Below are 57,671 nucleotides of genomic sequence, written 5' to 3' on the forward strand. Positions count from 1 at the left end.
ACCGTGAGATTCTCGACACACTTACGAGAAACAAGAGCCGCAGTTTCCTTACCGGATTCGGCGTGTTCTGGGGTGTGTTCATGCTTGTGTCGCTTCTCGGAGGAGGACAAGGACTGAAAGAGTTGCTGCAGAAAAACTTTGAAGGCTTTGCCACCAACTCGGCGATAATATGGGCACAGCCCACAACCAAGCCTTATGCCGGATTCCGCAAGGGACGACAATGGAGCATGGTTTATAAAGACGTGGAACGCCTCAAGCAGCAGGTGCCCGAGCTCGAAGTTGTCTCGCCGGTGCTGTCCCACTGGGGAGGCAGCACCACCTTCAGCGACAAGAAGTCGTCGTGCTCAATGAAGGGCCTGCTGCCTAACTATCAGGATGTGGAAACGCCCAAGATGTACTATGGCCGTTATCTTAACGACATGGACATAAAGCAGAACCGAAAGGTGTGCGTTATCGGAAAGAAAGTGTATAAAGACTTGTTTCCTGGCGGCGGCGACCCTTGCGGAAAGATGATATGCGTTGACAAGATTTATTATGACGTGGTAGGCGTCGACTATAGTTCGGGCAACATGAACATCAACGGACGCGCCGAAGAGTCGGTAGTTGTGCCGCTGACACTGATGCAGAAGGCTTACAACCTCGGCGACAGCGTCCACATGATATGCGTAACGGCTAAGCCCGGCATAACCATGAGCAGCATATCCGACAAGATGAGGAGCGTGGTTGCTCACGCGCATCAGATTGACCCGTCTGACGAAAAAGGCATCATGGTGTTCAACACCGAAGTGATGTTCGGCATGCTCGACAATCTTTTCAGCGGCGTTAACTTCCTAATTCTGCTCGTCGGCATAGGCACGCTGCTGGCAGGAGCCATAGGCGTGAGCAACATCATGATGGTTACAGTGCGCGAACGCACCACAGAGATAGGCATACGGCGAGCCATAGGAGCCACGCCGCGCGACATTCTCGGACAGATAATAACCGAGAGCGTCATACTTACGGCCGTGGCGGGCATGAGCGGAATACTCTTCTCGGTGATTATCCTCGAGATGCTCGAACTGGGCAACACGTCCGACGGCATTGTAGCCGCTCACTTCCAGGTTAAGTTCTGGACCGCCATAGGCGCCATTGTGCTGATAAGCATCCTCGGTGTTCTGGCCGGACTGGCTCCGGCTGCAAGGGCAATGAGCATCAAGCCGGTTGACGCCATGAGAGATGAATAAGCATGGCAGCATGACACATCAGACATTAATCACTACCCGAAAGAAATAAACATATCCAAAAGAAATAAACAATTTAAAACCATACTGAACATGAAAAAGTATTTTAAGTTCATCGTTGCAGCACTTATCGTTCTGATATTCATCGGAACATTCGTGTTCCTTTACAAGAAGTCGCAGCCTCAGCCGCTGACTTACGACGAGTTTACACCAAAGGTTACTGACATCTACAAGACAACCGTGATAACGGGAAAGATTGAGCCTCGCGACGAAGTTGAGGTAAAACCGCAGATAAGCGGCATCATAACCGAAATATACAAGGAGGCCGGCGACATGGTAAAGGCCGGCGAGGTGATAGCCAAGGTTAAGGTAATACCCGACATGGGGCAGCTAAGCTCTGCCGAAAGCCGCGTTCGCCTTGCCGAAATCAACCTGAAGCAGGCTGAAGTTGACTTTAAGCGCGAGAAGGCTCTCTACGACAAGCAGCTCGTAAGTGCCGACGAATACGACAAGATACGTCAGACACTCAACCAAGCAAAGGAGGAAAAGTCGGCTGCCATCGACGCCCTTGAGGTTGTACGCGACGGTGTGTCGCGCAGCAATGCCAGCGCAAGCAGCACGCTCATACGTTCAACCATCAGCGGTCTTATTCTCGACATTCCTGTAAAGGTGGGTAACTCGGTAATCCTGAGCAACACATTCAACGACGGAACCACCATAGCATCTGTTGCCGACATGAACAATCTTATATTTAAAGGCAACATAGACGAAACTGAAGTCGGACAGCTCGTAACCGGAATGGAGATGAAGATTACCATCGGCGCGCTGCAAGACCTGAAGTTCAACGCTCAGCTTGAATACATATCACCAAAGGCAACTGAGAACAACGGCGCCAACCAGTTTGAGATAAAGGCAGCCGTACATGTTCCCGAGGGCAACAAGATACGTTCGGGCTACAGCGCCAATGCCGAGATTGTATTGTCGAGCGCGAAGAATGTGCTCACCGTGCCCGAAAGTGCCATTGAGTTCAGCGGCTCAGACACATTTGTCTATATCGTGAAAGGCAGCGGCGAGAACAAGACTTATGAGCGCAGAAAGGTTACCACAGGACTTAGCGACGGCGTGAACATACAGATAAAGAGCGGACTGTCTACCAAATACCGTGTGCGCGGACCGAAGAAGGTTGCCGACAACGGCTCAGATGAATAATACTAACGTTAAAGCCATTTGATATGAAAGCAATAATAACCTCAATAGCCCTCATGGCCGTTACGGCAGCAGGGGCACAGACAGAGCAGGCCGCGCAGGCCTGGTCGCTGCGCCAGTGCATAAGCTATGCCCTTGAACACAACATCACTGTAAAGCAACAGGATGTTACAAGGCAGCAGCGCGAGATCGACCTCAGCACGGCAAAAAACAGCCGCCTGCCCGACCTCAACGGCTCAGCATCGCAAAACTGGTCGTTCGGACGTGGTCTTACATCCGAGAACACCTACTCTAACACCAACACAAGCAGTACGTCGTTCTCGATTGGCACAAGCGTGCCGCTGTTCAGCGGACTGAAGATTCCGCGCACCATAGAGCTTAACAAGCTGAACCTTGAGGCCGCAACGGCCGATATGGAGAAGGCGCGCAACGACATAAGCGTGCAGGTGGCACAGGCATACGTGCAGATTCTCTACGACATGGAGATGTGCGATGTTGCACAAAGACAGATATCCATCGACTCACTGCAGGTGGTCAGACTCAAGGAGATGTACCGCAACGGCAAGGCAAGCGGCGTTGACGTGGCACAACAGGAGGCTACGCTGGCACAAAGTCGGCTGACCTACACACAGGCCGACAACGACTGCCGGCTGGCCGTGCTTGCCCTTACACAACTGCTGGAACTGCCCTCACCAGAGGGTTTCGCCATAATTCGTCCCGATGCCGGCGTGATAGATCCGTCGGCCGGGGCAGTTCCACCCTCGCCCGACGAGATTTATCAGGAGGCCATCACCTTCAAGCCCGAAATAAAGGCTGAACTCTACAGGCTGAAAAGCACTGAGATGAACATCAAGATAGCCCAGAGCGCCCTGCTGCCCACGCTGTCGCTTAACGCCGGCATAGGTTCAAACTATTACAAGACAAGCGGATTCAAAGCCGAAAGTTTCGGCAGACAGATGCGCAACAACTTCAGCCAATATATAGGTCTGAGCCTCAACGTGCCGATATTCAACCGCTTCGCCACGCGAAACAGCATACGCTCGGCAAAGCTTGAACGCGAAACTCAGCAGCTTCAGCTCGACAACGTAAGGAAAAACCTGTATAAGGAGATACAGCAGGCATACTATAACACCATTGCCGCACGCGCCAAATACGAAAGCAGCATGGAGGCCAGCCGCAGCAACAAGGCTGCCTTCGACCTCATGTCGGCAAAATATGAATACGGCAAGGCCAACATCACAGAGTTTAACGAGGCAAAGAACAACTGGCTGAAGGCCGAAAGCGACCTTGTGATAGCCAAATACGAATATGTCTACGACACAAGCCTCATCGACTTCTACCGCGGCAAGGAGCTCGACTTCTGAAATTAATCTCTAATATTCCGTTATGGCCAAGCAGTAATCAGACAAAGATGGTCTGCACTGCACGCCCAAAACATCAATACCTCTGCAAAAGTTAAGGCAATACTGCCGGCAGAACCTTTGCAGAGGTATTTTTTTATCCCATTAATGACGCCAAACAGTGAGAATACAAAAAAGTGCCATATCAAACTTTCATCCGAAAGTATTGATATGGCACTCAAATTATTTTAATCAGTCATTCAGGAATAAGCCGTCATCCTAAACGACAATAATGCAAGAGTCGTCTTATTATTTTACAACCTTAACAGCCTTGCTTGTTCCGTCAGCATACTTCATAACCATGATGCCTGCACCCTTCTGGATGTTGCTTATGCGGCGGCCAGAGAGGTCGAAATATTCTGTAGAAACAACGTCCTTGTTCACACCGTCATTAACAACGTTTTCAACGCCTGCTGTACCAGCCTTTGCAATCTTGCTGTTCTTGTGGCTAGTTGAGAAACCAATACCCTGCTGAGAAGCAAAAGCGTCAATCAGATCATAATTGCTGTCCTGAACATATGAATCGCTTGCAGCGTCATATGTAAAGTCGATATTGCCATCATAAAGCTGATTGCCAGACAATTTAGCCAATGCTATGTCGTCTGCAAGTGTCTGGAGCAGAGGGAATGTGAGTGCAGACTCGGTGTAAACAGCACAAGTCCATGCTGTAGAATAGTCAGCAAGGATGTTACCCTGGCCATCATCCATCTTTTCTGTGAAAAGACCGTTTACATAGCATACTTCCTGATTACCCAAGTTAAGGTTAATCATAGATACAGTGCCTTCATGATTATTTCCGTCATAATCTGTATATGAATAATTGTGAGTAGTAGGTGCCGGGAAATACTCTGCAGGAATATAATTCAAGCTAGCAGCGATTGTATAGAATCCATCATAAGTACTGTTAGCAAGTGCCAGATAGCTGTCCTGATAATCCTTAGCATAAATCTGTCCTGTTTCTTTATCATAAGTGAGCACTACCGGATTCTCCTTATCAAAAGTAAGATTGCCAGACTGATCAACATGTACTCTGCACAAGAAGAGTTCTGAACCCTGAATTGAGCCTATTTTCTGGCAGTTGTCAATGGTTATCTCTGTGCCGGCAGCATTGAGTGTTCCTGTTATCTTTGCATCAGGAAGCATGCTGCTGTACAACATGTTAGAGAAAGTAACCTTGCCGTCATTTCCAAACTCAACATCGGCAGCCACATGGAATCTTGTTGAAAATCCTACATTATAGGCATAATCACTATAATCAAGATAATAGTTTGGCGCATTCTTTTCAGCTGCATTGGCTTTTGCCTTTGCCATACCTGCAGAAATTCTTGTGGTCTGTGCCTTTGTTACAGTCCTCTCTGTCAAAGGATTAACGTCAACTTTTGTCATCTTTTTCAAAGGTGACTGTGCAAACATACTCACTGAAACGAACATTGCTGCTACGAGTAAAATTTTTTCATAATAATTAATGATTTAAATTAATAAATAAGAGCTTTTTTAAAAGTGCTGCCAAATATAATAATTATTTGCCAAAGAACAACAAGCTTATATAGTTTTAATTATTTTTTATACTTATTCGACCAGTTTTTTATACAAATTTATCAGTACGGCATTGAAAGACATACATCTTTCGCCATCAGGGTTCTGTATCAAAATAATTAGTGCCGACAACAGAAAACTTTTTTATTTTGACGCTCCCAGAGTGGCGATGCCCGTCACGAATACAGCTTCGGGACGTAAAAAGTGCCAAAAACGTAAAATCAAGACAACCAACTGATATACTGGCAGTTACGCATTTTCAGACAGAAAAAGCAATGAGTTAAAAAATATTACTCAGCCGTTTATCACACAAAAGTGGGCCGTTTACGATTGCCAACAAGCCTATTTTTCTAATAATACAAGCCGTTTTACCATCAGAAATTGCTATTTTTAAGGCTAAAAAGTGAGCATAAAGCCAACAGATGTTAATAAAGACATGACTTCAGCAAGGATTATTTAACATCAGTTATACGTTCATTTTCTATTTTAAAGAAAACTCTGTACACAAATAATGTAAAGAGTTTTCGGATAAAATATATTGCGGGATATTTTTTCTGTATATATACAGCCATGAAAAACAAATAACAAAAAAATAAAACTTATACACTGACTTATTTATAAAATACAAATATTATGTAGTAATTATAAACAAAAACGATAACCAAATTATCACGAATTTCGCGTTTTACATTATTCGTATCTTTTACGTAACTAAATCGTGATTAAATATAAACATTTCATCAAATAGAATTATATATTTTTATATCATGAATAAAAAAACAGCAAAAATCATCCAAAGGAGAAAATAATTCTGTAACTTTGCATTCCGTGATCATTACAATTATTGTTCGTATTTCTTTATAATATCATAATAAAGTTACAACAAATTTCAACAATCACAGACTTACAAGTAATTACATCTATTAACTTAAAGTCAACATACACTTATCAGACTTGCGTATGGATAATATTGGGGATTTATCTGAAGAAGACGTGAAACTACGTTATATTACTCCATCTATTTTAAATAAAGGATGGTCAGTGGAAGATATAACAATGGAGACTAAGGTTAAATTAACAGACGGCAAAATTAACCTTAGGGGAAATTTAGTGGCTCGTAGTAAAGCCAAATACGCAGACTATGTCCTTTACTATAATCCTGCTACTCCAATTGCAATAATTGAAGCAAAAGATGCAAATCATGCAATTGGATTTGGCATGCAACAAGCAAAAGAATATGCACAAATGATGGATGTACCATTTGCATTCAGTTCTAATGGATTTGGTTATCAAGAATATGACTTTTTAACCGGTAAGGAACGTGCCTTATCGATTGATGAATTCCCTACTAAAGATGAATTATATTCACGCTTTTTGAAAGAAATCAATGATGGTCACGGTCTGTCTGATAAAGAAAAGAAAGTCATAGAACAACCATTCTGTACTGGAAAAGATATATTTCCTCCAAGATATTATCAACGTAATGCCATTAATCGTACAGTCAATGCTGTTGCACAGGGGAAAAAACGCCTTTTACTCGTCATGGCAACAGGAACAGGTAAAACGTATACAGCTTTTCAAATTGTCTATCGATTATTAAAGGCAGGCTTGGTAAAAAAGGTGTTATATCTGGCGGACAGAAATATTTTGATTGACCAATCCATACAACAAGACTTCAAGCCGCTTAATAAAACAGTTCATAAAGTAAATTATCAACAAGATTTGAACAACGGCAGTACGGCATATGAAGTTTACTTTGCGTTATATCAACAACTTATAGGTCAAGGCGGAAAACAGAATTATAAAGAATTGTTTAAGCCTGAATTCTTTGATATGGTCATTGTTGATGAGTGCCACAGAGGCAGTGCGAAAGACGACAGTAACTGGCGAGAAATACTTGATTATTTTACGGATGCAATACAATTAGGTATGACCGCAACTCCGAAAGAAACCAAATATCAATCAAGTATCAGCTATTTTAATGACCCGATTTATACGTATAGTTTAAAAGAAGGTATTGAAGATGGATTCTTAGCACCATTCAGAGTCGTTAACATCACTACAAATATAGGTGATGAATGGAGACCTGTAAAAGGACAAACGGATATACATGGAAATCCTATAGAAGATCGAATCTATAATAACTCAGATTATGATTATAATATTGTTATTGAGGACCGCATAAGAGAAGTGGCACATGAGATAACAAAATACTTGAAAAGTACAGACAGAATGGCAAAAACCATTGTGTTTTGTGCAGATGAAGACCATGCAGACAGAATGAGGACAGCCCTTATAAATGAGAACTCTGATATGTGCAGAAAAAATCCCGATTATGTAGTTCGAATTACAGGCAGTGATCCATATGGTCAATCTAAATTGGATTATTTTATTTCTGTAGCATCAAAATATCCCGTAATCGCAACAACAAGCAAACTGCTATCTACAGGCGTTGATTGTAAAATGGTGAAACTTATTGTGCTTGATCAACGCATTAATTCTATGACAGAGTTTAAGCAGATTGTCGGTAGAGGTACCAGAATCCGTGAAAAAGAAGGTAAAACATACTTTACCATTATGGATTTCCGCAATATTACACGTCTGTTTGCAGATCCGGAATGGGATGGTCCTATAACAATAAACGAAGGATACAAGGAAACCATAAACTATCCCCAATATAAAGAAAAACCTTCTATGGTCAGCGAGCCAGAACATCATTTTAAGCCCATCGTGAATAAGGATGGATGTTCGGTTAAGGTTATCAATAAAATAGTTTCAGTATATGATACCAATGGCAAACTTTTACGCACAGAAAGTATAACAGATTACACTCGCAAGAACATCAATGATACTTATAAAAATCTTAATGATTTTATATTACATTGGAATACTGCGAAAAACAAAACTGAGATAACAGATTTATTGCGTGAAAATGGCATAGACCTTCATGCCTTAAAACAAGAGCAAAATATGGACGACGTTGATGACTTCGATTTCATATGCTACATAGCTTATGGAAAGAAACCATTAACAAGGCGTGAAAGAGCCGAAAACGTAAAGAAACGTGATATATTCAATAAATACGGGACACAAGCAAAAAAAGTACTTGAAGCATTACTGGAAAAATACACCGATGATGGTATAACACAATTGGAGAGCAGGAATGTTCTTCGCCTTGACCCATTCAGTAAAATGGGATCGCCATCTAATATAGCAAAATTTTTCGGCGGTAACAAACAATACTTATCTGCAGTGAAAGAACTTGAAAATTTAATTTATAGCAATATAGTATAATCAAATATGGCACTAAATAATTTTGTCAAGAGTATCCGTAACATTATGCGCAATGATGCAGGCATCAATGGTGATGCCCAACGCATTGAACAAATTGCATGGATGCTGTTTTTAAAAGTTTATGACGAGAAAGAGAACGATTGGGAATTCGATGATGAAAATTATACATCCTTTATTCCTGAAAATTGCCGATGGCGCAACTGGGCAAAGGACAACGGAGATGGAGAAGCGTTAACAGCAGACAAACTTTTAGATTTTGTAAACAACACCCTATTTCCGACATTAAAAGGTCTGACAGTCACACCTGAAACCCCTATGCGTAGTGCTATTGTCCGTACTACGTTTGAAGATGCGAACCAATATATGAAGGATGGAGTGCTGCTTCGGCAAGTAATAAATGTCATAGACAAACTTGACCTTGGCGATTATGAGGAGAGCCATGCTTTTGGAGAAATTTATGAATCCATTCTAAAAGAAATGCAGTCAGCAGGATCCGCAGGAGAATTCTACACGCCACGTGCCTTAACAGACTTTATGGCAAACATCATCGATCCGAAGATTGGTGAAAAGATGGCTGACTTTGCTTGCGGTACCGGTGGATTCATAACAAGCTGGCTAAAAGCTCTTGAAAAGAAAGTAAAGACCGTGGAAGATCAGGAAAAATATACAAAATCTATTTATGGCATTGAGAAGAAGCAGTTTCCATATATGTTGTGCGTTACTAATATGCTATTACACGGCATAGACTCTCCACATGTGATGCATGATAACTCATTGACAAAAGATGTTCTTAATTATACAGATGAAGATAAATTTGATGTTATCTTGATGAATCCTCCATACGGAGGCAATGAGAAAAATGACACAAAGCAACATTTCCCATCAGACTTACGTTCAAGTGAAACTGCCGACCTATTCATGGTACTTATCATGTACCGTCTTGCTAATGGAGGACGTGCAGCAGTAATTTTGCCTGATGGTTTCTTGTTTGGTACAGACAATGCAAAATTAGCCATCAAAGAAAAATTATTACGGGAGTTTAATCTTCATACTATTATTCGTCTGCCAGGAAGCATTTTCGCACCATATACAAGCATTGCAACCAATATTATATTCTTTAATAAAGAAAAGGCTGAAGGAGCTGAAGAAGGCTTTTGTACAAAAAACACGTGGTTTTATCGCCTTGATATGCCGGAAGGATACAAGCACTTCTCTAAGACAAAGCCAATGAGAGCAGAACACTGCCAGCCCATTATTGACTGGTGGAATAACCGTCAAGAAATTATAGATTCTGAAAATAACGATGAAAAATCACGCTGTTTTACAGCGCAACAGCTTCTTGACATAGATTGTAACTTTGACCAATGTAAATTTCCAAAGGAAGAAGAAGAAATTCTTCCTCCTGCAGAGCTGCTGTCCGATTATTACAAGAAACGAGCTACACTTGAACATGAAATAGACAAAACTTTATCAGAGATTCAAAAAATTTTAGGTATTACAATAGAAAAATGATAAAAAATTTATATCTTTACATACTAAGTTTTTTCTTATACTTGGTCTTTGTTCCTAACGTATCAGCACAAACTGTAGGTTACACCTATAAAGCACTTGCAGCCGAAGGTTGTTACATGAAGTATAGTGTGGCAAAACAAGACACCATATATTCTATAATAGCTACAGTACGTTCAGACAGGATGAATTTCCTTAACGAACCAACTATGAAAATCAGGACATTCACAGGTAAATATCTTGAACTAAAAGGAACTGTAATTGGTAACGGAAGTCAATCTACCAGTATTATAAGTGGAAATATAGTAATTCCTGTTACAGAAATTAGTTCTACAGCTCAATTTAGAATTACTCCACAACAATTTGAAATATTAAATGAAGGAGTGGCAAAAATTCGTTTGTCTATGACACCTATGAATCATGAACGTACCTTCAAAAAAGACAAGATAGGGAAAAAGTTATATCAGTTCTACCTAACTGAAAAACAAAAAGACGAAAACTTCTAAATCGGTTAGAATATGATGAACGGTAAACAATTAAAAAACAGCATACTACAATGGGCGATACAGGGGAAACTTGTACCGCAAGACCCCAATGATGAGCCAGCATCTGTACTACTTGAAAAAATCAGGGAAGAAAAAGCAAAACTTGTTAAGGAGGGTAAAATAAGGAAAAATAAAAAAGAATCGATTATTTACCGCGGTGACGATAATTCCTATTATGAGAAGATACTCGCCACAGGAGAGGTGAAATGTATCGACGAGGAGATACCGTTTGAGATACCTACTTCTTGGAGTTGGGCAAGACTTATGAATGTTTCGATATATATACAAAGAGGAAAGTCTCCTAAGTATTCACCGATAAAAAAGTATCCTGTTGTTGCTCAAAAATGTAACCAATGGGCAGGATTCTCTATTGATAAAGCGCAGTTTATAGAGCCAGGAACTTTGTCCAAATACGCTGCTGAGCGAATTTTGCAAGATGAGGATTTAATGTGGAACTCCACAGGATTGGGAACATTGGGTAGAATGGCTGTATATTACGCAAGGCTTAATCCTTATGAGCTGGCAGTTGCAGATAGTCATGTAACAGTCATCCGATTGTTCAAACCCTTTATGTCTCCTCTTTTCTTCTATTTTTACTTCGCAAGTCCAACGGTTCAAAGTGTGATAGAAGACAAATCAGATGGCAGTACTAAACAAAAGGAGCTTTCGACTACAACTGTATGCAATTATCTTGTTCCTATACCACCAAGAAACGAACAGACACGAATAATATCAAAGGTTACTTCTTTACTACCTGTTATAGAAAAGTATGGAACACAACAAGAGAAATTAGATAAATTGAATAGAACAATAAATGAACAAATAAAAAAATCAGTCTTACAAGAGGCAATCCAAGGAAAACTGGTTCCGCAAAATGCATCAGAAGGTACAGCCCAAGAACTGCTCGAACAAATAAAGACAGAGAAGCTGAAACTCGTCAAAGAGGGCAAACTAAAGAAGTCTGCCCTCAACGATTCTGTTATCTTCCGTGGTGACGATAACAAGTACTTTGAGAAGAATGGATATACTGAAATAGATATTACTGACGAGATTCCATTTGAAATTCCTGATAGTTGGAGTTGGGTAAGACTTAATGATATATGCTCTTATATACAAAGAGGTAAGTCTCCCAAGTATTCTCCGATAAAGAAATATCCTGTTGTTGCACAAAAGTGTAATCAATGGAGTGGTTTTTCAATAGATAAAGCTCAATTCATAGATCCAGACACTTTATCATCATATGGTGAAGAACGAATTCTACAGAACGGAGATTTGATGTGGAACTCTACTGGATTGGGAACATTAGGGCGAATGGCTATTTATTGGCAAACATTGAATCCTTATGAATTGGCAGTTGTCGATAGCCACGTTACTGTTATACGTGTAATGAAAAAATTTGTTTTACCTCAATACCTTTATTACTATTTTACAAGTCATACGGTACAATCTGTAATTGAAAAGAAATCGGATGGTAGTACAAAACAAAAAGAGCTTGCAACTGCTACAGTAAAAAATTATATGGTCCCTATTCCGCCTCTTATGGAGCAAAGACGAATTATCTCAAAGATTAAGCAATTAGCAAGTATTATGAGAGGATAAATGGGCAAGCAATTGAAATTGAGCTTCCTTATGAATATCCAAATAGCTGGTCTGTGTTGCGTTTAAAAGATATATGCCAACTAATTGATGGTGAAAAGAAAAATGGAAAGGGCATTTATCTGGATGCAAAGTTCTTACGTGGGAAATCATCTGCCTCCATTGTAGAGAAAGGAAAAGTTGTCTATGCTGGAGATAATATCATTCTTGTGGACGGTGAAAATTCTGGTGAAGTTTTCTCTGTTCCACAGGATGGATATATGGGAAGCACATTCAAACAGTTATGGTTTTCTTCAGCCATGTGGAAACCATATATCTTAGCTTTCATTCTGTTCTACAAAGAGGAGTTGAGAAATTCAAAAAGAGGTGCGGCAATTCCGCACCTCAATAAAGAGCGATTCTACAATCTGCATATTGGAATTCCACCATTTGCAGAACAGCAACGTATAGCAGAACGCATAAATGAATTATCGCAGTTGCTCAAATAGTTTTTCTATTTGAACAACAATGCGATGCTGCTCCATTAATGGTGGAATTGGCAACAACGCTGTTGATAAACGTTCTTTGCCAATGTTGTAAAATGCCTGCCCTGATTTATTCGTTATAGACCTCATAAACTCAATCATAAAAGGGGAGCTTAAAATATAGAGAATATACTTTGAAAGCCATTGGTTTATCAGATGCAAACGAATAATAAAGACAAATCCACCAACAGTTGTATTTAACATATCACTATCCACTCTTGCCATTTTTCCTATGTTTTCCAGACTAGTAACTGCAGGTGTTAATATATCATTCTCTTTCAATAGTATATCTGTCTTAACTTTGTCTTGTGGTAGAAATATATCATCATCTTTGATTTTTAATTCAAAAGGTGATATATTACCACCACGCAAAATACGGATGCCCTGCTTTGTTATAGAAGTTTCTTCTTTTTTGAATGTGGCACCTGTAAAGATTGAGCATATATCTTTCAACCTACACAAATTCCAGCCACTAGGCAAATCAAAGGTAATTTCTTCAGTAATTTCGTTGATCTTTTTCCCTATCTGCTCATAATACTTGTTATCGTCACCTTTGTAAATGACGGAATGATTGAGAGTGGATTTTTTAAGCTTACCCTCTTTAACAAGTTTTTGTTTCTCAAGCATTATTTGTTCTAGCAATTCTTGTGCTGTACCTTCTTCTATAATCTGTGGAACAAGTTTTCCTTGGATAGCCTCTTGTAATATAGATCTTTTAAGTTGTTCCTTAAGTCTTATATTCATTAAATGGAGAACATCTTGTTGTTTACTATAACGTTCTATAAAAGAAGAAACTATGTACAGCTTTTCTGTAATCCGTTTTTGTTCATTTATGGGTGGAATTGGTAGTAGCATTTTAGCAAGTGTTTTACCATTACAATTAGGTTGCGCAGTTGCAATTGTGCCATTTTTTAACTGATCCCAGTATAATTGGCTTTCCATAAATGCTTTCATATAACGAGGGCAAAGCAATGAACTATACCGAGTTCTTATTAAGTAACCTGCGTAAATGGCTTTCATTGGAACTTTTTCTACCAAAAATGATTTTCCTACTGTACCACCTGTTCTGGCAAATAGAATATCATTAACCTCTAACAGATAGGTCCCAATATTTTTCTCTTCTATCATACAGAAAGGAACTGTCTCCCAAAGTACTTTGTTCTTTTGAATATCACTAATACGCACCATCTTTATAACGCCTTTTTCTAATGCTGGTGTATTATAACCATACTGAATAGATTGAGAGATATTTCCCCAACGTTCCCATTCCCAACCTCGTGGAATCTCAAATGGAATCTCCTCATCAATACATTTCACCTCCCCTGTGGCAATAATCTTCTCATAATAGGAATTAAAACAACTAATCTACGACGTTAATAATGTATATTTCACAATAAACATAATAAAATAAATTATCATGGTAGAAAAATTCAAAGATTATCTAATCCATTCAAACATGGCAAGAAACACTGTTGCAGCATACATTTATGCTGTAAATGATTTCAATTCCCAATATAAGGAATTGACGAAGAAAAATCTGTTACTTTACAAAACGTATCTTATAGAGACGTTTAAGCCCAAAACCGTAAATTTACGAATTCAAGCGTTGAACAAGTATCTTGAGTATCTACATAAACCTCGTTTACGTCTTAAATCAGTAAAAGTGCAGCAACGTACATATTTAGAGAATGTCATCAGCAATGCCGACTACATTTTTCTGAAAAATAAATTGAAAAAGGAAAATAATTTAGAATGGTACTTTGTTGTACGTTTTCTTGCAGCTACAGGTGCAAGAGTTAGTGAATTAATTCAATTGAAGGTAGAACATGTACATATTGGCTTTTATGACATTTATACTAAAGGTGGTAAAATACGACGTCTATTTATCCCTAAGAAATTGAGAGATGAAGCGAGGGAATGGCTTAAAATAAACAGTAGAGATAGTGGTTATCTTTTCCTCAATCGGTTTGGAGAACGAATAACGACACGTGGTATTGCACAACAATTAAAGAATTTTGCAATTAAATATGGACTAAATCCCAAAATTGTCTATCCACATTCATTTAGACATAGATATGCAAAAAACTTCCTTGAAAAATTTAATGATATTTCTCTATTAGCAGACTTGATGGGACACGAAAGTATAGAAACTACACGTATCTATTTACGTCGTACGGCAAACGAACAACAATCTATTGTGGACAAGATCATTACGTGGTAATGTAAAGAAATAATAAAGTCGCCATCAGTAAATTGATGGCGACTAACTATTCTGTTTTTCTTTAATCATTACAACAAAGTAAAAGTTAATACAAATTATACGAAAGACAAGAACACATTCTCTCACACGTTACAGCCTCATCACGGATTCTTGCGTATCAGCGTCAGTCCGTCGCGCAACGGCAAGAGGACCTTTTCTACGCGGGTGTCGTTCATCACGTAGTCGTTGAAGTGTTCAATGCCGGCAGTCTGGCGGTCGCTGCTCTTGGGCACTTCGAGCACATGGCCGTCCCACAGCGTGTTGTCGGCAAGGATGAAGCCGCCGGGACGGAGCACGGACAGCGCCATTTCGTAAGACTCGATATATGTGCGCTTGTCGCCGTCGATGAAAGCCATGTCGAACTCTATGCCCAGTTTTGGTGCCTCCTTTATGGCGTCGCCAATGATAAAGCGTATCTTGTCGGCCACGGGCGAGTTTTCAATCCACGGGCGCGTGAAGTCTTCCTGCTCGTCGTTTATCTCGTATGTATACACCATTCCGCCCTCTTCCAGTCCTTCCGCCATGCATATAGCGCTGTATCCGCTGAACGTTCCCACCTCAAGGATATTCTTCGGCCGTATCATCCTCACCAGCATCTTCAGCAGCCTGCCCTGCAGGTGTCCGCTCGCCATGCGTCCGCGCAGCAAGTGAACGTTAGTGGCACGCCACAGTCTGTAAAGATAGTCGCCCTCAGGGTCGATATGGGACAGAACGTAGTTTTCTAATTCAGAATTCATAATTCACAATTCACTTTTCTAATTCAGAATTCACAATTCATAATTGGGATGCTTTCTTAATTTTTAATTCTTAATTTTTAATTTCCTCCCCTTTCCTCCCAATTATGAATTGTGAACTATGAATTAAATATTATTCCTTCTATCGCAAGTCTGTAGGAGTCGAGACCGAAACCGCAGATGACGCCAAGGCAGGCGCACGAAATCATTGATTTATGGCGAAACTCCTCGCGCTTGTGTACGTTAGAGATGTGAACCTCAACAACGGGAGCTTTCAGCGAACGTATGCAGTCCTGCAGGGCTATGCTCGTGTGGGTGTAGGCTCCTGCGTTGAGCACTATGCCGTCGTAGGTGAATCCCACTTCCTGCATCTTGTTGATAAGTTCGCCTTCTATGTTGCTCTGATAATAGTCGATGTTTACATCAGGCATCTTTTTTCTCAGTTCGTCAAGATAAGCCTCAAAAGAGTTGCTGCCGTAAATCTCGGGCTCTCTACGCCCCAGCAGGTTCAGGTTGGGGCCGTTGATAATCATTATGTTCATAATATATCGCGGATTTATACTTTAAGCGGCAACATGCGTGTTGCCATAAGCAATATCGTTTATTGTGATGCAAAATTAATAAAAATAAGGTAAACGCAAGAATCATAAATAAAAAAACGGCGCGGCAAGCATCTTGCAAGATGCCTGCCGCGCCTTATCTATTATAATATATGTCTGCAATTATTTGCCGAAACGCTGTCTCAGTTTCTCGATCATGTCGCGTGTCATGGCGTCAAGGTCATATTCGGGTTTCCATCCCCACTCCTCACGCGCACATGTGTCGTCAAGAGAATTAGGCCATGACTCGGCAATAGCCTGGCGCAGCGGGTCCACCTTATACACCATCTTGAAGTCAGGTATATATTCTTTTATCTTGTTGTAGATAATCTCCGGCTCAAAGCTCATAGACGCAATGTTGAACGAATTGCGGTGCTTCAGTTTTGACGGGTCGGCCTCCATAATCTCTATTGCGGCACGCAGTCCGTCGGGCATATACATCATATCCATATATGTGCCGGCAGCTATCGGGCACTCAAACTCCTCACCCTTTACGGCCGAGTAATAAATGTCAACTGCATAGTCGGTCGTGCCGCCTCCGGGAGGTGTAACGTAAGATATAAGTCCGGGGAAGCGCACAGAGCGGGTGTCAACGCCGAAGCGCACATTATAATAATTGCTGAGCAGCTCGCCCGAAACCTTCGTAACGCCGTACATGGTCTTTGGGTCGCGCACGGTGTCCTGCGGAGTCTTGTCCTTGGGCGTGTTGTCGCCAAACGAGCCAATCGAACTTGGAGTGAACACGGCGCATTGTTTCTCGCGCGCCACCTCGAGCACGTTGAAAAGTCCGCCCATGCCTATCGTCCAGGCAAGCTGGGGCTTCACCTCAGCAACGGCAGAAAGGATGGCAGCAAGATTGTATATTGTATCAATCTTGTATTTAGACACCACCTCGCCTATCTGTTCAGGCTTAGTAACATCAACGACCGCCGACGGTCCCGACTCCAGAAGTTCGCCCTTAGGCTCTGCTCCGGGAATATAACCGGCAACGATATTTCCATTGTAAAGTCCACGTAACTTCATTGTCAACTCCGACCCAATCTGGCCGGTAGAGCCAATAACTAAAACATTTTTCATACTATAAATATTAGATTTACAATTAATCTTGATACATGCACAATATCTTCAATGGACACGCCACAACAACGGCAACCACGCACCGGCAGCCAAAACAACGGCTGCCTAAAGGCAACGCCACACCGGAAATGGCCATGCACAACATCAAATTAAGGTTAACCTGCCGAACCGCCGCCACACCAAGACAACAGACATGGACGGCATGCCGAGGCAGCAATAAGCAGCAGCCGTACACAAAACGGCGCATACATATAATGCAAAGATATGAAGAAAAGATTATATTATAACAAAATTTATCGGATTATTTACTCTATTTTCAAAAAAAAACAAGAACTTTGTAAAATGAAAACATTGATGTTAAACTTAATCTAAGAATTATGTACGGAAAAATGAAAGAGTTCCTCACGAAGGAACTGGACGGCATAAAGGCCGCCGGCTTATACAAGAACGAGCGTATAATAACAACTCCGCAGAGAGCCGGAATAAAAGTTGGCGACGGACAGGAAGTGCTCAACTTTTGCGCCAACAACTATCTTGGACTTTCTGACAACACACGCCTTGCCGAGGCTGCGGAGAAAGCCATGAAGGAAAGAGGCTACGGAATGTCGTCAGTAAGATTCATTTGCGGAACACAAGACATGCACAAAGAGCTTGAAGCCGCAATTTCCGATTATTTCAAGACCGAAGACACCATCCTGTATGCTGCATGCTTCGATGCCAACGGAGGTCTGTTCGAGCCATTGTTCACCGAAGAGGACGCCATCATATCTGACGCGCTCAACCATGCATCAATAATAGACGGCGTCCGTCTCTGCAAGGCTAAGAGATACCGCTACGCCAACGCCGACATGGCCGACCTTGAAAGATGCCTGCAGGAAGCACAGGCACAGCGCCACCGCATAATAGCAACGGACGGCGTGTTCTCTATGGACGGAAACGTTGCCCCGATGGACAAGATATGCGAACTTGCCGAGAAATACGACGCACTGGTAATGGTAGACGAGTCGCACTCTGCCGGCGTTGTAGGCCCGACAGGTCACGGCGTGGCTGAAAAGTTCAACGCTTACGGACGCATAGACATATTCACCGGAACATTAGGCAAGTCGTTTGGCGGCGCAATGGGAGGATTCACCACAGGCCGAAAGGAAATTATCGACATGCTGCGCCAGCGCTCAAGACCATATCTGTTCTCTAACTCTCTGGCACCAGCCATCGTAGGAGCCAGCATCGAAATGTTCAAGATGCTGAAGGAAAGCAACGCCCTGCACGCCAAGCTGATGGAGAACGTTGAATATTTCCGCGACAAGATGACCGCTGCCGGATTCGACATCAAGCCTACGCAGAGCGCTATATGCGCAGTTATGCTGTATGACGCAAAACTGTCGCAGGACTTTGCAGCCCGCATGCAGGACGAAGGCATCTATGTAACAGGATTCTACTATCCCGTAGTGCCTAAAGGCCAGGCTCGCATACGCGTACAGCTGTCGGCAGGCCACGAGAGAGAGCATCTCGACAAGGCTGTCAATGCCTTCATAAAGGTAGGCAAGGAACTCGGAGTAATCAAATAACACTCAATAAAATACGGCCAAGGCGGCACCACACGCTAAACTTGGCTGAGAAATAAAAATCCGGGGCATGTCGGTCCCCGGATTTTTTTAAGCTAAAACCGGGCGTTAGAGTTCAGCCTGTATTTCAGCCTTATATTGAGCTGATTTCCGTCTGATTTTCACAAGCATGGCAGACTATGGCCAGAAAGACGGACGAAAAGGCGACAACAGAAAACAAAAGACGGCTGAAAGCACAGATAAGCAAGACAGATAAAACTATATGCTGTCTAAGAACCGATTGTAGAATAAATCCTGCCGTGCAGACATGGCCATGACGCTAAAGCCGGGAAAATACAGAATAAAGCAAAGATGATTCAGAAAGAACAAGACAACATTATACACAAATATATCCGCTACATGAAACTTCAGCGTAATTATTCAGGCAATACGCTCGAAGCATACATCCTTGACATCAACAAGCTATTAAAATTCCTGAAGGACAACGGCATCAGTCCGGAAGCGGCAAAACTAAGCGACATACAATGCTTTGCCGCCTCACTGCACGACATAGGGATATCACCTCGCTCACAATGCAGGATTCTAAGCGGCGTGAGAGCATTCTACAAATATCTGTATCTTGACGGATACATCAAGGACGACCCTACAGAACTGCTTGAATCGCCAAAACTCGGCGACCATCTGCCCGAGGTGCTCACCACGGAAGAGGTGGACAGACTGGAGCAGGCCATAGACCTGAGCAAATGGGAAGGACAACGCAACAAGGCCATAATAGAGGTGCTGTTCAGCTGCGGACTGCGCGTCAGCGAACTTGTAAACCTGAAGATGTCTGCGCTTTATCTCGACGAACAGTTCGTAAGAATAACGGGCAAAGGCAACAAGGAGCGGCTCGTGCCTATATCTGAAAATGCCATAAAGCAGCTGAAATACTGGTTTATAGACCGCAGCCACATGAACATAAAGCCGGGAGAGGAAGACTATGTGTTCCTGAATCGCCGCGGAGCTCACCTGACGCGCACCATGATACTGATAATGATAAAGCGACTGGGTGCCGAGGCCGGCATACAGAAGACCATAAGTCCGCACACGCTGCGCCACAGCTTTGCCACCGCCCTGCTTGAAGGCGGAGCCGACCTGCGCGCCATACAGAGCATGCTCGGACACGAGAGCATAGGCACAACCGAAATTTACACCCACATAGACACGCACACGCTGCGCGAGGAAATCCTGAACCATCATCCGAGAAACATAGCTGCAAAGGATAATAAGGTGGAAGAATGAGCCGGCAAAGGCGTGGGACAAGCATTCCGGCACCTACGCTCGCAATAAATGTTTTTCATAATGAAATAAAACAATAATCTCTATTTTAGCTGTAATAAAACGTATATTTTGTGCTATTTGTTAAAATCCGATGTATTGCATTAAACACATATGCGGAATTCAGAATATTTGCTTAACTTTGCGTAAACCACAACTCATCATTAACAATGGCAAAAATTACCGTTCAAAATACAGATATTAGCATTGTAAAGTACAATGAAGAAGACTATATCAGCCTTACAGACATGGCACGAAGCCAACTGCAAGAGCATATTATCTTCCGTTGGCTTAGTCTTAAAAGTACTATTGAGTATCTTGGCGAATGGGAAATGTTATACAATCCCGATTTTAATTGTACCGAATTCGGTACAATTAAAAATGCGGCAGGAAGCAACAATTTCGTTCTTTCAGTAAAAACATGGATAGAAAGAACCAGCGCAATCGGCATTCGTTCGAAGGCAGGCCGCTATGGCGGCACATATGCACATCGGGATATAGCATATCATTTTGGCATGTGGATTTCTCCTAAATTCCAATTACTTCTTGTTAAGGAGTATCAGCGGTTAAAGACAGAAGAACAAAGGCTGCTCGGTTGGTCAGCGAAACGTGAATTGTCAAAAATCAATTATCGCATACATACTGATGCCATAAAGAAGAATCTTATTCCTATGGAAGTAACACCAATGCAAGCAAACATGATTTATGCTAATGAAGCCGACGTGCTGAACGTGGCGATGTTTGGTATGACAGCAAAACAATGGAGAGAAGCAAATCCTGAACTGAAAGGAAACATCCGTGATTATGCTACTATCAACGAACTTATCTGTTTGTCGAATATGGAAAATCTAAATGCCATTTTTATCGAACAAAATATAGCACAAAGTGAACGTCTGATTAAGCTAAACCAAATAGCAATCCATCAAATGAGCATATTGGAAAGTAGTGATACCGACCGTAAACTTTTGAAATAAATTATTTCATCTTAATATTCACAGATTATGAAAAAATTACTTTTTGCCTTTTTACTTGCTATCGTAATTCACAGTACATCTTATGCAAGTGATTTTTCAAAATATCGTGGTGTCTGGGCTTCAAATGATGCAGAAGCGGTTATAACAGACAGCATTTGTATGTTCTTTGAGAAAACTCCAACAGGTCTGAGAGCATTTCTCAATATCCCTACACAAGACATATATAGCTGTACCACTTACAAAGATTCGGCATTTGTCGTTGAAACCACTACGCCTCTTACACTCATTGACGAGGTTAAGACGGTTAACGGAACAGCCGCTAAGACTCTTCGTATTGGAGATAAAGTTATGTCTAAGGTAGAGGAAATAACAATCTGCAAGCCTTATGAAAAATCCATTGCCAAAAGCAAGTTAGACATCGGTAAGTGTCTACAGGAATGGAGACTTGGCGCCAGGTTTGGAAAAGATGGCGACGTTTTTATGTGTGAGGTCAATACAAACCGCCATATGTTTGTCTATTTGGTCAATGGCCGTATGATATATATTCGGGCTGCAGCAACAGCCAACAACAATAATGGCACACTGTTTTTTCAGAACATTCGTATGATGCGCAACGATAATACCGGAGAAATGACATCATATATTGAACCTGACAACTATAATATCGCCGCAAACGATTTGAATATTGACAATAGTAAGTTTAATCCCGACGCTTGCGTATTTAGTCCTGATGGCGGAATTTACTGGTCATTCATCTCGTTTACACCAGACCAAATCCAACTAAACGGCTGTGGCGAAACTTATTATATAAAGCGTACTGATCAATTTGACGAGTACTTTAAGTATATTCCCTACGAAAAAGCAGGCTTATAACAATTATTATTTCTGGGATAATGGGCTTTACCGTACCTTTGTGGCTTGGTAAAGCCCATATTTTTATTCAGGCCTGCCCGATGAACAGCTTTCATCAAAGCATATTACCATAAGCTTACCCCGAATCATCATACAGCATATAAGTTCTATCTGTCTTGTTTATTTATGCCTTCATCCGCTCAATGAAAAGCAGCAATCTGCCCTAATAATAAAGGTCTGTTTGGGTTAAAAGACCGTTAAAAGCCGGTATTTTATTGTTTTAATGTGTTAAATTATCGTTTTTCGATAAATTTTTATTGAAAATATTTGGAGCATTCAAATATAGTTCATACATTTGCATATCGAAAAACGATAAATGATTATTGATTTTAGATAACACCGCTTCCCGCAGGATATTAAAAAGACAATATCACGACGTAGTTTTTCAGAACAAAGAACGTCTAACGACAAAACAGATAAAGAATTAAATAAACAAGAATAATAACGAAATAAAAAATATAGCATTATGGAACTGATTACAATTACCGCCGCAACAATTATGAGTTTGTTCACAAGCATCGCAGGAACATCCAACTCTGACAACCGCTTCGCATACAACGCAGAGATGCAGGACGGTAAAGTAAGCGCAATAGTTACTTACGACAACAGCGGCAAATATCTTACAGCCAAGACACGCAAGCAATATACATACGACGACCAGGACCGCGTGATAAGAAAAGAGGTGATGAAGTGGAACAGCGACAAGCAGAAATGGGAAAACTACCTCTGCATGGACTACACCTACAACGCCGGCAACACTGTGCTCGACATGAAGATATGGAAGAACTGCGACAGCGCCTACGTGCAGAGCCAGCGCATGACATACAGCAGCATCAGCGGAAACGCCACAGGAGTTGACTGCTACACATGGAACAAGAGCAGCAACATGTATGAGCTTAACGACAACTACGTACTGCTAAGCGACTACACCGCCAACCTGCTGGCCGACATGAAATGACAGCAACAACGACTCTCTCTAACTAAATAAATAAAGGCCTGCCCGCCGGCCGTGAAAACAGGGCGGCGGGCATTTTTATGAAAAATACGCAACAAGATGAAAACAAAGCTCAACATATTCTGCCTGCTTATCTTCGCCGTTATCATCGTAGACATATTGATGGCCACCGACCTTATGTTCAGCGGCATGGTCAGCGGATATAAGTCGGCCAAGCACATCCAAGAGACAAACACTGAAAGCGTGGACGGCTATCGCGTTGTGTCGCTCATACCGAACGAAATCACATGGCGCAACGCAATAACCATAACCGACAGCGCAACGAATAAGTCGTATAGGGCATGGCCTACACAGATAAACCTGCCGATAGAGGATTCTTCAGGCACAGCAGGCAGCATTCTGTCAGTAATCATAGGCATAGCAATAATGGTGGCAGGCATCATCACGCTGGTTTCGTTCATACGCTTCGTGCTGAACATCAACCGCAACAACATCTTCACACGGAAGAACACGAAATACCTTAAACGCATAGGCTGGTGCATGGTGATAATAGGTCTGCTGGCAACGATAAAATATTGTAACGACGTATATGCCGCCACACAGACGTTCAGCCTGACGGGCTACACCATCGGATATTCAGACGCCGTGTACACGGGCACGATACTCTTCGGACTATTCTCTCTTGTAATGGCAGAGTCGTTCTCCATCGGACTGAAGATGAAAGAGGAACAGGAACTCACGATATAATAACCTACGTAAACAACTCTAAAGCAACAAGTATGGGTAAAATAATAGTAAACCTCGACGTGGAGATGGCCAAGCGGAAGATTTCGCTCGGCGAGCTGGCCGAAAGAGTGGAGCTTACGCAGGCTAATCTGTCGATCCTGAAGACCGGCAAGGCCAAGGCCATACGCTTCACCACGCTCGAAGCAATATGCCGCGAGCTGGGGTGCCAGCCAGGAGACATTCTGGAATACCGGGAGGAAACATAAACCGGCTTACAGCATGGTATTTACACGAAAGTAACAATTTTGCATACAAAACGTATAAAATTTATTAAATATAACAACCAGTAACAACATTCGAGAGATAAAAAAACTATCTTTGTTGAACTATTTTAAACTCTTTTTTATGAAAATAAAACATCTAATCATCACGGCCGCACTGTTCTTGGCAAGCACAGTGGGCATCATGGCTCAGGGCATGCAGATGCCTCCCATCCCGGTTGACCCGGCAGTGAGGACTGGCAAGCTGGCCAACGGACTGACCTATTACATCCGCAACAACGGTTATCCGGAGAATCGTGTTAACTTCTACATTGCCCAGCGCGTGGGTTCTATCCAGGAGAACGACGACCAGCGCGGTCTGGCTCACTTCCTTGAGCACATGGCCTTCAACGGCTCAGACAACTTTAAGGGCAACAACCTCATTGAATATCTGCGCTCTATCGGCGTAGAGTTCGGTTCTGACCTCAACGCATACACAGGCGTAGACCAGACCGTATACAGAATATGCAACGTTCCTTCTACACGCATTGAGGCTCTCGACTCTTGTCTTCTCATCCTGAAAGACTGGTCTAACGGCCTTACACTCGACCCCAAGGAGATCGACAAGGAGCGTGGTGTGATCAACGAGGAGTGGCGCCTGCGCACTGACGCACAGACAAGAATGTTCGACCGCAACCTCGAGAAAATCTATCCGGGCAGCAAATACGGACAGCGCATGCCTATCGGTAAGATGGAGATCATCAACAACTTCAAGCCTGAAGTTCTCCGTCAGTACTACCACAAGTGGTATCGTCCCGACAACCAGGCAATCATCGTAGTCGGCGACATCGACGTTGACCGCACTGAGGCTAAGATCAAGGAGCTGTTCAGCGGCATCAAGCTTGATCCTAACGCTCCGAAGGTTGTCAACGAGCCCGTGCCCGACAACAACGAGGCTATTATCATCGTAGACAAGGACAAAGAGCAGCAGACTGACATCATACAGCTGATGTACAAGCACCCCGAAGTGCCAGACAGCCTGAAAGGCAGCCTTGCATATCTCGTTCAGAACTATGCAGTAAGCCTCTCAACACAGATGCTCAACGCACGTCTGCAGGAAATACAGCAGAATCCTGACTGTCCGTTCGTTCAGGCTTACGCTTACGACAGCGACTTCATCCTGGCTTCTACAACCAAGGCATTCACCCTGGTTATACTGCCGAAACCGGGCATGAGCGAGCAGGCCATCAGCACAGCCACACGCGAGGTTATGCGTGCCGTTAAGTTCGGCTTCACAGCCACTGAGTTTGAGCGCGCCAAGGCCGACTATATGAGCTCACTCGAGAAGGTTTACACCAACCGCAACAAGCGCGACAACGCTATTTACGGTGACATCTACCGCGACAACTTCCTCGGCAACGAGCCTATGCCTTCAATCGAAGACGAGTATCAGATAATGCAGCAGATTTCTCCGGTTATCCCTGTTGAAGCTGTCAACGAGATCACCAAGGAGCTGATAAGCGAAACTGACACCAACACAGTTGTAGTGGCATTCTACACAGAGAAGGAAGGTGCTAAATATCCTACAGCTGAATCTATCAAGAAGGCCATCGACGGCGTTCACGCTGAGCAGCTCACAGCATGGGTTGACAACGTTAAGAACGAGCCGCTGATAAGCGTTCTGCCCAAGAAAGGCAGCATCAAGAGCGAGAAAGAGAACGCTAAGTTCGGCTACAAAGAGCTCACACTGTCTAACGGTGCAAGAGTATTGCTGAAGAAGACTGACTATAAGGACGACGAGGTTATCCTCAGCGCTACATCTAAGGGTGGTGCTTCTCTGCTCGGCAAGGAAGACTACGCTAACATCAAGATGTTCGACACGGCCATCGGCTACAGCGGACTGGGCAACTTCAGCAGCACTGAACTGCAGAAGGTACTGGCAGGCAAACAGGTTAACGTTGACCTCACAATGCAGAACCTGCACGAGACTGTAAGCGGAAGATCAACTCCTAAGGACCTTGAGACTCTCTTCCAGATGACATATCTCTACTTCACAAACATCAACAAGGACGAGAAGAGCTACAACTCAATGGTGGGACTGATAAAGACCTCTCTGAAGAACAAGGAGCTTTCACCTGAGATGGCACTGTCAGACTCTGTAAAGAACACTCTCTACATGCACAACCCGCGCTTCGCCTCTATCGAGATGAAGGATGTTGAGAACGCTAACTACGACCGCATTCTGCAGATTGCAAAAGAGCGCACAGCCAACGCTGCCGACTTCACATTCACAATCATCGGTAACTTTGACGAGGCAGCCATCCGTCCGCTCATCGAGCAGTATATAGCTTCTCTGCCTGCAAAGGGCGCTAAGGAAAACTGGAAGCCTGTTACTACTTACAACAAGGGCAACACCGTTAACCAGTTCTACCGCAAGATGGAGACTCCGAAGGCTAACGCTTACATGTACTGGTATAACAACAAGACTCCTTACACTCTCGAGAACAGCATCTACGCTGACGCAGCAGGACAGATCCTGAGCATGATCTACCTGGAGAAGATCCGTGAGGAAGCCAGCGCTGCCTACTCTGCAGGAGCTGCCGGATACTCATCACTCGGAGGCGACGTTCCGTTCACATGCATCATCGGTGTTTGCCCGATGAAACCTGAGAAGAGCGACATGGCTATCGGCATCATGAACGACGAGGTTACTAAGATGACCAAGACAGTTGACGCTGAAATGCTCAGCAAGGTTAAGGAACTCATGCTGAAGCGTGCAGACGAAAACGTTAAGAAGAACAACTACTGGCTGGGCGTTATCCAGAGCTTCGACGAGTACGGAGTTGACACAAACACCGACTACAAGAAGATTGTAAGCGAAATGACTCCTGAGAAGATGGCTAAGTTCATGAAGAACGTCATCATCGGTGGCGGCAACAGCATCAAGGTTATCATGCTGCCTGACACAATGAAGAAATAACACATACGGTTATTAACCATACAAAAGGCTCCCTTACTTGCCGCACAAGGCAAAGGTAAGGGAGCCTTTCTTTTTGCCCTTTTATCAGGATAAGACTCGGCTGACAGCATTGCAAAAGGCATGCTTCTACACGCTGAAAGGCGGTCTTTCGCAAGGTAAAAGCATACCTTTTGGAGATAAAGGAATGAAACAACCAAAACCGGTAATAGGCCAGCCAGAAGTAAACCTATATAAGGAATGACAACGCAATATGATCATAAAAAAGTTTTCGGAGAAACTCGTCACTCATCACAAAGGCACATAAGCCGCTGCATATCAACATTTTACAGCGTGACGAGTTGTATTTTCAACTCATCACATACAGGTCATCGCCCCATCCAAACATCCAATAACCGGTTTCTCAAAAACAATGTGACGAGTTGAACAACGAACTCGTCACACTATAACACACTGTTATTCAATAATTTACATAAGAATGTGACGAGTGACGAGTTTATTATAAAAACACATTAGTGTCCCTTAAAACTGTGTCCTTTCCTAAAATTGGTTGACTTCTAACAAGCCATTCCCTGATTAAAGTTGACTCTGGTTAAACTTATAACTGTTATTGGTTGACTCTACTTTTAATTACTGATTAAAGTTGACTTTTACCGGGACAGAATCCCTGTTCATGGTGTCCTTGGAGGGCGTAGCCCGGAAAGGACACCATGAACAGAAGGCAAAGATAGTCCATCTTCTCCAATATCGGAGCATTCCTGTCTGTTTTTTATGGCCTTTGTCCTAAAACTGCTCCAACGCTTAGATATCTCACCCTGACATGAAGCAGCCTGTGCCGGTGTCATCATGTTGATGCTCATGTGCGGCCTTTCGTTGTTGTAGAAGTCCACGGCCGTTGCCACGGCTTCCCTGACCTGGCCGATGTCGGTGAACCTCATACCCTTAAGGAGTTCGTTCTTTATGGTACCATTAATACGCTCTGCCTGTGCATTGTCCTTCGGATCCCCGGTCTCCGTCATACTGATACTTATACCATTTTTATTAAGCAGCCTGACATATTCGGAACTTGCGTATTGTACGCCGCGGTCTGAATGATGTATAAGGCTGATGCCGTCCATGCCCTTCAGCCTTCCCAAAGCCATGCACAGTGCTTCAATGGGATAAGACGTCTCAAGCGTCGGACCGACACAGTATCCTACAATCTCTTCTGTATATGCATCAAGTACAATTGAAAGGTAGCAGAAACGGTAGTGTATGTCGTCTGTCCAAATAATTATGTACGTTATGTCACTGACCCATAGCTGGTTAGGTCTGAGGGGCAACATTTCCTTTATAAGATTGGGATATGTCGGAAGACCGTGCCTTGAGTCAGTGGTACGTGGACGGCGCAACCTTTTACGGAGAATCATGCCGTTACATGACATTATTTCTATAAAACGGTCACGGCCGACAGGACTGTTGCCGCTGAAATCACGCCGGTACATGTGCCAGAGCTTCAATGCGCCTATTCCGGGGTCTATACGGCGCACCTTGCGGACATACTCAATCACAAAGGCATCACGGGCGGCCCTCATCATTGACTTTGACTCATCATACTTGTAATAGGCCTGCTTGCTTACGCCAAACAGCGCACAAAGATGTCTCACCCTGTATCGGACAGGGTTCTTCGTGTGCAGGAATGTTACTGTTTGGCGCCAGATTTTTTTCTTATGCTGATGCCTAACTCGGATTCGGCCACATTTATCATCTCGTCATAAGCCTCGGCCTTTATCTCGGCCTTGGTCAGTTCGGACTTAAGACGGAGTATCTCGGCCTGAAGGGCCTCTATGTCTGACGGGAGGCTGACTGAGTCACGAACATGCTTCTCTCTTAGTGTCTTTTTCTTTGTCATAAAATCGACATAATACAATTCAGGTGCAAATTTAGCACACCAGCGGCGAACTGTAGCCTCTGATACGGGAATTATTTTTGATATTCCCAAAAAACTTACACCTGAAGAGCGAAGATCTATCACTTTTTGAAGATATTGACCCTTTTGTGATTTATTTTTCCTCATAATTATTTTATTTATGAGTCAACTTTTTTCAGGGTAAGACACTGGACACTAATGTGTTGCTTTAATTAAAGCACGATTATTCTCCACGTATAAACATGTTCTGATAGTTGATTGTAAGCCGTTTGAATGACGACACAAAATCTGCCCCTAACGAACCTGCAAACAACCGACTGTTTATTCCTGTGTTCGTAATCACTTCTGTATTATGCAATGTCACCTTAGAACCTGCCGCCTCGAAACAGAAATTTGGCAATGTTACTGCTTTTATCTGCGATATTCCACCAAAGCCGCCACGTGAAGTTACATGTTCTGCCAATCCGTCAATGGCATCTGGAAATGTTTTAGCAAATTTATTCCCCAAGTCAGACTTTACATTTCCTGTATCAAAAATCAGGTCAAAAGGCTTTCCGTTATAGCTGATTCTTACTTGAGGCGTATTTGATGCCAAATACATATTTGGCTCCCCCTCAGACACTTTTTGCGGAAAAACAAACTTTCCGGCCTCATTGTCTATGATTATTTCCTTGGCGTCCCTGATAAAGTGGTAACCTATCACTCCATCAAAAGCAAATACCGAATCGACCTCATGATCGGGAGGCGCAACCATAAAAACAGGATTATGATATACCATTTCTCCTATTTTCATTGAATCTGCCACAGCAAGTTTTACAAGACCAATCTCCATACCTGATACCGGAATAGAATCAGCTACAATTTTCAGACCAACTTCTTCTGCATACTTTTCTGAAACGAAATTGCCAAAAGAGCAACCTGTATCGAAAATATAGTTTCTCGTTATGCCGTTTACCTCTACAGGTATATAGATATGTTTGCCTCTTCCAACAGTTTCAACACTTAACGGCACAGCAACATCTCTATCAGGACGTTCAAGATAAGGTTTTGGAACATTGGCAAGTGCTTTGCTTACTTTTTCGATAAATACAAAACTGTAAAGAGATTCAAACGGAACTGATTCCTTTAGTGCATTCACCAGACTTTCTCCAACTTTTCCGGCTTGCTCATACATGCCCAAATTCAAGAGGTTCATGCCTTGCAAAGCAGCCATACCTATTGATGTTTGCGCACCAAGCTCGTTTTGGTGATGCGCCAACAAACTGTCAAGGGCAACGGCAGCATTTTCCAATTTATTAAATCCTATGCCTAACTGAGCGTCTGCCACCAGATTAAGCATCTTCACACTCACGGAGCCTTTTAGATTCGGATATTCTTTTCTTAACTGAAACAGATCACCGCCATTCAGGATCTCACCCATTTTCACATCAGCCTGTGTCTGTGAATAAACTGAGCTATACCCCAACAAAAAGGCAACAAGAAAAAATGAAAGTCTATTTATAATTTGCATACTGCTTGTAGATTTTGTATTAAACATGAAACAAATATACAAAATCCCATGAATTTTCCAGCAGTATTTATGATTTATTATTTATTTGTCTTGCCGTCGGCCTTTCACTAGAATAACTCTATTCATGCGAAAAAGCAGACGGCAAGACGCTCTGTATAAAACGATAATCCAACAGGATTATGATGAACGGTTCAGCTTAAAGCTCGTGAAGTTCTTTCAGCTTGTCTGCCATTTTCTCTATCATAACCGTTGACAGGATGATTTTGCCCTGGCGGTCAATAAGATACATGGCAGGAATCCACTTGATTTTATACATCTGCGAAATTTGGGTTTCCTTCCATTTCTTCAGTTCGCTGACGTTGAGCCAGTCCATGCCGTTGGCCTCAACATAGTTTTTCCAATTTTCTTTTTTGTCGTCGAACGACACGCTTACAAACTTGATGCGCTCGCCGTATTTGGCATAGAGTTCCTTCAGCATGGGCACATCCTTCCGGCAGTCGGGACACCACGAAGCCCAGAAGTCGAGCACGACATAGTTTCCGCGCAACTGGCTGAGCGTGTATTCTGTGCCGTTGATGTCCTTCAGAGTGAAGTCGGGAGCCTCAGTTCCGGGCTTCAGCAGTTCGGTGGCATAGCGCGAGTCGGCATCCTGAGCCGCAGCGCCAAGGACAGTCATGATGGCGAAAGCCGCCATAAAGATAAGTTTTTTCATAACGCTAAAATTTATTTTGGTTAATAAAATTCACTACAAACATCATGCCTGAACGACAGCATATGTGCAGGCACGACACGAAGAGTCAGAGCCGCTCCATGCGCAGCACACGGTCGCAATAGTCTACCACGGCCATGCGGTGGGTTACAAAGATGATGGTGCGCTGTCTGTCTGCCAGCAGATTGGCAAGCAGGCGGCGCTCTGTGTCAGGGTCGAGCGAGCTTGTAGCCTCGTCGAAGAGCATCACGCTGCCGTCGCGCAGCAGCGCCCGGGCTATGGCTATGCGCTGCGCCTGACCTTCGCTCAATCCCCCGCCCGACTCAGAGCATACGGTGTCGAGCCCGTCGGGCAGCTCACTGACAAAGTCGGCACAGGCACGATGAAGGGCGTTGAGCATATCATCGTCAGTGGCCGAAAGGTTTCCAAGCCTCAGATTGTCGCGAATGGTGCCGCTCAGCAGCGTGTTGCCCTGCGGCACATATACAAAGTTGCAGCGCGTGAGCGACGACAACTGGTAGCTTTCGCCTCGTCCGTTATATATCACGGCGCGTCCCGAGTCAGGGCGTATCAGGGCAAGAATCATGCGCACAAGAGTGGTCTTGCCGGTGCCGGTCTCGCCGAGCACGGCAGTACAGCTGCCCGGAGTGAAGTCGAACGAAAAGTTATTCATTATCTCGCGTTCGCCGTCGGCATAGGCATAAGCTACATTCTCGAAGCGCACGCCCACTCCACCGTCGGCAGCTACATGCAGCGGAGCGCCCTGCTCTTCAAGCGGATTTTCCTCAAGTTCCATGAGCCGTTCTGCCGCCGTGAGCACCGACACAAACTGAGGAACAAGCTTTGTCAGATTGCGTGCCGGCCCCTGTATGCGCGCCACAAGCTGCAGAAAGGCCGTCATGCCGCCGAAAGACAGCGTATGGCCGTACATCCTTATGGCTCCCCACAGAAAGGCGATAAGATAGCCTGCCGCAAAGCCGAAGTTGAGGACAAAGCTCGAAAACAGCGAGAAGGCCGTGCGCCTTACCACATTATGCCGCAATTCGCTCTGCGTTGCCTCTAGCCGCTCCACCATGGCGTCATCCTTTTCAAGAGTCTTTATGAGCATGCGGTTCTGTATGGTTTCCTGCAGCACGCTCTGCACGCGGCTGTCGCAGTTGCGAACGTTGCGCGTAAGACTGCGCATGCGCCCCACGTAGAGCCTGCTGACAAGCATAAACAGAGGCAGCATTATCACGATGACAACGGCCAGCATGGCGTCCATCGAGAACAGATAGAAAAACGAGCCGAGAAAAAGAGCCACCACCGAAAGCGTGTTGGGCATGGTTTCGGTAAGAAACTCCACTACAGTCCTTACGTCAAGCTCAAGCCTGTTGAGCACGTCGCCGCTGTGCATGCTGTCGCGTCCGCGCCACTCTGAGCGCAGTATGCGGTCGAGCATGTGCTGCTGCATGCGGTTCTGCGCCTTTATGCCGAGAATGTTTCTCACCCATACCGAAGCTATGCTGACGCCAAAGTCGCAAAGCACAAACACACCCATAAGCGCCACTGCCGCATAGAGCGAGCCGCTGCGGACATGAGATGCCACGTCGATGGCATTCTGAACAGCCCACACCGACATCAAGCTGGCAGCCACGCCGAGCAGTCCGAGCGCGGCGTTGAGCACGGCCTGAAGCCGGTTGCCGCGCCAAGCATGCCACAACCAGCGCAAAATAGCCTTGATGGGATATTTGCTTTGGGGTATTCTCAACAGGTTCTTTATCTTCATAAGCTTCTGCTAAAGGTGCTTCCGGGTATGTCGCAGACACCACGCCGGAATGCAGGACTGATGTCAGCATACTGGTGCGGAGATGTTGTCAGCCGCGCGTGTCGGCTCCCCACATCATCTTCTGGCGCAAGGTGGAGAAGTATTTCTGACTGCTGCGCTTCACAATTTTTATGTTGTATGGTGACTTGCGTATGGTGAGCCGTGTCTTCTCGCTGCACTTTGCCGACTGTCCGTCGACGGCAATGAGGAAGTTATGGTTACGGCTCTCCACGGTGAGAGTTATTTCAGAGTCGTCTGAAATCACCATCGGTCTGATGTTAAGGCTGTGCGGAGCCACCGGCGTAAGGCACAGGATGCCCGTCTGCGGCACGATGATAGGTCCGCCGTTCGACAGCGAATAGGCCGTTGAGCCTGTAGGAGTGCTGACAATGAGTCCGTCAGCCTGATATGTAACGAGATACTCGCCGTTGATACTTGTGCGTATTGATATCATCGAGGCATTGTCGCGCTTCAGCACGGCTATGTCGTTGAGCGCATGGCTCACACCCGACAGAGGCTTGCCGTCGGCCTCAACGCATATTACCGAATGGTTCTCCAGCGTGTAGTCGCCGCGATAGAGCGAGTCGAGCGCGCTCTCGGCTTCGGTAGGCACGATGTCGGCCAGGAATCCGAGCCGGCCCATATTGACTCCAAGTATTGGTATATTCTTGCTGCCCACGAGCCCCGCCGCACGCAACAGCGTGCCGTCTCCGCCCATAGATATGACGAAATCAGCCATGAAGTTGCCTCCCTCAAACACTTCAACGGAGCCTGGCGACAGTCGTCCGGTGCTTACAAGAAAGTCGTAAAAAAGTTTTTCAACGCACACTTCAGCGCCGCGGCGCGTGAGATACGACATTATATCCCGGATGTTAGCCGACTTCTTTGCCTGATAGATATTTCCAAATAGTGCGAATTTAAACTTGCGCGACCCCATAATTTTAAGCTTTTAAATTTCTTTTTTAGTACAGGATGCAGAAAAATGACAAACATTTAGTAACTTTGCCAATGAATAAACTTATCTGCAAAGATGTCACAAGCCCCGTATGACAACAGCCAGAAAGCCGCCTGCACAAGGCTTGTCATATGCAAAATTACATCATTTTGCGGAATAACAGATACTGCTAACTAAATAAATTTGTAAAAAATGACGAAATTAAGCGTAAACATCAACAAGGTGGCTACAATACGCAACGCACGCGGAGGCAACAATCCCGACGTGCTGAAAGTGGCCGTTGATTGTGAAAAGTTTGGCGCGCAAGGCATCACCGTGCATCCACGTCCTGACGAAAGACACATCAGATACCAGGACGTAAGAGACATCAAACCACTGATAACCACAGAGTTTAACATAGAGGGCAACCCAATTGACAAATATATTAAGCTGGTGCTCGAGGTGAAGCCCACCCAGGTAACACTTGTGCCCGATGCTGACAACCAGATAACGAGCAACCACGGATGGGACACAGTGGCCAACAAGGGCTTTCTGACCGACGTGATAGGACAGTTTAAGGAGGCAGGCATCAGAACGTCGATATTCGTCGACGCCGAGCCTAAGATGGTTGAAGCGGCACGTATGTGCGGCACCGACAGAATAGAGCTTTACACCGAGCCATACGCAGCAGGCTATGAGGCCAACCGCGAAGAGGCGATAAAGCCGTTCGTAGAGGCGGCAGAAGTGGCAAGAGAAGTGGGGCTTGGCCTCAACGCAGGACACGACCTCAGTCTGCAGAACCTGACCTATTTCCATCAGAACATTCCATGGCTCGACGAAGTCAGCATAGGTCACGCACTGATATGCGATGCGCTGTATTTCGGCCTTGAAGACACGATAAAGAGATATCTGGCTTGCCTGAAATAAGGCTATGCCATCATTATACAAATAAACGTTTAAACCTTAAAATTCAGAAAACCACATGGCTAAAGTTTATGAATTCCTGGCTACAGGCTTCGAAGAGATTGAAGCCCTCATACCATTAGATATTATGCGCCGCGCAGGCGTTGAGTTTAAAACCGTGAGCGTTACAGGCGCAAAGGAAGTTGAATCGGCACACGGAGTGAAAATCACTGCCGACCTGCTGTTTGAAGAGGCTGACCTCAGCGACGCCGACCTGCTCATGCTGCCGGGCGGACTGCCAGGAGCAACCAACCTCAACGAGCATGTTGGAGTAAAGAAGTCTCTCATAGAGCAGAACCGCAAGGGCAAGATGATCGGTGCAATATGTGCCGCACCTATGGTGCTTGGCGGAATTGGTCTGCTGAGGGGCAAGCGTGCCACATGTTATCCCGGATTCGAGAAATATCTTGATGAAGCAGAATACACACACGAACTGTGCACAGTAGACGGCAACATCACTACCGGAGAAGGTCCGGCAGCCACCCTGCCCTATGCCTACACACTGCTCGAGGCTCTTACCGACCATAAGACAGCCGACAGCGTGGCCGAAGGCATGATGTTCAAGCATCTCATGATGAAATAACAATAACCGGCTCATCAGCCCGGATACGGCAGCAAGACTTGTATTCGGGCTGATGAATATATAAGCACGGATTAGCCCCCGTGGCGGCGTGTATGCATGATGCGGAACACATACATCTGGCCTGCATCTGAAGATATAGCCTGCATGGGCACAGCTGCACGCCCATACACACATAGAAAACTTACTGACAATAAGACAAAACAAGAAGAATCACAAGAAGAATATTATGGACTATGTTGTAATCGTTGCCGGAGGCAAAGGATTGAGGATGGGCTCTGACATACCAAAGCAATTCTTGCCTGTCAACGGATTTCCTGTCCTTATGCACACAATAAAAAGATTCAAAGAATACAGCACCACGCTGAAAATAATACTTGTGCTGCCTAAGGAACAACAGGAATATTGGCACGAACTGTGCAAAAAATATCACTTCGCTGCTGAATATCAGATAGCGGACGGAGGCGAGACACGCTTCCACTCAGTCAGAAACGGACTGGCATGTATACCCGACGACGAAACCGGAGTGGTTGGCATACACGACGGTGTGCGCCCGTTCCCGTCGATTGAGGTGATATCCAACTGCTATGAAACAGCAAGAACACGCAAGGCCGTGGTGCCGGTTACGCCTGTAGTAGAAACCCTGATACATCTCAACGCCGAAAACAAGAGCACCACCGTGCCAAGACAGGAGTACCGCCTTGTACAGACGCCGCAGACCTTTGACATACAGCTGCTGAAGGAGGCATACAAGCAGTCCTACCGTGAAGACTTTACCGACGACGCCTCTGTGGCAGAAAGCATCGGGCAAAGTCCGACGCTCATAGAGGGCAACCGCGAGAACATAAAGATAACCACTCCGTTCGACCTGCTTATAGCAAGGGTGCTGGCGTAGATAATTTGCTGACATAATATTTTCATCTAATCTGAAACATCTCTCAAAACGCGACAATGCTCGACATATTAGACCAGGACATACAGTATCTTCCGGGCGTAGGCCCAAGGCGCAAGACTCTGCTCAGTAAGGAACTGGGCATCAGCACCTATAAGGAACTGCTTGAATATTACCCCTACAAATATGTCGACCGCAGCCGCATATACCGCATAAATGAGCTTTCGGGCGACATGCCCTTCGTTCAGATACGTGCAAGAATACTGAGTTTTGAGACTTTCGAGATGGGGTTCCACCGCACAAGGGTCGTGGCACATGTGTCAGACGGAACCGGAGTGGCAGACATCGTGTGGTTTTCGGGAGCAAAATACATCATCAGCCACTATAAACTTTCTACCGACTACATAATATTCGGCAGACCTACCGTGTTCAACGGGCGCTACCAGTTTGCACATCCCGACATTGATCCGGCATCAGAAATGCAGCTATCACAGATGGGACTGCAGCCGTATTATGTAACTACGGAAAACATGAAGAAGACGGGCATGACGTCGAGAGCCATAGAAAAGCTCATAAAAAGCATGCTCGACAACATGAAAGAACCGCTCAGGGAAACCCTGCCCGACTTCATAACCAAGCCGCTGAACATGATATCAAGGGACGAGGCGTTCAGAAAAATACACAACCCCAAAACGCCCGACGACATGAGCAAGGCCCGCTACCGTCTGAAGTTCGAAGAGCTTTTCTATGTTCAGCTCAACATTCTGCGATACGCCAGCGACCACAGGCGCAAATATCGCGGCTATATATTCAGCCGTGTCGGCAAGACGTTCAACGACTTTTACTTCAATAACCTTCCCTTTCCGCTCACAGGCGCACAGAAACGTGTCATTAAGGAAATAAGAAAAGACATGGGCTCGGGACAGCAGATGAACCGTCTGCTGCAGGGCGACGTGGGCAGCGGCAAGACGCTCGTGGCACTGATGTCCATGCTCATCGCCATCGACAACGGCTTTCAGGCCTGCATAATGGCCCCGACAGAAATTCTGGCGGAACAGCACCTTGCCACAATACAGGGAATGCTCGGCGGAATGGACGTAAACGTAGAACTGCTGACAGGCATGGTGAAAGGCAAGAGGCGCAAGGCCGTGCTGGAAGGACTGGCCAACGGAAGCGTAAACATACTGGTGGGCACCCATGCCGTCATCGAAGACACCGTGCAGTTTGCACGCCTCGGCTTTGTAGTCGTAGACGAACAGCACAGATTCGGAGTGGCACAGAGGGCACGGCTATGGAACAAGAGCGACAACCCGCCGCACGTGCTGGTCATGACAGCCACGCCTATTCCCCGGACACTGGCAATGACCATATACGGCGACCTGGACGTGAGCGTCATAGACGAACTGCCGCCGGGACGCAAGCCCGTAGTGACAATACATAAATATGACGACCAGACAACAAGTCTGTATAACGGAATAAGGAAACAGATCAACGAAGGGCGTCAGGTATATATCGTGTTCCCGCTGATAAAAGAAAGCGAGAAGATAGACCTCAAGAATCTTGAAGACGGATTTGAAGGACTCAAAGAAGCGTTTCCCGAATTCAGGCTGAGCAAGGTTCACGGCAAGATGAAGCCGGCTGAAAAAGAAGAGGAGATGAAGCACTTTGTGTCCGGCGAGACCCAGATACTCGTGGCCACCACCGTAATTGAGGTAGGCGTAAACGTGCCGAATGCATCAGTGATGGTAATACTCAACGCCGAACGCTTCGGCCTGTCACAGCTGCATCAGCTGCGCGGCCGTGTAGGACGAGGAGCCGACCAGTCATACTGCATACTTGTAAGCAAGCGCAAGCTAAGCGAAGAGACACGCAAGCGAATAGACATAATGTGCGACACCAACGACGGATTCAGGATTGCAGAAGCCGACCTGAAGCTGCGTGGCCCCGGAGACCTTGAAGGCACACAGCAAAGCGGAATGGCCTTCGACCTCAAGATAGCCGACATTGCGCGCGACGGTCAGCTGGTGCAGCTGGCACGCAACGAGGCACAGAAAATAATTGACAAAGACCCTATGTGTCAGAAGCAGGAATATGCCATGCTATGGAAAAGGCTTGACTCACTGCGCAAAACAAACATAAACTGGTCTGCCATTTCATAGGTATTTTAACTAAAATGCTAACAATATGAATATCAACCAGTTAGTATTAGTTAAATTAGGGACGCCTTGCATGCCAGTTTGTTAAAGTGTCCATAAAGTTGTTAAACCGGAAAACAACTATCACACTTTTTTATTATCTTTGCAAAGGTTTTTATGATAGGCCGGAAAATTTTTATCTGTTGATTTTTTTCTGACTATCGCCCGCGGCAGCCTCCGCACTTTTATCTTAACCAAGAACAATAAATTATGTATTTAATAAAAAGAACAATAAAGACATTAGCATTTACGGCATTATTTACCCTTACGGCAGTAACGGCATCAGCCCAGGATCTGCTGGCCCGCCAGGCACCTATCGACAGAAAGATGAAGGCGGTTGACACTTTAGCCCTTAAAAACATAATACAGAGAGAACAGACCGGCTCCCCTTCAGCACAGCTTTACAAGGAATGGAGCAACAAATATGCTCACCGCGCCACAACCCTTCCCGATTCTTTTCTTATTAACCTCAAGCACTTCTGCATGCCTACGACAAGCAAAGTCATAACGTCTAACTTCGGACGTCGCTGGGGCCGCATGCACAAAGGTATCGACGTGAAGGTTTATATCGGCGACACAATACGTGCCGCATTCAGCGGAAAAGTAAGAATAGTAAGATACGAAGCCAACGGATATGGCAACTATGTGGTTATACGCCACTATAACGGACTTGAGACTATATACGGACACATGTCTAAGCACCTGGTTGAAGAAAACCAGACTGTAAAAGCCGGAGAGCCCATCGGACTTGGCGGAAACACCGGACGAAGCACAGGTTCTCACCTCCACTTTGAGACACGTCTCTGCGGCGTAGCCCTCAACCCGGCACTCATGTTCGACTTCAAGAACCAGGACGTAACAGGCGATACATATATGTTCCGCCGCGACACTTACGACAACGACTCAAGACTTGCAAACAAGGAAAGAGGAAAAGACGACAACGAATATGCATCAGCAGAAAACAGTTCATCGTCTGACAAGAGAAGCAGAAACAACGACAGCGGCGACATACGCTATCATAAGGTTAAACGCGGAGAGACTCTGTCGAGCATCGCAAAGAAGCGCAACACAACTATCGAAGAGCTCTGCAAGCTTAACCACATAACAAAGAAGATGCGCATACGTCCGGGACAGATCTTAAGATACTCATAATTGTTAATGTCTATAAATGTCAAGCGGCTGTCAGCATTATGCTGGCAACCGCTTTTTTATTCCAATCGGTCATCAGGCAGGCTGAAAGCATGAATACACAAAATTGATAAAGCTATGTGCGGTCTAATGACCGACTGGGGTTTATGTTTTCTACCAGACATACCTGTTTCTGTCGTCTGTCTGAATCTGCATTTTCCTGATACAGCCGCCATGCCTGCGAAAAAGCAGACGGCAGCACTTCCGATATAAGAAGGCTATACTTTCTATATAAAACAACAATACGCCCAAATCAGCATGACCGATTTGGGCGTAATTTATAACTGATATTTCTGATTCTTATTTTTTTATCACCGCACGTATGACAAACCAGGCATGCATGACGATAGTGGTAAAAAGTCCGTAATGACGGCTCATAACATCAAAACGTTCAAGAAGCGAGGCCCTGTGGTTCTTTGTCGACTGCCCCTCACGCTGATAGTCGGCAATGGTGGCATGAACGTTCACCAGTGGCAGCGACTCTTTCTCTGCTTCTTTCATAATTCTTATACACCAGTCAACATCTGCCGAAAAACGATAATGCAAGTCGTAAGGAACCTTCTGCGCCAAATCAGTGCGCGCATAAAAAGCCTGATGGCACACAAGCATACCATGACGGAAAGAGCGCCACGTGAGTTTTTCTGGCGGTGTAAGCCTGCGCCGGCTCATATAGTTGCCGTCATTATCCACCCAGTCGGTATCACCATACAGCACTCCCGGCAGCGGTTTTCCTTCGCTGCTGCACTCTTCAAGACGTGCGTTGGCAGCAATAACATCCAACGTATCGGCCGACGGGAAGAAGTCTCCGGCATTGAGGAAACACACATAATCGCCCGTAGCCAGCCGGCGCCCTTTGTTCATGGCGTCATACAGTCCCTTGTCAGGTTCGGAAATGATCCTCACCTCATGGCCGTTGCAGGCTGCATTTGAAGCCTTTTTATATTCTTCTGCCATATTCTGCGTGCCGTCAGACGAAGCTCCGTCTATAATAAGATGCTCCACCGCCGCATAAGTCTGCCTCGCAACGCTGTCAGCCGTGCGCATAAATACATCGGCCGCATTATACGTAATTGTTACAATCGTAAACTTTATCATAATCTGTAATGCCTGTAAGCCCTGGCCTGGTTATAAACCTCAATATACTTCATCGCCACGCTCTGCTGCGAATAGCTTATTGAAACCTTTTTCACCGCATTGTCGCTCAGCTCGTCATAGTCGGCTTCAGAGAGCACCCAGCGCATGCCTTCTGCCAGATCTTCGGCACTCTTGTATTCAGCCACATACCCATTCTTGCGGTGATCTATCATCTCCGGGATGCCGCCCGACTTAAATCCTACGCACGGCACGCCGCAGGCCATAGCCTCCATTATAGTGTTAGGCAGGTTATCTTCAAGCGAAGGCAGCACAAACAAGTCGGCCGCGTTATACACATCTATAATCTTCCGTTGGTCGCTGACATAGCCGAGCGGACACACCGGAAAAGCCAGCTTGTCGGCATAGTCTTCCGAGTGGCCTCCAAGGATAACTATGCTCGTGTTTTCCTTCATCTCAGGGCAACGCTCTGCCATAATCTCGCAGGCACGCACCATATAGTCCATACCCTTGCGCTTGTCTGTTATGCGCTGTGATACGACCAGAATAAGACGTCTGTCAATAGGCAGCGACAGACGCATGCGTGCCTCGCGCTTGTCAGCCGGCTTATATTCGCGCGTATCTATTGGGTTAGGTATGCTGACCACCTGCTTTCCCGTCAGCAGCCTGCTGCCGCGCACGGCTGAACACAGCCATTTACTGCACGTAACGAAGAATATGTTGCGCGACGACCACACCTTGGCCTTGCGCCTCCATATCTTTGCCGAAAGGTCGTTGGCCGAGCCTCCGCCGGGCAGATACTGACAGTTATGACATCCCGTGGTCTTATAATAGTTACATTTGCGGGTGTAGTGACATATACCCGTAGCCGGCCAGAAGTCGTGCATTGTCCACACAACAGGCTTTCCGCTGTCGATAATCTTGCGTATATCCTTTATAGAGAGCATGCCCTGGTTTATCCAGCTCAGATGTATCACGTCGGCTTCCTTAAACTCGCGCATGCGAGTTATGTCAGTGCCGGCATTTGCTATGTCAACCTCAAAGAGATGCTTCCGTGAAAAGTGCATGTGACAGAAAATGCACCATCGCTCCCACAGGAAGTTCCACCGCTGCCATATACCTTTAGGCAGCTCCACCACCGTGATGTCCGAAGTCTCCTTGTCGCGCACCAGCATCTTAGCCTTAACGCCATTATTGTTAAGAGCCTCCATTAGCCGGTTGGCAGCCACGGCGGCGCCTCCGGTCTTCTCGCTTGTATTTACGATTAGCACCCGCATTGTTCAAAATGTTTATGTTTTTTATTGCAAACACAAAATTAAAATAAAATACTTATTCTACCAAATTTAACGGCTGTTTATATGCTGTTATCGCACACAATTTATTGATTTGCGTCAAGAAAAGCGTCTTTGATTGCAAAAAGACACGTGCAAGTATTGACAGATAACGTTTTTCGCCGTATCTTTGCAGCATCAAAAGGTTAATAAATTGTTTAGGTTAGTAAATAGTATTAGTTTAAGGTAAAGTTTTCATGATTATTTAGGATGACAAAGGAGGCCGTGAGGTTCCCTTTCGAATCGAAAAAGGTTTTTTAGTTAAACATATTTTTAATACGCTGCAGCTTGCTGAAAGTTGCAGCGTGTTTTTTATACTCACAAAAATTCCAAACAGGCATAGCTTCAGTCAGTCATTAGACCGGTTTTGTCTATTCCGTACATTCATGCTTTCAGTCCGTATCCTTGTTTTATATAGGCGTTTTTTTGTGCTACGTGATGTGCAGCAACGAAGCTATTGTGCCGGCTGATTTGCACATGTTGTTAAGCGTAGCGAAAATTTCGGCAGCATCGAATATCAGAACCAACAATCAGCGAAACTAATTTCAATCTGCTTGCTTCCTATGTATAATTTATAGGTAGAAGTTGCGGATCAAAGATCCTGATATTCGATGCTGCCGGATCGCAGATCCGACAGAACATTAGTCTTGTTGTTTCTCTGCAATTCTCGGTATGTAGCAACAAAGCTATTGTGCCGGCTGATTTGTAATCTGCCGGAACTGAATATAAGGATTTTTCAATCCGCTTGCTTCCTATGTATAATTTAATAGGTAGGAGTTGCGGATCAAAGATCCTGATATTCGATGCTGCCGGATCGCAGATCCGACAGAACATTAGTCTTGCTGTTTCTCTACAATTCTTATATTCAATGCTGCCGAACTACTGACCGAATTCCAATAACAGATTTGCTATGATCAGTCGTCCTTGCGTTCTATCAGCACCACGGCATAAGCGCTTATGCCCTCTTCACGACCCGTAAATCCAAGTTTCTCGGTTGTAGTAGCCTTTATGGATATGTTGTCCTCATCGGTGCCTATAACTTCTGCAAGGCATGCCTTTATGGCCGGCACATGCGGATTGATCTTAGGGCGCTCGGCACACACTGTGGCGTCTATGTTGCCTACCACATATCCTTTGCCGGCAATAAGTTCAACGGTCTTGCGCAGCAGCACCTTGCTGTCTATGTTGAGCGTGTCGGCCGATGTATCAGGAAAATGATAGCCTATATCACGCATATTGGCAGCACCGAGCAGCGCGTCGCATATAGCGTGTATAAGCACGTCGGCATCGCTGTGTCCAAGCAGTCCCATGCTGTGCTCTATCTTTATTCCTCCGAGCCACAGGTCACGGCCCTCAACGAGCCTGTGAACGTCAAATCCAAATCCGGTTCTAATCTTCATAATCGTTTATTTTAGTTCTGTTTTGCTATTCAATATGATAATGTAAAAACAAGAAGTCGCATGGGCGCGGTATTTCGGGCTCATGCGACTTCTTGTTTTTCCGGCTCCCTTCGGTTTATCTGCGGAACAGGTCCTTTATGCCGTCCATGTCGAATCCGAGAGTGAAACGCAGTGTCTGGTCGAGCGGGTTGCTCTTTGCCGTTGCGATTACATAACCGCAGTCGAGCGAGAAGGCGCTCATGCGGAAACCGGCACCTACGGTGAAGTATTTACGGTTACCCTTGTTCTCCGACTCATGGTGATAACCGGCTCTCAGCGTAAACTTGTCGTTATAAACATACTCTGCACCTACACTCCAGTTTATCTCCTGCAGCTCTTCCTTGAATCCGCCGGGAGCATCACCGAAGCTCTTGAATATACCCGATATGCTCGACACGTCGTAATATTCTTTCTGAACGCGCTGGTCATAAGCCTCAGATGACTCGCCATCTTCCAGTTTAGGATATGTAGGCACAAGGAGCTTGTTGGCATCTGCAGCTATGGTGAATCTGTTAAACTCGTCGATGGGCACCATCAGGGCAAAACCAAGACGCATGTTCGTCGGTATAAACTCGCTGTCTTCGCTGCCTCCAAACGAAATCTTACTACCGATGTTGCTTATGTTGAGTCCGATGCCGAGCTGACACTCGCGCGCACCAATGTTTATATAGTCGTTATAGTAGCAGGCAATGTCGGCTGCAAACGCACTACCAGGCGACGTATCGTCCGTGTAGTCGTATGTAAGGTCTGAATATATCCATCTTACGGCAGCAGCCAAAGAGAACTTCTCGCTCAGCATAAGCGAGTAAGCCACGTCGAACGACATTTCATAAGGGTTAATCGTCATGCCGCTGCTCTCGCCGGTCTCGCCGTTATAGTCGGTCATAACCTCACCCAGCGAGAAATATCTCAACGATGCCGACACGGCACTGTAGTCGCCAATGCGGTAATATCCTGACAGATAAGCAAGGTCCATGTCGCTTACGAGCTGACGCAGCCACGGCGTATAGTTGAGCGACACTCCTGCACGGCTTATACAGAAAGGATACTTGGCAGGGTTCCAATATTGCGAGTTGACATCAGGGTCGGTAGCCACACCGACATCACCCATACCGGCGGCACGTGCGTCGGGGGCTATCATCTGTGAAGTTACTGAGGTGTTAACCGGATTAAACATGTCCAGCTTGTCCTGAGCAAAGGCTCCGGCCGAGGCCACAGCAAGCATCAATGTCAACAATATTCTTTGACTATTCTTCATTCTTTGTCTTTATTTCTTTTTCTGTAATGATTATGCAACTAAAAAACTTTTGTCATGCGCAGAAGCGACATGCGCCTTGATATAATAACCGCTTTTCTCTCATTTTATTGTGTAGTGCGGTCATTAATGCCACATTTAGCGCCGCCATGCTTTATTGTTCAGGCTGCCGCCATGCAGTGTCAGGCATGGCGCGTCACCGGTGCGGCTGCCGTGTCAGCGCGATATGATAATCAGCTTCTTTGCCTTCGACACCATGTCGCTGCCGCTGCCGCCAATCTTCACGCGGTAGATATAGACGCCCGTCTGCAGCTTACCGCCGTTGCTGCCTGTCAGGTCCCAGTCTACGGTATAGTTGTTGTTTGCCGACACGCCGCTCTCCTTGTGTTTCCACAGAGGACGGCCGCTCATGTCGAACACCTCAATCTCCACGTCAAGGTTGCTTCCGGCGCGGTCGTGGTTGATGATAAACGTTGTCGACGTTCTGGCAGGGTTGGCCGTGCAGTTGATGTCTATCAGACCGGGGCGCAGACCGCTCACCACGTTGAACGTAAGTTCGGTGGTGGTCAGGTTGTTCATTATGTCCCATGCCTTAAACCTGAGCGTGTGCATGCCCGGCTCAAGCTCAGGTATGCTGTAGTATGTCGAGCCGCTGGTGTAGCTGCCGAAGTCGTAGCTGAAGTTGTCGTTCAGCACGTATGTCTTGTCGGCATCGCCGTCTATGGTCAGCATAAGGTCGTGGCCTATGCCGCTGCCAGTGGTGTTTATTCCGTCCTTGTCGGTTATCTCGGCCACGAAATAAGGCGTTGGATTTACGTTGCCGCCGTTGACAAAGGTCGGAGAGTTAAGATAGCAGTAGACAGACGGGCCTATGCCGTCGTTGTCGAGCGAGCCTGTTCCGCCCACGATGAAGTCTTCGCTGTAGCCGTTCACGGCATCGCCCGTGTCGCCGTTTATTGCAAACACGTTTATCAGTCCGCTCTCGTCGCTGTAGTCGATGTCCTTGCCCACGGCAAACGACATGCTGAACTTGCCTGCCCTCACGCTGTCGGTGCCGTTGAACAGGGTGTTTGAGCGGTCGTAATATTCAAACGGAGTGCTTGCTCCCTCGCTCGACGTGTTGTTAAGCTTGCACACAACGAGCTTCTCGGCGTCTCTCACGGTCAGCGTGGCCACGCCTCTGAAGGCCTCGTCTATGCTGCCCGACGCTCCCTCTATGTGTCCTTTCACTGTGGCCACGGAGCCTGCCTTGAGCTGCGGCAGAGTCTCGGCAGAAGCCAGGGGCACGCCGTTGATGCTGTCTACCACCACTCTCATCTGCGGCAGGTTGAGCTTCAGGGCGGGGTCGCCCAGCAGCGAATATTGCAGCTTGTTCTCCGTCTTGTCGGCGCCCGACTCTATAAGGTCGTTCTTGGCCAGGCGCTGCGCCTCGCCTATAGTGACATAGGTGCCGTTCTGCGGGGTGAGCAGGGCCTTAAGGTAGGCACGGTTGATAGCCCTGTTGCGGTCTACCCACACCGTTCTCGTTGTTCCGTAGAATGCCACCGCACCGCCGTTGCTGTTGAGCACCGCCGTCTCGCCGATGTTCTGCTGCTGCGAGTCGAAGGGCATGATGTCGCACGACGCCGTTATCCACAGCGGCAGGTTGGCGTTGCTGAAGCCGGAAAAGTCGGTCAGCGTGAGCACACGCTCGTGCGATATCTGGTCGGCACGTCCGTGTCCGCTGTAGTTCATTATCAGCGCGCCGGCGCTTTGCTGCTGCTTTATTATCTTGGTCACGTCGGGATATGTGTTTCCGGTAGACGTCGTTACGCAGGTGTATGCGTCCCACATGACGCGCTTTACCTGAATGGCCGGATTGATGCCCTCAACCACCTTTGCCATTTCGTCGGCAGCCTCCATGTGCTGGTTGTTGTTGCCGTCGTCGCCCATAAACATCATCACGTTCTGCCAGCTGCCGGCATTTTTGTTTTCGGCGTAGCTTATGGTCTTGTCAACCATTATCTTTGCTTCTTCTGCGGTGCGCACGGGGAAGCGCCCCACAGCCATGTCGAGCTTGTCGGTCTTCGGATTGCCGCCCTCGCCGTCGTCTAACAGGCAGAAGAATCCATCGTCAACGTAGCAGTCGGTGGCGCTGAATGAGTTTTCGCTCTCATGACACAGCAGGAAATCGTCCTGACTGAGACTCGAACACTCTTGCGTGTTCATGCGGTTATCCCACACGCAGTCGCCAAACAGCAGCAGGTGCGACGGCATGTCGGCCTCTGTCTCTGCGCGGTCGTAGAGCATCTTCAGATAGCGGCGGTATGCGTTGGCGTCGGGCGTACCGCTCGAAAATTCGTTATACAGTTCGTCGGCCGGCACTATGCGCACTCTCATGCCGTCTTTCTCCTCGTGCAGTTCCTTTATGCGCTGCGCCTGAGCCGTAAGAGCGGCAGAGGTGGGCACTATGATAATCATGTCGGCAGCCTCGTCGGCATGATGATTCTGGTTGGTTATGTTATACACATATTCGGGCACGCTGAACTCACGTCCGCTCAACGTGGGGCACGGGCGCGGCTCGTCCTGCGTTACGCTGATATAGTCGAGCCTTGCCGGACCGCCCGATACGGTGGTTATCGTTACCGTGTCCGACGGCGACGCGTAGGCGTTGCTGTAGGTCATGTTGACCGACTTGCCGTGGTCATATTCGCCGAATGTCATGCTGAACGTGCGCGTGTCTGACCCGTTAATCTTTATCTGCACCGTGGTGGCCTGTCCTGCGGTGACGCTGGCATAGACCTTACGTATGCCCTGACATGGCGAAGAGTTCTCCAGGATATATGTCTTCGACGTTCCTGCGCTTATCGGCGTGTTCTCATAAAGGTTGCGTCCGCCCTGATACCATGCATAATTGTCTATCTCGTGCAGGAAGTGATAGTCGTCGGCAGAGGGATAGAACGAGTCTACAAAGGCTGTGCTGTCAACGGTGAGCGGCTCGCCGTCGCTCTCGGTAAGGAAGTAGTAGCCGTAGTCGGAGTAAGGATTGCGGGTGCGCGTGGTTGTTGTGTTGCTGCTCCACGACACCGGTCCCTGCGCATGGAACAGCCTGCGGCCGTCAACATAGCATGTGGGCACCTCCTTCAGGTCGTCATACTTTATCAGGTCGTCGGCTTCGAGACTTTCGTTCTGCAGCGCGCCGCCGTAGCCATACACCTTTACGCGGCTCATGTCGCTGAATCCGGCGCGGCGTATCAGCGCGTCGGTTATCTGATATATGCCCGTAGAGGGCACGCGTATCTTTGCCCAGCGGCCTTCGGCCAGCACCGACTTGGCGGCATAACGGCCGGCAGGACTTACGGCTTCGGCTCTCGAGGCTGTCCTGAGGGCAGCGTTCTTAGGCTTAGCCTCAACGGCTATCATAAAGCTCACCAGCTTCTGCCACTTGCCCCCGCGCTTTACCACCGGCACAAACGACACCTCGATGCGTCCGCGCTTGCGCTCCGTAACCACGTTGACCTCCAGCTCCGGCATTTCGGGCATGTTGTCGCCGGCAATCTTCAGACAGCGCTCTACGTCGCCGCTGCTCATCTCGTAAAATTCGGGATATTCAATCTTTACCGTATATACAGAGTCGGCCCATGCGCCGCCGAGCGGCAGCGAACAGGCAAAGCGCGGCAGCACGCTGTCTATCTTAACCTCGTCGGCAGTGAGGTTAAAAAACTTCTGCACACTGCTGCCCATGATGTTGCAGCAGCAGAGCAGCGCGATAACCGACAATAATATTTTTCTCTTTGTCATTTAACGTTAAACTCCAATACCTTGCGGTCTTCAAGCCAGCCCGTAAGATGGTCATCAATATGAACGGGGCCCACTCCGGCCGGAGTGCCCGTATAAAGGATGTCGCCGGTCTTCAGCGTGAACCATTGACTTATGTAGGCTATAATCTCGTCTACCTTGAAGAGCATGTCGCTCGAGCAGCCTTCCTGAACGGTGTTGCCGTTGATGTCGAGGCGGAAATGTATTGCCTGTATGTCGCGAAACTTCTCTATGCTCACCCATTCGCCTATTGCAGCCGAGCCGTCGAAGCCCTTGCACAAATCCCACGGCTTGCCTTCGGCGCGCAGCCTGTTCTGCAGGTCGCGGGCGGTGAAGTCGATGCCCACGGTTACGGCGTCGTAGTATCTGTGGGCGAAGCGCTGCGGTATGCTCTTGCCCAGGCGGCAGATGCGCACCACCAGCTCTGTCTCATAGTCGATGCGTCCGAGCTCGTCGGGCAGGAAAAACGGCTTGCTGTCTTTTAGCAGAGCTGAGTCGGCCTTTGTAAATATCACAGGCTCTTCCGGTTTATATAACGTTCCATCCAGCTCTTTATTGTGCTGGATATAGTTCATTCCTACGGCAAAAATCTTCATAATCTGATACTTGTTTATACTTTATCCTAATAACACGGCGCCAGCGTCTCTGCAACAACTATCCATACCCACACCGTGTTGTCTGTTGCAAAGATAAGATTTTCTGACGAAACGGCAAAAGGATATTTATTAGGAGTTATTTATTAAGGAGTTAAAGAAGTTAGAGTAGTTAAAGGAGTTAAAGCCAAATGCTTTTTTTACAATAAAGCGCCGGCAGCATAGCGGATTGAAATTAGCTTCGCTGACCGTTGGTTCTTATACTCTATTCCGGCAGATTTTTCGCTGTGCTCAACAACACGTGCAAATCAGCCGGCACATTAGTCTTGTTGCTACATAAGCTGTGTGGCAAAATTGTGTAGAAACAGCAAGACTAATGTTCTGTCGGATATGCTATCCGACAGCATAAAGTATCAGGATCTGCGATCCGCAATTCATACCTATTAAATTAGCAATAGGAAGCAAGCGGATTAAAAAAATCCTTATATTATATTCCGGCAGATTAATTTTATTGATTGTCAGCTGCGCTCGGCATAACCAAATATAATTTGCTTCTGCTCTCGCTTGCACGACAATTGCAAATCAGCCGGCACATTAGCTTTGTTGCTGCATGTCCGTTTTTAAACTACAATGCATTTGACTCTAACTACTCTAACTTCTATAACTACTTTAACTACTAAAAATTAGCATTGTTGCTGCATGTCCGTTTTTAAACTACAATGCATTTGACTTTAACTCCTCTAACTCCTTTAACTACTAAAAAAATTGAGGCTGATGTTCAGTTTATTCACACAGCCAACACTTCAACGCTCAGCAAGCCAGTGCCGCCGTCATAGTCTATGGCCGAACTGTAGAGATAATCGGCCGGACGGCTTACATATTCCTGTCTTACCGGATTGTCGTGTATGTATCTCAGCTTTTGCTTAAAGAAGTAAGGCGTTGCTATCTGTTCCGGGTGGTAGCCGTCTTGCCAGAAACGGTATTTAGATGTCTTCGTGTCGTTTGCGGCTGCAAAGCCAAACTGACTTAGCATCCATTCCCTGCGGCTCTCCTGCATGTCGTCTTGCAGTTCGGCTATTATCCGTTTGCTTGTATGTTTTTTAAAGTCGCGCATGATGTCGGCCACGCTCTCGTCCGATTCACTGCGCACTATTGCGTGCAGATGGTTACTCATCAGCACCCATGCATAAATTATCAGTCCCTTGTGCTGCCGGCAATAGTCTAGCGACTCCAACACTATATGCTTATACTTTGGCCGTGTGAAGATGTCTATCCAGTTGACAACGGTTGTTGTTATAAAATATACTTCATCCTGTATTATGCCTTTTGCGTTGTTCATGATATATCCGTCGTTTTGCAGTTAACAAAACAAATATAAGCTTTATTTGGCTTATATTCAAATGTTTGCATCACATTTCTGCATTATTTCTCAACAATCATGCCATGTCAGTTAGCTTTTTGCTGTATGTTCCGCTGTTATTGGGTCTTGTTGCTGCATATCGTTGCCTGAGAGCCACAAGGGTAATGTTCTGCCGGTCGGGACAATAAGCCACAAGAGTAATGTTCTGTCGGATATGCACGTGTTGTTGAGCGCAGCGAAAAATTCGACAGCATAAAGTATAAGGATCTGCGATCCGAAAAACATACCTATAAATCAGCTATAGGAAGCAAGCGGATTGAAAATCCTTATACTCAATTCCGGCAGATTTTTCGCTGTGCTCAACAACACGTGCAAATCAGCCGGCACATTAGTCTTGTTGCTACATATCCGTCGGCACGGGGTCGGTATAGACGGTGTAGGTCTTGCCGTCCTCCGACACGGTGTATCCCGGGTCTTCTGCCGCAGCGAGGGAGACGGTGTAGGTATATTCCTCGCCCGCTTTCCATTCGGCATCGTTCTGCATCTTATAGACGAAGACCTTGCCGTTGGTGAATTTGCAGGTGATGAAAGCCGTGCCCGCCGCCACCGTCTGCGGGGCGACGAGGGTGATGTAGGTGTCGCCACCCTTGTCATAATACGGGGCGATTACAGCCGGGTTTCCATTCTCGGTGGAGAGGCCCGTCAGCCACACGAACATCTGCTCCTCGGTGTAGTCCGTCAGGACGACGGTCACCCGTGCCGTGCGGTGGGTGAAGCGGAGTGTGGGGTTGCCGTAGCTCACCGTCTGTTCCTCGGCCACGATGAGGTCGCTGCCCTCGAAGTCCTTCCGGGCACTTTGGTCGGCAGCTACCTTCACGGCAGGCGGGGTTGTCTCGCCAGCGGTGTAGGGCCACCACGCCGTGACGGTGATGTCGTTGTGGTTGGTCCAGTAGTACGGGTCGGTGGAGGTCAGCGTGGCGCTGGTGGGGTCGGCGGTGGAGGGCGTCACGTTGTATGCCTTCACCGTGCCATCCATCAGGACTGCCACACTCTGCACACCCGTCCAATTGCCGTCCGCTGGGGCACGGGTGGCGGCGATGGCTGTCGCGGCGGGATTCAGCCCCGTGGCGGTGAAGACGATGGGTGTGCCTTCCGCCCCTTCCGGTAGGAAGCCCGCTTCGTCCTGCGTGCAGGCGGCGAGTGAGAGGGCGAGCGCTGCAAGTGCAAAAAATCTTGTCTTCATTATATCTGTTGTTTTATTACTCTGGTTCTTTCCGTTGCGGGCGTAACTTTTCCCCCCGACGGTTTACTGCTTCATCAAGGTAGGCAATGCTCCTTTAAGTTCGTAACGCCACTTTGAGCCTGCGTTCTGCAAGGCGGTGTTCATGGCATCAACGGCTTTCTGCCAGGTAACGACAGAGCCGTCCACCTTCGTGGCTCCGGTGCTTCTCCTATTGTAGCCGATACCTTGTTCATGATTGTTCTTCCAATAGCAGGCGGTCAAGGTAATGTAGTTATCTCCCAAAAAGCCGCCGATATGTACATAGCCAGTGCTACTACCCGTACTGGTTACGTTGCCCGTGGCATAGCAGGAAAGGAGGCTTACTCCGTCGTTGAATCCTACCAGACCGCCGCCAGAGATATCCTCTGTGCGGTCTATTTCTATGATCACGTTGCCTGTGGCATAGCAAGCGGTCAAGGTGGCACCAAAAATCGTCTGACCTGCCACGCCGCCGACCTGGACCATTCCCTTCACTGTGGCAGAGGAACTGCATCCGGTGATGGGACGGTCCCTTTGAACACCCACCACACCGCCGACGCTCACCGTGCCGCTAATGCTGCCCGACACCGAGCAGTTTTCAATGATGCCCCAGCTAAATCCTGCCACGCCGCCGGCATAACCCAACCTGTGATTGCATGTTATCTGTATGCCATCCATCACCACATTCTTCACCGTAGCGGCGGCATTATTGAAATTACCGAGATAGCCGAACAGACCCGCATATTTGTCATTTGTCGTAACGGTCAGCCCCGTGATGGTATGGCCGCCACCGTCGAAGGTGCCGGTGTATGAGTTGTCGTAGTCTGTGCCTATCGGCGTCCAGTCTTTGCCGGTGAGGTCAATGTCGGCGGTGAGGGTAATGTTTATGTCGGTCTTACCTCCGTTCACTAATTCGGCTATATTCATCAGGCCGTCAGCGTTATAGACCGTGTAGGTATTGGTGTTGCTGTCGTAGATGTAGCCCAAATCCTCAGCCTCGCCGCTCTCGCCGCCGCCGTCAGCCCAGCTGCCGATGGTGCAACCCTCTAACGTCAAGCCGGTGGCGTTCACCTTGACGGTGTATTTATAGCGGTTGCCCGCTTCTAATACGACGTTGTTCTGTGGACGGAAGTAGAAGGTGCCGCTGCCGAGTTCCACCCGGATGAACGGCCTGCCTGCCGCAACGGTCTGCGGGGCGGTCAGTGCCTCGTAGGTGTTGCCGCTTGCGTTGTAGGTCTTGATGGCAGTCGGGTTGCCGTTATCGGCTGACAGGCTCACGAGTCTCACTGTGGCACTGGCGACGCTCGTGAATCCCGTGCCGGGCTTCAGTTCGATTGTCACGCGTGCCGTGCGGTGGGTAAATTCAAGAGTCGGGTTGTTAAATTCCACCTTCCGGTTCTCAGCAGAGATGAAGTCGCTGTTCTGGAAGTCAGCCAATTTGCTTTGGTCTTCGGCCACCTTCACGGCAGGCATCTGTGTGATGTCGGCATTGTTGAAGGGCCACCATGCCGATACGGTAATCGGGTTGCGGCTGATCCAGTAGTACGGGTCGTTCTCGCGTGAGAGCGTGGCACTCTTGAAATCGGTAGAAGCCGTTACGGTGTATTCCTTTACCGCATCGCCCATCTTGAGTGCCACGGAAGTGACGCCCTGCCAGTCGCCGTCCACGGAGGCACGGGTGGAAGGGGCTGCCAGCGGCGTTGCTTCTACGGACAATCCGGTGGCACGGATGACGACGGGGTATTCACCTTCGGGCAGACGGTTATCGCCAGCAAGTTCGTCCTGCGTGCAGGCGGCGAGGGCGAACAGCAGTGCGGTGGCTGCGGGGATAAATAATCTATGTCTCATAATTCTTCATTCTAATCGATTAATTATTAACATCCTACAGGTCAGCACCCACATCTCCACCGTCTATATCGTTCCACTTTGCAATGGTGGCTTCGCTGACTTCTAGGACTTTGTTGCGTACCTTGACGGTATAGGTATAGTTGTTGCCCGCCAGCAGTGCGCCATCGGGCATGGTGAGTGTGGCATGATATTCCTGACCTTTGTAATTCACAACCAACGGCAGGGATGCAACTGTCTGCGGGAAGAGGATGATCGATGACGTGAGATTGCCGTCGGCCAGATTCATGGTCAGTTCTCCGGTCTGTAGTCCGTTGTCTGCGGTGGCAATACCGTCGGCCGTGTTGAACGTACCGGTGAGTAACAATCCGTCCAGCGTGTAACGTTCAGGCTTGACCACGCTGAAATTCACGCCGTCGCCCGCCTCGAAGGTAAGGGTTATCTGGCTCATGCGGTGGTGGAAAGAGTTGTCTTCACCGCCTTTGGCGGTTTTGTCGGTGAAGCTTACTACCGGGTTGTTTTTGTCTCCCGTGGCTCCTGAAGCAAAGAGGAAGTCGATGGCAGGCTGGTTTTGCTGCGCCGTGGCATCGGTCGTAGCTGTGAGGATGCCTCCCGCCGCGTTGTACGGATAGTAGGCGCGGAAAGTATGGGTCTTTGCATCTTCGATATAGATAACCTTTCCTTCTGCCTCAAATTTCCCGTTTTTCAGGATGAAAGGCACGTTGCCGTACTGGGAATCGTTGCCGATGTCGGTGATGCCGATACGGTCGCCGCCAGTCCAGGTGGTTCCGCTGGCGCGGGTGGCGGGGGCGATGTTGGCGGTAAACTGGGCGGCCACGGGGTCACCGTTCAGGTTCTCGTTGTCGTTGTTGCAGGCTACCAGTGCGAGGGCGAGCGTTGCAAGTGCAAAAAATCTTGTCTTCATTATATCTGTCATTTTATTTGTTAAATTCCATTTCAATAATTGCTGCACCTCAGCATAATCAAAGCAAGCTTTGCTTCTGCGTTCGGTTTGCTAATTATTTACAAATCGGCATTTACATCATCACCTTTCACTTCTTCCCAGCCGGTAATTCCGGCTCCGTCCACTTCCATGCCTTCGGGAGTCTCAACCAGCGTTCCGCCGAGGGTCAGCGATTCGCCCTTTCCGGTGTTGAAGGCCGCGAGAGCTTCCGTGAGGTCGCTTTTCAGCGTGGTGGGGGTCGGGTTGCCGTCAGCATAGCGGATTTCGCCCGTCAGCAGCTGTTCCGTGCCGGTCACACCCAGCAGCCGCACCGTGGCTTTCCACTTGCCGGCATCGGCTCCTTCGGTAATCTTCGTGAAGGGCAGCACGACGTTCGAAGCGGCTCCGTAGGTATCGGTTGCGAAGTCGAGTGTTCCGGCTGCACCCGTCAGATGGGCAACAATCTCCGTGATGCGTCCGGCGGCATCACCCGTCGGCTCGACGACAAGCGTCAGCTCGCGCACCTGCTGCTTCATCGCGGCGGTCAGCGGATAGTCAGTGTCCTTCTCTATCAGCACCTGCTGCACGCTGGTGAACAGCCAGCCCGGGGCATTGCTGATGAAGGCTCCTGAGCCGGCGTCGTTGCCCGTGGCTGCTGCAACGGTGGCGGTGGTGCCGTTCACGGTGATTCCTTCAGCCGGATTCCACACCGCAAGGGTGTAGCTGCCAGGATCAAACAGATGGTCGGGGGCATGGGTGGCGGAAGTCTCCGTCCCGGTATAGTCGCCCATAGCGACCGTCCATGTGGCAGGTATGTCGATACCCTCGCCGCGGGCCGACCAGTCGGCTGTAACCGAAATCATTCCGTGGTCGGGGTGCGGCGTGTCATAAAGCGTGTCTTTCACGCATGAAGAGAGCAACAATGCCGTCAGTATGATTGTATATATCTTTTTCATAAGAAATATTTAATTTTTAATTCATAATTCTTAATTCTTAATTTATAATTATCTCATCTTCCATACCAATGTCACACCGGCATTGATGGGTCCCCACCAGTCTTTTGTCTCGTTGCCGCGGCGCACGCGCACACCGTCGATGACTTCATATTTCTCAAAGTCGGCGTTAAGATAGCCCAGACCGATGCCGAAGTCGAGAGCCAGAGCCTTGCCGAGCCGCAGCTGGTAGCCGGCGGTGAGTCCGCCGCCAATCAGGTCGCCCTGACGGCCCGTTTCGGAGAGCTTATAGTTGAACTCGCCCGTCTTGAACATAGCGCCCAGATACCATGCCTTGCTGCTGCCTATATAATAGCGCACCTCGGGCATAACCTCCCACAGAGCATAGCGGCGGTCTTTGTCGTTCCAGCTCCATGATGTCCATGAGCCGTTGACCAGTAAGCCCCACGACGGGCTGATGCGCCACTCGATGCCGAGGTCGGGCGTAAGCGTGGCCCAGCGCAGCAGGTTGAAGCGGAAGGCGAAGCCCCCTCCAACCTCCCCCCGATGGGGGAGGCTCAAGCCTTCTGATTCCGCTTGGGAGTTGTCTGAGGCTTTGCCGGCAGTATCATCTGAGACCTTGCCGACAGTATCATCTGAGACTTTGACATCAGTATCATCTGAGGCTTTGACATCCATAGCCTCCCCCTCATGGGGGAGGTTGGTGGGGGCTTTCACTCTCACCACCACATAGTCGCCGTCAGTGGGATGGTTGGCTGTGACGAAGCAGTCTTCAGTAAGGTTTCTCCTTATTATAAGTTCTGACTTCACACGGTTTGAACGTATGGCAGCTGTGGCGAGGTTTTCTTTTTCGCTGCCCATGGAGCTACAGTATCCGTCGACATAGACAGGCACTGTGCCGTCGGTTATTCCAGGCATGAGCCGGTCGATGCAGTCGAGCAGGCGCGCCAGTTCGTTTTCGTTGTCATACATAGGCACATAGAACATATCCTTCTGAGGCAAGAAGCGGAACGTGTAAACCGTGTCGGCCCCGGAGTTGCCCTGTGCTGCAACAGGCGAAAACGCTGCCGTAATGAATAGAAAAAGTGTCAATAATAATGTTTTTTTGCTCATACTTTATATATTTCTGGATTATACGCATTAGATTTTCGGTGTATAAAGTAAGTAAAAATATTCATGTTTCAATATTTTTTTTTAATAAAAAATGTTTTATAGTCAAAAGTAAGTGAAATGCGAAAAATCATTCAAAAAATAGTATCTTTGCACTATGGAAATTCAGTTGTCGACATCAGAAATGGAAGTTTTGCGTAAACTTCAACGGAATTTAGCCGGAAGTTCCGACTATGCCCGTGTGACTTGCATTCTGATGTTGGGCATGGGTAATACGCCCTCTTTCGTGTCCTCATGTCTTGGAATAGACGTTTCCACTGTATACCGTTATCGTTCCGCTTATTTACATGGTGGTGCTGATGAACTTCTGGAAAACCGTTACAAGGGTTATTGGGGGCTTCTTGACAGCCGTCAGCTGGCAGCCTTGTGCAAGGAACTACGCGAGCACATATATACGGATGCCAAAGGTGTGGCGGCCTGGATAAAGTCCGCATTCGGCGTTGAATACACTCCCCAGGGGGTTGCAGACTTGCTGAACCGCATCGGATTTACCTATAAGAAGACATCGGAAGTCCCTTGTGAGGCTGATGCCTCAAGGCAGGCGGCCTTTGCCGGGAAACTTTCAGAAATTCTTTCCGGTATGCCGGAAGATGCGGTGGTTTATTATGCGGACGGTGTCCATCCGACCCACAACAGCCGTTCCACTTATGCGTGGATAGAGAAAGGCGAGAGACTTGAACAGCCGACCGTCAGCGGTCGTGACAGGGTGAACATCAACGGGTTGCTTAATGCATATGACGTGACAGATGTGATAGCGC

Annotated in this window: 45 protein-coding genes and 1 pseudogene (2 of these 46 cut by a window edge); 23 read left to right on the forward strand and 23 right to left on the reverse strand. The window is 46.8% G+C overall.

Features of this window, described 5'->3' with window-relative positions:
• The 3 genes from EJL04_RS10775 to EJL04_RS10785 all read left to right on the forward strand — a co-directional run.
• A protein-coding gene (locus EJL04_RS10775; RefSeq protein WP_125104929.1) for an ABC transporter permease crosses the window boundary here: on the forward strand, positions 1 to 1,223 show its 3' portion. The gene continues 22 nt to the left of window position 1, outside the view; the window shows 1,223 of its 1,245 coding nt (coding positions 23-1,245); its start codon lies off the left edge, out of view; its stop codon occupies positions 1,221 to 1,223.
• Between the two features lie 90 nt (positions 1,224 to 1,313).
• Positions 1,314 to 2,429, forward strand: coding sequence for an efflux RND transporter periplasmic adaptor subunit (locus EJL04_RS10780; RefSeq protein ID WP_125104930.1), 1,116 nt, complete (start codon positions 1,314 to 1,316; stop codon positions 2,427 to 2,429).
• Positions 2,430 to 2,452: 23 nt separating this feature from the next.
• Positions 2,453 to 3,790 carry a TolC family protein gene (locus EJL04_RS10785; RefSeq protein WP_125104931.1) on the forward strand — a complete coding sequence of 446 codons (1,338 nt, stop codon included), beginning with the start codon at positions 2,453 to 2,455 and terminating at the stop codon, positions 3,788 to 3,790.
• A gap of 285 nt (positions 3,791 to 4,075) precedes the next feature.
• Here EJL04_RS10785 and EJL04_RS10790 read toward each other — a convergent pair whose 3' ends face one another.
• Positions 4,076 to 5,212 carry a hypothetical protein gene (locus EJL04_RS10790; protein ID WP_125104932.1) on the reverse strand — a complete coding sequence of 379 codons (1,137 nt, stop codon included), beginning with the start codon at positions 5,210 to 5,212 and terminating at the stop codon, positions 4,076 to 4,078.
• Positions 5,213 to 6,322: 1,110 nt separating this feature from the next.
• Here EJL04_RS10790 and hsdR point away from each other — a divergent pair.
• From hsdR to EJL04_RS10815, 5 genes are read left to right on the forward strand one after another with little or no spacing between them, the layout of a single operon-like run.
• Positions 6,323 to 8,656, forward strand: a complete 2,334-nt coding sequence (gene hsdR, locus EJL04_RS10795) for an EcoAI/FtnUII family type I restriction enzme subunit R (protein ID WP_125104933.1) — start codon at positions 6,323 to 6,325, stop codon at positions 8,654 to 8,656.
• A gap of 6 nt (positions 8,657 to 8,662) precedes the next feature.
• Entirely contained in the window at positions 8,663 to 10,168 is a 1,506-nt protein-coding gene (locus EJL04_RS10800; protein ID WP_125104934.1) for a type I restriction-modification system subunit M, read from the forward strand.
• Complete coding sequence (locus tag EJL04_RS10805; RefSeq protein WP_241209985.1) at positions 10,165 to 10,671, forward strand: hypothetical protein; 507 nt, start codon at positions 10,165 to 10,167, stop codon at positions 10,669 to 10,671. The genes EJL04_RS10800 and EJL04_RS10805 overlap by 4 nt, the downstream gene beginning before the upstream one ends.
• Positions 10,672 to 10,686: 15 nt before the next feature.
• Positions 10,687 to 12,309, forward strand: coding sequence for a restriction endonuclease subunit S (locus EJL04_RS10810; protein WP_125105350.1), 1,623 nt, complete (start codon positions 10,687 to 10,689; stop codon positions 12,307 to 12,309).
• Between the two features lie 53 nt (positions 12,310 to 12,362).
• A complete protein-coding gene (locus EJL04_RS10815; RefSeq protein WP_125104935.1) occupies positions 12,363 to 12,794 on the forward strand; it encodes a restriction endonuclease subunit S in 432 nt (143 codons plus the stop codon).
• Here the strand turns inward: EJL04_RS10815 and EJL04_RS10820 are convergent.
• Positions 12,774 to 14,147 (reverse strand): restriction endonuclease subunit S, encoded by a 1,374-nt coding sequence (locus tag EJL04_RS10820; protein WP_125104936.1) that lies wholly within the window; start codon positions 14,145 to 14,147, stop codon positions 12,774 to 12,776. The genes EJL04_RS10815 and EJL04_RS10820 overlap by 21 nt on opposite strands.
• A gap of 100 nt (positions 14,148 to 14,247) precedes the next feature.
• Between EJL04_RS10820 and EJL04_RS10825 the strand changes: the two genes are divergently transcribed.
• The gene (locus EJL04_RS10825) at positions 14,248 to 15,051 is read left to right on the forward strand and encodes a tyrosine-type recombinase/integrase (protein WP_125104937.1); all 804 of its coding nucleotides are present in this window, start codon (positions 14,248 to 14,250) and stop codon (positions 15,049 to 15,051) included.
• Positions 15,052 to 15,191: 140 nt separating this feature from the next.
• Here EJL04_RS10825 and EJL04_RS10830 read toward each other — a convergent pair whose 3' ends face one another.
• From EJL04_RS10830 to EJL04_RS10840, 3 genes are all read right to left on the reverse strand, one after another.
• Positions 15,192 to 15,827 carry an O-methyltransferase gene (locus tag EJL04_RS10830; RefSeq protein WP_125104938.1) on the reverse strand — a complete coding sequence of 212 codons (636 nt, stop codon included), beginning with the start codon at positions 15,825 to 15,827 and terminating at the stop codon, positions 15,192 to 15,194.
• Between the two features lie 116 nt (positions 15,828 to 15,943).
• Positions 15,944 to 16,366, reverse strand: a complete 423-nt coding sequence (aroQ, locus tag EJL04_RS10835) for a type II 3-dehydroquinate dehydratase (RefSeq protein WP_053399010.1) — start codon at positions 16,364 to 16,366, stop codon at positions 15,944 to 15,946.
• A 180-nt stretch (positions 16,367 to 16,546) separates the two neighbouring features.
• Entirely contained in the window at positions 16,547 to 17,500 is a 954-nt protein-coding gene (locus EJL04_RS10840) for an NAD-dependent epimerase/dehydratase family protein (RefSeq protein ID WP_053399011.1), read from the reverse strand.
• 377 nt (positions 17,501 to 17,877) lie between these two features.
• Between EJL04_RS10840 and kbl the strand changes: the two genes are divergently transcribed.
• The 8 genes from kbl (at position 17,878) to EJL04_RS10880 (ending at position 27,189) form a co-directional block, all read left to right on the forward strand.
• On the forward strand, positions 17,878 to 19,068 hold the full coding sequence (gene kbl / locus EJL04_RS10845) for a glycine C-acetyltransferase (protein WP_021855511.1): 1,191 nt from the start codon (positions 17,878 to 17,880) through the stop codon (positions 19,066 to 19,068).
• A gap of 348 nt (positions 19,069 to 19,416) precedes the next feature.
• Positions 19,417 to 20,346 (forward strand): site-specific tyrosine recombinase/integron integrase, encoded by a 930-nt coding sequence (xerA, locus tag EJL04_RS10850; RefSeq protein WP_125104939.1) that lies wholly within the window; start codon positions 19,417 to 19,419, stop codon positions 20,344 to 20,346.
• 206 nt (positions 20,347 to 20,552) lie between these two features.
• Positions 20,553 to 21,356, forward strand: coding sequence for a KilA-N domain-containing protein (locus tag EJL04_RS10855; protein WP_021855513.1), 804 nt, complete (start codon positions 20,553 to 20,555; stop codon positions 21,354 to 21,356).
• A gap of 27 nt (positions 21,357 to 21,383) precedes the next feature.
• Positions 21,384 to 22,229, forward strand: coding sequence for a hypothetical protein (locus EJL04_RS10860; protein ID WP_125104940.1), 846 nt, complete (start codon positions 21,384 to 21,386; stop codon positions 22,227 to 22,229).
• 502 nt (positions 22,230 to 22,731) lie between these two features.
• Complete coding sequence (locus EJL04_RS10865; RefSeq protein WP_277595993.1) at positions 22,732 to 23,226, forward strand: DUF3836 domain-containing protein; 495 nt, start codon at positions 22,732 to 22,734, stop codon at positions 23,224 to 23,226.
• A 96-nt stretch (positions 23,227 to 23,322) separates the two neighbouring features.
• Complete coding sequence (locus EJL04_RS10870; protein ID WP_125104942.1) at positions 23,323 to 23,970, forward strand: DUF2975 domain-containing protein; 648 nt, start codon at positions 23,323 to 23,325, stop codon at positions 23,968 to 23,970.
• Between the two features lie 32 nt (positions 23,971 to 24,002).
• The gene (locus EJL04_RS10875) at positions 24,003 to 24,215 is read left to right on the forward strand and encodes a helix-turn-helix domain-containing protein (RefSeq protein WP_021855519.1); all 213 of its coding nucleotides are present in this window, start codon (positions 24,003 to 24,005) and stop codon (positions 24,213 to 24,215) included.
• Positions 24,216 to 24,354: 139 nt separating this feature from the next.
• Positions 24,355 to 27,189, forward strand: coding sequence for a M16 family metallopeptidase (locus tag EJL04_RS10880; protein WP_053399022.1), 2,835 nt, complete (start codon positions 24,355 to 24,357; stop codon positions 27,187 to 27,189).
• 668 nt (positions 27,190 to 27,857) lie between these two features.
• Here the strand turns inward: EJL04_RS10880 and EJL04_RS10885 are convergent.
• From EJL04_RS10885 to EJL04_RS10910, 6 genes are all read right to left on the reverse strand, one after another.
• Positions 27,858 to 28,832 carry an IS3 family transposase gene (locus EJL04_RS10885; protein WP_241209926.1) on the reverse strand — a complete coding sequence of 325 codons (975 nt, stop codon included), beginning with the start codon at positions 28,830 to 28,832 and terminating at the stop codon, positions 27,858 to 27,860.
• A gap of 35 nt (positions 28,833 to 28,867) precedes the next feature.
• Positions 28,868 to 29,242 (reverse strand): transposase, encoded by a 375-nt coding sequence (locus tag EJL04_RS10890; RefSeq protein WP_125103787.1) that lies wholly within the window; start codon positions 29,240 to 29,242, stop codon positions 28,868 to 28,870.
• 76 nt (positions 29,243 to 29,318) lie between these two features.
• Positions 29,319 to 30,605, reverse strand: coding sequence for a retropepsin-like aspartic protease (locus EJL04_RS10895; protein WP_164511753.1), 1,287 nt, complete (start codon positions 30,603 to 30,605; stop codon positions 29,319 to 29,321).
• 196 nt (positions 30,606 to 30,801) lie between these two features.
• Positions 30,802 to 31,317, reverse strand: a complete 516-nt coding sequence (locus tag EJL04_RS10900) for a TlpA family protein disulfide reductase (RefSeq protein WP_125104944.1) — start codon at positions 31,315 to 31,317, stop codon at positions 30,802 to 30,804.
• A gap of 85 nt (positions 31,318 to 31,402) precedes the next feature.
• Complete coding sequence (locus EJL04_RS10905; protein ID WP_125104945.1) at positions 31,403 to 33,082, reverse strand: ABC transporter ATP-binding protein; 1,680 nt, start codon at positions 33,080 to 33,082, stop codon at positions 31,403 to 31,405.
• Positions 33,083 to 33,170: 88 nt separating this feature from the next.
• Positions 33,171 to 34,058: an NAD kinase gene (locus EJL04_RS10910; protein ID WP_125104946.1), complete on the reverse strand. Its 888-nt coding sequence runs from the start codon at positions 34,056 to 34,058 to the stop codon at positions 33,171 to 33,173.
• 210 nt (positions 34,059 to 34,268) lie between these two features.
• Between EJL04_RS10910 and EJL04_RS10915 the strand changes: the two genes are divergently transcribed.
• From EJL04_RS10915 to EJL04_RS10935, 5 genes are all read left to right on the forward strand, one after another.
• Positions 34,269 to 34,982 (forward strand): pyridoxine 5'-phosphate synthase, encoded by a 714-nt coding sequence (locus EJL04_RS10915; protein WP_125104947.1) that lies wholly within the window; start codon positions 34,269 to 34,271, stop codon positions 34,980 to 34,982.
• 55 nt (positions 34,983 to 35,037) lie between these two features.
• On the forward strand, positions 35,038 to 35,601 hold the full coding sequence (locus EJL04_RS10920) for a DJ-1 family glyoxalase III (RefSeq protein ID WP_021855531.1): 564 nt from the start codon (positions 35,038 to 35,040) through the stop codon (positions 35,599 to 35,601).
• Between the two features lie 226 nt (positions 35,602 to 35,827).
• Positions 35,828 to 36,493, forward strand: coding sequence for a 2-C-methyl-D-erythritol 4-phosphate cytidylyltransferase (locus EJL04_RS10925; RefSeq protein WP_125104948.1), 666 nt, complete (start codon positions 35,828 to 35,830; stop codon positions 36,491 to 36,493).
• A 56-nt stretch (positions 36,494 to 36,549) separates the two neighbouring features.
• On the forward strand, positions 36,550 to 38,649 hold the full coding sequence (gene recG / locus EJL04_RS10930) for an ATP-dependent DNA helicase RecG (RefSeq protein ID WP_125104949.1): 2,100 nt from the start codon (positions 36,550 to 36,552) through the stop codon (positions 38,647 to 38,649).
• Between the two features lie 246 nt (positions 38,650 to 38,895).
• Positions 38,896 to 39,837 carry a peptidoglycan DD-metalloendopeptidase family protein gene (locus EJL04_RS10935; RefSeq protein WP_053399019.1) on the forward strand — a complete coding sequence of 314 codons (942 nt, stop codon included), beginning with the start codon at positions 38,896 to 38,898 and terminating at the stop codon, positions 39,835 to 39,837.
• Positions 39,838 to 40,173: 336 nt separating this feature from the next.
• Here the strand turns inward: EJL04_RS10935 and EJL04_RS10940 are convergent, their stop codons facing one another.
• The 12 genes and pseudogenes from EJL04_RS10940 to EJL04_RS10995 all read right to left on the reverse strand — a co-directional run bounded on the left by EJL04_RS10940 (position 40,174) and on the right by EJL04_RS10995 (position 56,856).
• Positions 40,174 to 40,968, reverse strand: a complete 795-nt coding sequence (locus EJL04_RS10940; protein WP_125104950.1) for a glycosyltransferase family 2 protein — start codon at positions 40,966 to 40,968, stop codon at positions 40,174 to 40,176.
• Positions 40,965 to 42,242 (reverse strand): glycosyltransferase family 4 protein, encoded by a 1,278-nt coding sequence (locus EJL04_RS10945; RefSeq protein ID WP_053399021.1) that lies wholly within the window; start codon positions 42,240 to 42,242, stop codon positions 40,965 to 40,967. Before EJL04_RS10945 ends, EJL04_RS10940 begins: the two co-directional genes overlap by 4 nt.
• Before the next feature lie 968 nt (positions 42,243 to 43,210).
• Positions 43,211 to 43,696, reverse strand: a complete 486-nt coding sequence (ispF, locus tag EJL04_RS10950; RefSeq protein ID WP_021855538.1) for a 2-C-methyl-D-erythritol 2,4-cyclodiphosphate synthase — start codon at positions 43,694 to 43,696, stop codon at positions 43,211 to 43,213.
• Between the two features lie 115 nt (positions 43,697 to 43,811).
• Positions 43,812 to 44,993, reverse strand: a complete 1,182-nt coding sequence (gene porV / locus EJL04_RS10955) for a type IX secretion system outer membrane channel protein PorV (protein ID WP_125104951.1) — start codon at positions 44,991 to 44,993, stop codon at positions 43,812 to 43,814.
• Between the two features lie 213 nt (positions 44,994 to 45,206).
• Complete coding sequence (gene porU, locus EJL04_RS10960) at positions 45,207 to 48,770, reverse strand: type IX secretion system sortase PorU (protein ID WP_125104952.1); 3,564 nt, start codon at positions 48,768 to 48,770, stop codon at positions 45,207 to 45,209.
• Complete coding sequence (locus EJL04_RS10965; protein WP_053399292.1) at positions 48,767 to 49,384, reverse strand: fumarylacetoacetate hydrolase family protein; 618 nt, start codon at positions 49,382 to 49,384, stop codon at positions 48,767 to 48,769. Before EJL04_RS10965 ends, porU begins: the two co-directional genes overlap by 4 nt.
• Positions 49,385 to 50,168: 784 nt before the next feature.
• The gene (locus tag EJL04_RS10970; RefSeq protein ID WP_125104953.1) at positions 50,169 to 50,720 is read right to left on the reverse strand and encodes an REP-associated tyrosine transposase; all 552 of its coding nucleotides are present in this window, start codon (positions 50,718 to 50,720) and stop codon (positions 50,169 to 50,171) included.
• Between the two features lie 451 nt (positions 50,721 to 51,171).
• Positions 51,172 to 51,984, reverse strand: a pseudogene (locus tag EJL04_RS10975) (fimbrillin family protein); the annotation flags it as partial.
• Positions 51,985 to 52,047: 63 nt separating this feature from the next.
• On the reverse strand, positions 52,048 to 53,850 hold the full coding sequence (locus tag EJL04_RS10980) for a fimbrillin family protein (protein WP_125104954.1): 1,803 nt from the start codon (positions 53,848 to 53,850) through the stop codon (positions 52,048 to 52,050).
• Positions 53,851 to 53,884: 34 nt separating this feature from the next.
• On the reverse strand, positions 53,885 to 54,772 hold the full coding sequence (locus EJL04_RS10985) for a fimbrillin family protein (RefSeq protein WP_057097329.1): 888 nt from the start codon (positions 54,770 to 54,772) through the stop codon (positions 53,885 to 53,887).
• A gap of 98 nt (positions 54,773 to 54,870) precedes the next feature.
• The gene (locus EJL04_RS10990; RefSeq protein WP_125104955.1) at positions 54,871 to 55,746 is read right to left on the reverse strand and encodes a FimB/Mfa2 family fimbrial subunit; all 876 of its coding nucleotides are present in this window, start codon (positions 55,744 to 55,746) and stop codon (positions 54,871 to 54,873) included.
• Positions 55,747 to 55,794: 48 nt separating this feature from the next.
• Positions 55,795 to 56,856, reverse strand: a complete 1,062-nt coding sequence (locus EJL04_RS10995) for a DUF3575 domain-containing protein (protein ID WP_125104956.1) — start codon at positions 56,854 to 56,856, stop codon at positions 55,795 to 55,797.
• Positions 56,857 to 57,010: 154 nt separating this feature from the next.
• Here EJL04_RS10995 and EJL04_RS11000 point away from each other — a divergent pair, with 154 nt between their 5' ends.
• On the forward strand, positions 57,011 to 57,671 hold the 5' portion of the coding sequence (locus tag EJL04_RS11000) for an IS630 family transposase (RefSeq protein WP_125103825.1). The gene runs 380 nt beyond the window's last position; the window shows 661 of its 1,041 coding nt (coding positions 1-661); its start codon is at positions 57,011 to 57,013; its stop codon lies off the right edge, out of view.

Origin of the sequence: Prevotella marseillensis, assembly GCF_900625065.1 — a bacterium.
Lineage (GTDB): Bacteria > Bacteroidota > Bacteroidia > Bacteroidales > Bacteroidaceae > Prevotella > Prevotella rara.

Excerpts from the sequence above, each read along its gene's own strand:
- EJL04_RS10810 (WP_125105350.1), top strand. The coding sequence starts at position 10,687 with ATGAACGGTAAACAATTAAAAAACAGCATACTACAATGGGCGATACAG.
- EJL04_RS10940 (WP_125104950.1), bottom strand. The coding sequence starts at position 40,968 with ATGATAAAGTTTACGATTGTAACAATTACGTATAATGCGGCCGATGTA.
- porV (WP_125104951.1), bottom strand. The coding sequence starts at position 44,993 with ATGAAGAATAGTCAAAGAATATTGTTGACATTGATGCTTGCTGTGGCC.
- EJL04_RS10895 (WP_164511753.1), bottom strand. The coding sequence starts at position 30,605 with ATGCAAATTATAAATAGACTTTCATTTTTTCTTGTTGCCTTTTTGTTG.
- EJL04_RS10790 (WP_125104932.1), bottom strand. The coding sequence starts at position 5,212 with ATGACAAAAGTTGACGTTAATCCTTTGACAGAGAGGACTGTAACAAAG.
- EJL04_RS10925 (WP_125104948.1), top strand. The coding sequence starts at position 35,828 with ATGGACTATGTTGTAATCGTTGCCGGAGGCAAAGGATTGAGGATGGGC.
- recG (WP_125104949.1), top strand. The coding sequence starts at position 36,550 with ATGCTCGACATATTAGACCAGGACATACAGTATCTTCCGGGCGTAGGC.
- xerA (WP_125104939.1), top strand. The coding sequence starts at position 19,417 with ATGATTCAGAAAGAACAAGACAACATTATACACAAATATATCCGCTAC.
- EJL04_RS10870 (WP_125104942.1), top strand. The coding sequence starts at position 23,323 with ATGAAAACAAAGCTCAACATATTCTGCCTGCTTATCTTCGCCGTTATC.
- EJL04_RS10875 (WP_021855519.1), top strand. The coding sequence starts at position 24,003 with ATGGGTAAAATAATAGTAAACCTCGACGTGGAGATGGCCAAGCGGAAG.
- EJL04_RS10890 (WP_125103787.1), bottom strand. The coding sequence starts at position 29,242 with ATGAGGAAAAATAAATCACAAAAGGGTCAATATCTTCAAAAAGTGATA.
- EJL04_RS10825 (WP_125104937.1), top strand. The coding sequence starts at position 14,248 with ATGGTAGAAAAATTCAAAGATTATCTAATCCATTCAAACATGGCAAGA.
- EJL04_RS10985 (WP_057097329.1), bottom strand. The coding sequence starts at position 54,772 with ATGAAGACAAGATTTTTTGCACTTGCAACGCTCGCCCTCGCACTGGTA.
- EJL04_RS10935 (WP_053399019.1), top strand. The coding sequence starts at position 38,896 with ATGTATTTAATAAAAAGAACAATAAAGACATTAGCATTTACGGCATTA.
- ispF (WP_021855538.1), bottom strand. The coding sequence starts at position 43,696 with ATGAAGATTAGAACCGGATTTGGATTTGACGTTCACAGGCTCGTTGAG.
- EJL04_RS10945 (WP_053399021.1), bottom strand. The coding sequence starts at position 42,242 with ATGCGGGTGCTAATCGTAAATACAAGCGAGAAGACCGGAGGCGCCGCC.
- EJL04_RS10995 (WP_125104956.1), bottom strand. The coding sequence starts at position 56,856 with ATGAGCAAAAAAACATTATTATTGACACTTTTTCTATTCATTACGGCA.
- porU (WP_125104952.1), bottom strand. The coding sequence starts at position 48,770 with ATGACAAAGAGAAAAATATTATTGTCGGTTATCGCGCTGCTCTGCTGC.
- EJL04_RS10965 (WP_053399292.1), bottom strand. The coding sequence starts at position 49,384 with ATGAAGATTTTTGCCGTAGGAATGAACTATATCCAGCACAATAAAGAG.
- EJL04_RS10800 (WP_125104934.1), top strand. The coding sequence starts at position 8,663 with ATGGCACTAAATAATTTTGTCAAGAGTATCCGTAACATTATGCGCAAT.
- EJL04_RS10880 (WP_053399022.1), top strand. The coding sequence starts at position 24,355 with ATGAAAATAAAACATCTAATCATCACGGCCGCACTGTTCTTGGCAAGC.
- EJL04_RS10915 (WP_125104947.1), top strand. The coding sequence starts at position 34,269 with ATGACGAAATTAAGCGTAAACATCAACAAGGTGGCTACAATACGCAAC.
- EJL04_RS10990 (WP_125104955.1), bottom strand. The coding sequence starts at position 55,746 with ATGAAAAAGATATATACAATCATACTGACGGCATTGTTGCTCTCTTCA.
- EJL04_RS10900 (WP_125104944.1), bottom strand. The coding sequence starts at position 31,317 with ATGAAAAAACTTATCTTTATGGCGGCTTTCGCCATCATGACTGTCCTT.
- EJL04_RS10785 (WP_125104931.1), top strand. The coding sequence starts at position 2,453 with ATGAAAGCAATAATAACCTCAATAGCCCTCATGGCCGTTACGGCAGCA.
- EJL04_RS10830 (WP_125104938.1), bottom strand. The coding sequence starts at position 15,827 with ATGAATTCTGAATTAGAAAACTACGTTCTGTCCCATATCGACCCTGAG.
- EJL04_RS10920 (WP_021855531.1), top strand. The coding sequence starts at position 35,038 with ATGGCTAAAGTTTATGAATTCCTGGCTACAGGCTTCGAAGAGATTGAA.
- hsdR (WP_125104933.1), top strand. The coding sequence starts at position 6,323 with ATGGATAATATTGGGGATTTATCTGAAGAAGACGTGAAACTACGTTAT.
- EJL04_RS10805 (WP_241209985.1), top strand. The coding sequence starts at position 10,165 with ATGATAAAAAATTTATATCTTTACATACTAAGTTTTTTCTTATACTTG.
- EJL04_RS10910 (WP_125104946.1), bottom strand. The coding sequence starts at position 34,058 with ATGGGGTCGCGCAAGTTTAAATTCGCACTATTTGGAAATATCTATCAG.
- EJL04_RS10855 (WP_021855513.1), top strand. The coding sequence starts at position 20,553 with ATGGCAAAAATTACCGTTCAAAATACAGATATTAGCATTGTAAAGTAC.
- EJL04_RS10980 (WP_125104954.1), bottom strand. The coding sequence starts at position 53,850 with ATGAGACATAGATTATTTATCCCCGCAGCCACCGCACTGCTGTTCGCC.
- kbl (WP_021855511.1), top strand. The coding sequence starts at position 17,878 with ATGTACGGAAAAATGAAAGAGTTCCTCACGAAGGAACTGGACGGCATA.
- aroQ (WP_053399010.1), bottom strand. The coding sequence starts at position 16,366 with ATGAACATAATGATTATCAACGGCCCCAACCTGAACCTGCTGGGGCGT.
- EJL04_RS10780 (WP_125104930.1), top strand. The coding sequence starts at position 1,314 with ATGAAAAAGTATTTTAAGTTCATCGTTGCAGCACTTATCGTTCTGATA.
- EJL04_RS10860 (WP_125104940.1), top strand. The coding sequence starts at position 21,384 with ATGAAAAAATTACTTTTTGCCTTTTTACTTGCTATCGTAATTCACAGT.
- EJL04_RS10905 (WP_125104945.1), bottom strand. The coding sequence starts at position 33,082 with ATGAAGATAAAGAACCTGTTGAGAATACCCCAAAGCAAATATCCCATC.
- EJL04_RS10840 (WP_053399011.1), bottom strand. The coding sequence starts at position 17,500 with ATGAAAAATGTTTTAGTTATTGGCTCTACCGGCCAGATTGGGTCGGAG.
- EJL04_RS10970 (WP_125104953.1), bottom strand. The coding sequence starts at position 50,720 with ATGAACAACGCAAAAGGCATAATACAGGATGAAGTATATTTTATAACA.